The sequence below is a fragment of the Modestobacter sp. SYSU DS0904 genome, from assembly GCF_054051115.1.
This window is the reverse complement of sequence record NZ_JBJHAQ010000009.1, coordinates 56,756-114,426: the sequence shown is the minus strand read 5'-3', so window position 1 is coordinate 114,426 and position 57,671 is coordinate 56,756. Positions and strand designations below refer to the sequence as shown.

General features: G+C 74.5%; 51 protein-coding genes (2 of these 51 running past the window's edge). 31 read left to right on the top strand and 20 right to left on the bottom strand.

What is annotated here, in order from left to right:
* Positions 1–489, top strand: the 3' portion of a protein-coding gene (locus ACI79U_RS08710) for a phosphotransferase family protein (RefSeq protein ID WP_457069637.1). The gene continues 558 nt to the left of window position 1, outside the view; only the last 489 of its 1,047 coding nucleotides appear in the window; its start codon lies off the left edge, out of view; the stop codon is at positions 487–489.
* 30 nt (positions 490–519) lie between these two features.
* Positions 520–1,062, top strand: coding sequence for a LytR C-terminal domain-containing protein (locus ACI79U_RS08705; RefSeq protein WP_457069639.1), 543 nt, complete (start codon positions 520–522; stop codon positions 1,060–1,062).
* 46 nt (positions 1,063–1,108) lie between these two features.
* Here the strand turns inward: ACI79U_RS08705 and ACI79U_RS08700 are convergent, their stop codons facing one another.
* Entirely contained in the window at positions 1,109–1,939 is an 831-nt protein-coding gene (locus ACI79U_RS08700) for an inositol monophosphatase family protein (RefSeq protein ID WP_457069641.1), read from the bottom strand.
* Positions 1,940–1,998: 59 nt separating this feature from the next.
* Between ACI79U_RS08700 and ppgK the strand changes: the two genes are divergently transcribed.
* Both ppgK and ACI79U_RS08690 read left to right on the top strand, forming a co-directional pair.
* A complete protein-coding gene (gene ppgK / locus ACI79U_RS08695; protein WP_457069643.1) occupies positions 1,999–2,742 on the top strand; it encodes a polyphosphate--glucose phosphotransferase in 744 nt (247 codons plus the stop codon).
* A 321-nt stretch (positions 2,743–3,063) separates the two neighbouring features.
* Entirely contained in the window at positions 3,064–4,377 is a 1,314-nt protein-coding gene (locus ACI79U_RS08690) for an RNA polymerase sigma factor (RefSeq protein ID WP_457069645.1), read from the top strand.
* Positions 4,378–4,507: 130 nt separating this feature from the next.
* Here the strand turns inward: ACI79U_RS08690 and ACI79U_RS08685 are convergent, their stop codons facing one another.
* Positions 4,508–5,398 carry a PaaX family transcriptional regulator gene (locus ACI79U_RS08685; RefSeq protein WP_457069647.1) on the bottom strand — a complete coding sequence of 297 codons (891 nt, stop codon included), beginning with the start codon at positions 5,396–5,398 and terminating at the stop codon, positions 4,508–4,510.
* 431 nt (positions 5,399–5,829) lie between these two features.
* On the opposite strand from ACI79U_RS08685, the gene ACI79U_RS08680 reads away from it, so the two are divergent.
* The 3 genes from ACI79U_RS08680 (at position 5,830) to ACI79U_RS08670 (ending at position 9,631) form a co-directional block, all read left to right on the top strand.
* Entirely contained in the window at positions 5,830–6,054 is a 225-nt protein-coding gene (locus ACI79U_RS08680) for a DUF7455 domain-containing protein (RefSeq protein ID WP_457069649.1), read from the top strand.
* A 146-nt stretch (positions 6,055–6,200) separates the two neighbouring features.
* Complete coding sequence (locus tag ACI79U_RS08675) at positions 6,201–8,504, top strand: VanW family protein (protein ID WP_457069651.1); 2,304 nt, start codon at positions 6,201–6,203, stop codon at positions 8,502–8,504.
* A gap of 179 nt (positions 8,505–8,683) precedes the next feature.
* A complete protein-coding gene (locus ACI79U_RS08670; RefSeq protein WP_457069653.1) occupies positions 8,684–9,631 on the top strand; it encodes a YihY/virulence factor BrkB family protein in 948 nt (315 codons plus the stop codon).
* Between the two features lie 153 nt (positions 9,632–9,784).
* Here the strand turns inward: ACI79U_RS08670 and ACI79U_RS08665 are convergent, their stop codons facing one another.
* Complete coding sequence (locus tag ACI79U_RS08665) at positions 9,785–10,012, bottom strand: DUF3039 domain-containing protein (protein WP_222195256.1); 228 nt, start codon at positions 10,010–10,012, stop codon at positions 9,785–9,787.
* Positions 10,013–10,112: 100 nt separating this feature from the next.
* Between ACI79U_RS08665 and ACI79U_RS08660 the strand changes: the two genes are divergently transcribed.
* Together ACI79U_RS08660 and ACI79U_RS08655 are read left to right on the top strand one after the other, a co-directional pair.
* Positions 10,113–11,012, top strand: a complete 900-nt coding sequence (locus tag ACI79U_RS08660; protein WP_457069656.1) for a pseudouridine-5'-phosphate glycosidase — start codon at positions 10,113–10,115, stop codon at positions 11,010–11,012.
* 8 nt (positions 11,013–11,020) lie between these two features.
* Positions 11,021–11,905: a carbohydrate kinase family protein gene (locus ACI79U_RS08655; protein ID WP_457069658.1), complete on the top strand. Its 885-nt coding sequence runs from the start codon at positions 11,021–11,023 to the stop codon at positions 11,903–11,905.
* A 5-nt stretch (positions 11,906–11,910) separates the two neighbouring features.
* On the opposite strand, the gene ACI79U_RS08650 is transcribed toward ACI79U_RS08655, so the two are convergent.
* The gene (locus ACI79U_RS08650) at positions 11,911–12,255 is read right to left on the bottom strand and encodes a DUF3099 domain-containing protein (protein ID WP_457069660.1); all 345 of its coding nucleotides are present in this window, start codon (positions 12,253–12,255) and stop codon (positions 11,911–11,913) included.
* 145 nt (positions 12,256–12,400) lie between these two features.
* Positions 12,401–13,003, bottom strand: coding sequence for an HhH-GPD-type base excision DNA repair protein (locus tag ACI79U_RS08645; RefSeq protein ID WP_457069662.1), 603 nt, complete (start codon positions 13,001–13,003; stop codon positions 12,401–12,403).
* A gap of 237 nt (positions 13,004–13,240) precedes the next feature.
* Here ACI79U_RS08645 and ACI79U_RS08640 point away from each other — a divergent pair, with 237 nt between their 5' ends.
* From ACI79U_RS08640 to sigB, 3 genes are all read left to right on the top strand, one after another.
* Positions 13,241–13,837, top strand: coding sequence for a DUF305 domain-containing protein (locus ACI79U_RS08640; protein ID WP_457069664.1), 597 nt, complete (start codon positions 13,241–13,243; stop codon positions 13,835–13,837).
* Between the two features lie 126 nt (positions 13,838–13,963).
* Positions 13,964–14,395, top strand: a complete 432-nt coding sequence (gene dtd, locus ACI79U_RS08635; RefSeq protein ID WP_457072628.1) for a D-aminoacyl-tRNA deacylase — start codon at positions 13,964–13,966, stop codon at positions 14,393–14,395.
* Between the two features lie 245 nt (positions 14,396–14,640).
* Positions 14,641–15,624 (top strand): RNA polymerase sigma factor SigB, encoded by a 984-nt coding sequence (gene sigB / locus ACI79U_RS08630; protein WP_457069666.1) that lies wholly within the window; start codon positions 14,641–14,643, stop codon positions 15,622–15,624.
* A gap of 74 nt (positions 15,625–15,698) precedes the next feature.
* Here sigB and ACI79U_RS08625 read toward each other — a convergent pair whose 3' ends face one another.
* Both ACI79U_RS08625 and ACI79U_RS08620 read right to left on the bottom strand, forming a co-directional pair.
* Complete coding sequence (locus ACI79U_RS08625; RefSeq protein WP_457069668.1) at positions 15,699–18,371, bottom strand: bifunctional acetate--CoA ligase family protein/GNAT family N-acetyltransferase; 2,673 nt, start codon at positions 18,369–18,371, stop codon at positions 15,699–15,701.
* A gap of 94 nt (positions 18,372–18,465) precedes the next feature.
* On the bottom strand, positions 18,466–19,650 hold the full coding sequence (locus ACI79U_RS08620) for an acetoin utilization protein AcuC (RefSeq protein WP_457069670.1): 1,185 nt from the start codon (positions 19,648–19,650) through the stop codon (positions 18,466–18,468).
* Between the two features lie 202 nt (positions 19,651–19,852).
* On the opposite strand from ACI79U_RS08620, the gene ACI79U_RS08615 reads away from it, so the two are divergent.
* Together ACI79U_RS08615 and ACI79U_RS08610 are read left to right on the top strand one after the other, a co-directional pair.
* On the top strand, positions 19,853–20,572 hold the full coding sequence (locus tag ACI79U_RS08615) for a metal-dependent transcriptional regulator (RefSeq protein WP_457069672.1): 720 nt from the start codon (positions 19,853–19,855) through the stop codon (positions 20,570–20,572).
* 180 nt (positions 20,573–20,752) lie between these two features.
* Complete coding sequence (locus ACI79U_RS08610) at positions 20,753–22,837, top strand: alpha/beta fold hydrolase (protein ID WP_457069674.1); 2,085 nt, start codon at positions 20,753–20,755, stop codon at positions 22,835–22,837.
* A 51-nt stretch (positions 22,838–22,888) separates the two neighbouring features.
* Here ACI79U_RS08610 and ACI79U_RS08605 read toward each other — a convergent pair whose 3' ends face one another.
* From ACI79U_RS08605 to ACI79U_RS08595, 3 genes are all read right to left on the bottom strand, one after another.
* Positions 22,889–23,971 carry a DUF4192 domain-containing protein gene (locus tag ACI79U_RS08605; protein ID WP_457069676.1) on the bottom strand — a complete coding sequence of 361 codons (1,083 nt, stop codon included), beginning with the start codon at positions 23,969–23,971 and terminating at the stop codon, positions 22,889–22,891.
* A 111-nt stretch (positions 23,972–24,082) separates the two neighbouring features.
* A complete protein-coding gene (locus tag ACI79U_RS08600; RefSeq protein WP_457069678.1) occupies positions 24,083–24,703 on the bottom strand; it encodes a helix-turn-helix domain-containing protein in 621 nt (206 codons plus the stop codon).
* A gap of 85 nt (positions 24,704–24,788) precedes the next feature.
* Positions 24,789–25,082, bottom strand: coding sequence for a Dabb family protein (locus tag ACI79U_RS08595; RefSeq protein WP_457069680.1), 294 nt, complete (start codon positions 25,080–25,082; stop codon positions 24,789–24,791).
* Positions 25,083–25,182: 100 nt separating this feature from the next.
* On the opposite strand from ACI79U_RS08595, the gene ACI79U_RS08590 reads away from it, so the two are divergent.
* Genes ACI79U_RS08590 through ACI79U_RS08570 form a run of 5 tightly spaced genes read left to right on the top strand, consistent with a single transcriptional unit; the run spans position 25,183 to position 30,061 of the window.
* Entirely contained in the window at positions 25,183–26,457 is a 1,275-nt protein-coding gene (locus ACI79U_RS08590) for a glycosyltransferase family 4 protein (RefSeq protein WP_457069682.1), read from the top strand.
* Entirely contained in the window at positions 26,451–27,179 is a 729-nt protein-coding gene (locus tag ACI79U_RS08585) for a methyltransferase domain-containing protein (RefSeq protein WP_457069684.1), read from the top strand. Before ACI79U_RS08590 ends, ACI79U_RS08585 begins: the two co-directional genes overlap by 7 nt.
* The gene (locus ACI79U_RS08580; RefSeq protein ID WP_457069686.1) at positions 27,172–28,242 is read left to right on the top strand and encodes a prenyltransferase; all 1,071 of its coding nucleotides are present in this window, start codon (positions 27,172–27,174) and stop codon (positions 28,240–28,242) included. The genes ACI79U_RS08585 and ACI79U_RS08580 overlap by 8 nt, the downstream gene beginning before the upstream one ends.
* Positions 28,239–29,129 carry a glycosyltransferase family 2 protein gene (locus tag ACI79U_RS08575; protein WP_457069688.1) on the top strand — a complete coding sequence of 297 codons (891 nt, stop codon included), beginning with the start codon at positions 28,239–28,241 and terminating at the stop codon, positions 29,127–29,129. Before ACI79U_RS08580 ends, ACI79U_RS08575 begins: the two co-directional genes overlap by 4 nt.
* Complete coding sequence (locus ACI79U_RS08570) at positions 29,126–30,061, top strand: glycosyltransferase family 2 protein (protein WP_457069690.1); 936 nt, start codon at positions 29,126–29,128, stop codon at positions 30,059–30,061. Before ACI79U_RS08575 ends, ACI79U_RS08570 begins: the two co-directional genes overlap by 4 nt.
* Before the next feature lie 471 nt (positions 30,062–30,532).
* On the opposite strand, the gene ACI79U_RS08565 is transcribed toward ACI79U_RS08570, so the two are convergent.
* Positions 30,533–31,123 carry a TPM domain-containing protein gene (locus ACI79U_RS08565; protein ID WP_457069692.1) on the bottom strand — a complete coding sequence of 197 codons (591 nt, stop codon included), beginning with the start codon at positions 31,121–31,123 and terminating at the stop codon, positions 30,533–30,535.
* Positions 31,124–31,852: 729 nt separating this feature from the next.
* Between ACI79U_RS08565 and ACI79U_RS08560 the strand changes: the two genes are divergently transcribed.
* Positions 31,853–33,058 carry an acyltransferase family protein gene (locus ACI79U_RS08560; protein ID WP_457069694.1) on the top strand — a complete coding sequence of 402 codons (1,206 nt, stop codon included), beginning with the start codon at positions 31,853–31,855 and terminating at the stop codon, positions 33,056–33,058.
* A gap of 540 nt (positions 33,059–33,598) precedes the next feature.
* Here ACI79U_RS08560 and ACI79U_RS08555 read toward each other — a convergent pair.
* Positions 33,599–34,279: a 4'-phosphopantetheinyl transferase family protein gene (locus ACI79U_RS08555; protein WP_457069696.1), complete on the bottom strand. Its 681-nt coding sequence runs from the start codon at positions 34,277–34,279 to the stop codon at positions 33,599–33,601.
* Positions 34,280–34,572: 293 nt separating this feature from the next.
* Here ACI79U_RS08555 and ACI79U_RS08550 point away from each other — a divergent pair, with 293 nt between their 5' ends.
* The 3 genes from ACI79U_RS08550 to ACI79U_RS08540 are packed head-to-tail and all read left to right on the top strand — an operon-like array spanning position 34,573 to position 40,798.
* Positions 34,573–38,727, top strand: coding sequence for a Pls/PosA family non-ribosomal peptide synthetase (locus ACI79U_RS08550; RefSeq protein WP_457069698.1), 4,155 nt, complete (start codon positions 34,573–34,575; stop codon positions 38,725–38,727).
* The gene (locus ACI79U_RS08545) at positions 38,724–40,064 is read left to right on the top strand and encodes a heparan-alpha-glucosaminide N-acetyltransferase domain-containing protein (protein ID WP_457069700.1); all 1,341 of its coding nucleotides are present in this window, start codon (positions 38,724–38,726) and stop codon (positions 40,062–40,064) included. Before ACI79U_RS08550 ends, ACI79U_RS08545 begins: the two co-directional genes overlap by 4 nt.
* A gap of 2 nt (positions 40,065–40,066) precedes the next feature.
* Complete coding sequence (locus tag ACI79U_RS08540; RefSeq protein WP_457069702.1) at positions 40,067–40,798, top strand: BPL-N domain-containing protein; 732 nt, start codon at positions 40,067–40,069, stop codon at positions 40,796–40,798.
* 90 nt (positions 40,799–40,888) lie between these two features.
* Here ACI79U_RS08540 and ACI79U_RS08535 read toward each other — a convergent pair whose 3' ends face one another.
* A complete protein-coding gene (locus ACI79U_RS08535) occupies positions 40,889–41,971 on the bottom strand; it encodes a hypothetical protein (RefSeq protein WP_457069704.1) in 1,083 nt (360 codons plus the stop codon).
* A 368-nt stretch (positions 41,972–42,339) separates the two neighbouring features.
* Here ACI79U_RS08535 and ACI79U_RS08530 point away from each other — a divergent pair, with 368 nt between their 5' ends.
* A complete protein-coding gene (locus ACI79U_RS08530; protein WP_457069706.1) occupies positions 42,340–43,779 on the top strand; it encodes a M1 family aminopeptidase in 1,440 nt (479 codons plus the stop codon).
* Positions 43,780–43,803: 24 nt separating this feature from the next.
* Here the strand turns inward: ACI79U_RS08530 and pip are convergent, their stop codons facing one another.
* Genes pip through ACI79U_RS08505 form a run of 5 tightly spaced genes read right to left on the bottom strand, consistent with a single transcriptional unit; the run spans position 43,804 to position 48,393 of the window.
* On the bottom strand, positions 43,804–44,760 hold the full coding sequence (gene pip / locus ACI79U_RS08525) for a prolyl aminopeptidase (RefSeq protein ID WP_457069708.1): 957 nt from the start codon (positions 44,758–44,760) through the stop codon (positions 43,804–43,806).
* Positions 44,757–45,089: a TraR/DksA family transcriptional regulator gene (locus ACI79U_RS08520; RefSeq protein ID WP_457069710.1), complete on the bottom strand. Its 333-nt coding sequence runs from the start codon at positions 45,087–45,089 to the stop codon at positions 44,757–44,759. Before ACI79U_RS08520 ends, pip begins: the two co-directional genes overlap by 4 nt.
* A 42-nt stretch (positions 45,090–45,131) precedes the next feature.
* Positions 45,132–45,752 carry a class I SAM-dependent methyltransferase gene (locus ACI79U_RS08515; protein ID WP_457069712.1) on the bottom strand — a complete coding sequence of 207 codons (621 nt, stop codon included), beginning with the start codon at positions 45,750–45,752 and terminating at the stop codon, positions 45,132–45,134.
* 32 nt (positions 45,753–45,784) lie between these two features.
* The gene (locus ACI79U_RS08510) at positions 45,785–47,176 is read right to left on the bottom strand and encodes a YibE/F family protein (protein WP_457069714.1); all 1,392 of its coding nucleotides are present in this window, start codon (positions 47,174–47,176) and stop codon (positions 45,785–45,787) included.
* A complete protein-coding gene (locus ACI79U_RS08505; RefSeq protein WP_457069715.1) occupies positions 47,173–48,393 on the bottom strand; it encodes an MFS transporter in 1,221 nt (406 codons plus the stop codon). The genes ACI79U_RS08510 and ACI79U_RS08505 overlap by 4 nt, the downstream gene beginning before the upstream one ends.
* Positions 48,394–48,414: 21 nt before the next feature.
* On the opposite strand from ACI79U_RS08505, the gene ACI79U_RS08500 reads away from it, so the two are divergent.
* The 4 genes from ACI79U_RS08500 to ACI79U_RS08485 all read left to right on the top strand — a co-directional run bounded on the left by ACI79U_RS08500 (position 48,415) and on the right by ACI79U_RS08485 (position 50,680).
* Positions 48,415–49,020 carry a TetR/AcrR family transcriptional regulator gene (locus tag ACI79U_RS08500; protein WP_457069716.1) on the top strand — a complete coding sequence of 202 codons (606 nt, stop codon included), beginning with the start codon at positions 48,415–48,417 and terminating at the stop codon, positions 49,018–49,020.
* A 163-nt stretch (positions 49,021–49,183) separates the two neighbouring features.
* Positions 49,184–49,687: an Hsp20/alpha crystallin family protein gene (locus ACI79U_RS08495; RefSeq protein WP_457069718.1), complete on the top strand. Its 504-nt coding sequence runs from the start codon at positions 49,184–49,186 to the stop codon at positions 49,685–49,687.
* Between the two features lie 73 nt (positions 49,688–49,760).
* Positions 49,761–50,108, top strand: a complete 348-nt coding sequence (locus ACI79U_RS08490) for a MerR family transcriptional regulator (RefSeq protein WP_457069720.1) — start codon at positions 49,761–49,763, stop codon at positions 50,106–50,108.
* 161 nt (positions 50,109–50,269) lie between these two features.
* Complete coding sequence (locus ACI79U_RS08485) at positions 50,270–50,680, top strand: hypothetical protein (protein ID WP_457069722.1); 411 nt, start codon at positions 50,270–50,272, stop codon at positions 50,678–50,680.
* A 219-nt stretch (positions 50,681–50,899) separates the two neighbouring features.
* Here the strand turns inward: ACI79U_RS08485 and ACI79U_RS08480 are convergent, their stop codons facing one another.
* Complete coding sequence (locus ACI79U_RS08480; RefSeq protein WP_457069835.1) at positions 50,900–51,853, bottom strand: M56 family metallopeptidase; 954 nt, start codon at positions 51,851–51,853, stop codon at positions 50,900–50,902.
* Between the two features lie 2 nt (positions 51,854–51,855).
* Positions 51,856–52,230 (bottom strand): BlaI/MecI/CopY family transcriptional regulator, encoded by a 375-nt coding sequence (locus ACI79U_RS08475; protein WP_457069833.1) that lies wholly within the window; start codon positions 52,228–52,230, stop codon positions 51,856–51,858.
* A gap of 141 nt (positions 52,231–52,371) precedes the next feature.
* Between ACI79U_RS08475 and ACI79U_RS08470 the strand changes: the two genes are divergently transcribed.
* The 3 genes in view from ACI79U_RS08470 to cydC are tightly spaced (at most 25 nt apart) and all read left to right on the top strand, a layout consistent with a single transcriptional unit that may run on beyond the window.
* Complete coding sequence (locus tag ACI79U_RS08470) at positions 52,372–53,955, top strand: cytochrome ubiquinol oxidase subunit I (RefSeq protein WP_457069831.1); 1,584 nt, start codon at positions 52,372–52,374, stop codon at positions 53,953–53,955.
* Positions 53,956–53,980: 25 nt separating this feature from the next.
* Positions 53,981–55,006: a cytochrome d ubiquinol oxidase subunit II gene (gene cydB, locus ACI79U_RS08465; protein WP_457069829.1), complete on the top strand. Its 1,026-nt coding sequence runs from the start codon at positions 53,981–53,983 to the stop codon at positions 55,004–55,006.
* Positions 55,003–57,671 carry the 5' portion of a thiol reductant ABC exporter subunit CydC gene (cydC, locus tag ACI79U_RS08460; RefSeq protein ID WP_457069827.1) on the top strand. The gene runs 847 nt beyond the window's last position, so 2,669 of the gene's 3,516 nt are visible here — the first part of the coding sequence; the start codon lies at positions 55,003–55,005; its stop codon lies off the right edge, out of view. Before cydB ends, cydC begins: the two co-directional genes overlap by 4 nt.

Below are 57,671 nucleotides of genomic sequence, written 5' to 3'. Positions count from 1 at the left end.
GCGCTGGACGCGCTCGCCGCCGAGCTGGCCGCCCGGGTGCCGGCGAGCCGACGAGCCGGCATCACCCACGGCGACTACCGGCTGGACAACTGCCTGCTCGACCCCGTCCAGCCGGGCCGGGTGCGGGCGGTGCTGGACTGGGAGATGTCGACCCTCGGCGACCCGCTCACCGACCTGGGCATGCTCTTCGTCTACTGGCCGGAGGCCGGGGAGGACACCGGCCTGACCATCTCGCCGGTCACCACGCTGCCCGGTTTCCCCACCCGGCGGGAGCTGGCGCAGCGGTACGCCGACCGCACCGGCGCCGACCTGACCGACCTGTCCTGGTACGTCGGCTTCGCCTGGTTCAAGTTCGCCGCGATCGTGGCCGGGGTGGTGGCGCGGTCCCGCGCCGGCGCGATGGCCGGCAAGGACACCACCGGTTTCGCGGACAAGATCGGCCCCTGCGTGGAGCGGGGACGCGCCGCACTGGCACACGGTGCGCTCTAGCCACCCCACCCGCCACTAGAGTCACGGGCCGTGAGCGAGCCGGGAAGTGACAGCACGCAGCGTCCCCCCGGCCCCAGGGGGCGGCGTCCCCTGCCGGCGCTGATCTTCCTGCTGGTGCTCGCCCTCGCGGCGCTGGGCGTGTGGTGGAACGTGCTGGGCGACGAGCGCGCCCGCGACCGCGCCGAAGCGGCCGCCTGCAGCCGGTCCAGCGACGCCCCGCCGTCCCTGGACCCCGCCTCGGTGCGGCTCCGGGTGCTCAACGCGACCGACCGGGGCGGGCTGGCGGGTGAGGTGTCCGAGGCGCTGGTCGCACGGGGGTTCGTCGTCGACGAGATCGCCAACGACTCCTCCGGCCTCGAGGTCGCCGGCGTGGGCGAGCTGCGGTTCGGACCCCGCGGCCGGGAGGCCGCCGACTTCGTGCAGGTCTTCGTGCCCGGGGCGACCGACCGTCCCGACACCCGCGCCGACGCGCGGGTGGACGTGGTGCTCGGCCCGGACTTCGCCGGGCTCGCCAGCCCGGAGGAGGTCACCGCGGCGCTGGCGCCCGCGGAGAGCGCCGACGCCACCTGCTGACCGGCCACCCGCTGGCGGTCCACCTGGTCGGGCCGGGGGTTCCTCCTCAGCGACCGGCGTGCAGCCGCTCCAGGAGCTCGACCAGCGCGCCGGCGACCTGCGGAGCCGCCGCCACCGCCATCGGCTCGGCGAACGCCCGCCCGGCGGTCCCGGTGACCACCAGCCCGGCCTCCTCGGCCACCAGCGCCCCGGCCGCGTGGTCCCAGGGCTTGAGGTCCAGCTCGTAGTAGGCGTCGACCCGGCCGGCGGCTGCGGCGCACAGGTCCAGCGAGGCGCACCCCCACCGGCGGATGTCGCGCACCTCGGGCAGCAGCTGGGCGACGACGGCGCCCTGCGCCCGGCGCTGCTCGACGCGGTAGCCGAACCCGGTGGCCACCAGCGCCTGCGCCAGGGACGCCGGCGAGCTGCCGTGGAGCTGCATCGCCGCGGTGCCCGGGGCGGTCAGCCAGGCGCCCCGGCCACGCACCGCGGTGAACAGCTCCCCGGTGGCCACGTTGAGCACCACCCCGACCTCGGTCCGCCCGTCGACCTCCGCCGCGATGGAGACGGCGTAGGCCGGCAGCCCGTAGAGGAAGTTGACCGTCCCGTCGATCGGGTCGACCACCCACCGGACACCGCTGGTGCCCTCCCGCGCGGCGCCCTCCTCCCCCAGCACGCCGTCGTCGGGCCGGGCCTCGGTGAGCCGGCGGACGATGAGCGCCTCGCTGGCGGTGTCCACCGCGGTGACGACGTCGACCGGGCTGGACTTGGTGTCCACTTGGTCCGCCGCGGTGCTGCGGCCGGCCCCGACGAGGGCGGCGGCCTCCTCGGCCGTGGCCCGGGCGAGTTCGAGCAGCTCGGTGGGCAGGTCGGGCGCGGCCGTTCCGGAGGTCGTCACGGAACCCGATCCTGCCCGACCTGCGTGCCGTCGCGCCGGTGGGTCGCTAGCCTCCCCCCGTGCAGGGCTTCGGAGTGGACATCGGTGGCAGCGGCATCAAGGGCTGCGTGGTCGACCTGGACAAGGGCGAGCTGGTCGGAGAGCGGGTGCGCATACCCACCCCACAACCGGCCCTGCCCGAGCCGGTCTACGGGGTGGTCGCCGACATCGTCGGCCAGTTCGGCTGGGAGGGGCGCATCGGCGTCACCTACCCCGGCGTCATGAAGCACGGCGAGGCGTTCACCGCCGCGAACATGGACAAGAGCTGGATCGGCACCGACATGGCCGCGGGGCTCGAGGCGGCCATCCCCGGCACGGTCCAGACGCTCAACGACGCCGACGCCGCCGGCATCGCCGAGATGGCCTACGGCGCGGGTCGGGGCGAACGGGGCGTGGTGCTCATGCTCACCTTCGGCACCGGGATCGGCAGCGCGCTGTTCATCGACGGCCGGCTGGTGCCCAACACCGAGTTCGGGCACATCGAGGTCGACGGGGAGGACGGCGAGAAGCGCGCCTCAGCCTCCGCCCGCGAGCGGGACGGCCTGAGCTACCCGGAGTGGGCCAAGCGCGTGGACCGGTACCTCGACGTGCTGGAGCTGAGCCTGTGGCCCGACCTCATCATCGTCGGCGGCGGGGTCAGCAAGAAGTCGGACAAGTGGGTACCGCTGCTGTCCACCCGCACCCGGGTGGTGCCCGCGCAGCTGCTGAACGACGCCGGCATCGTGGGCGCGGCGCTCGCCGCCGAGGAGCACATCGGCCAGTGACCCCGTCCGGGGGCCCTGCGGGGCCCCCGTCGTCTCCCCCGGCGGGGGGACGACGCAGGTGACGGGGCACCTTCCCGGCGAGAACCAGTGGACCGGCGCCGGGGCGCCGTTACAATGGAGGAGCCCCACCAGCGCCGCTGCCCCAGCCAGCAGGTCATCCCCTCTCGATCACCCGGCCAAACACCGGGCGATCTGCCGTCGGGACCTGCCGCCGGGCCGGCGTCGGGGCCGCTGCCCGCGGGCCACACGGTCCTCGAGGAACGCACCGCAGTACGGGAAGGAACCTGAGTGCCCGCCGATCAGCAGGGTCCGGAAGCAGCCGTGAGCCGCCCCAGGACGGTCGCCGCGCGTTCCAGCGCCACGTCGCAGTCCACCGCCACCGTGACCGCCGCCGCGAAGAAGGCCCCGGTCAAGAAGGCCGCCGCCAAGACCACGGCGAAGAAGGCCCCGGCGCGCAAGCCGACCATCACCCCCTCCCCCGGCAGCGGGGAGGGCACCGTGCTGACCGCCGTCGCCTCCGACGGCTCGGCCGTCGCCGTCGTCGACGCCGGCGCCGAGGGCCTCAAGCTCGACGAGACCGTCGTCACCGGCAAGGACGGTGTGGCGGTCGCCGAGCCCGAGGAGAAGGAGGCCGAGGGCGGCACCGACTTCGAGTGGGACGACGAGGAGGAGTCGGAGGCGCTGCGCCAGGCGCGCAAGGACGCCGAGCTCACCGCCTCGGCCGACTCCGTCCGCGCCTACCTCAAGCAGATCGGCAAGGTCGCGCTGCTCACCGCCGAGGAGGAGGTCGACCTCGCCAAGCGGATCGAGGCCGGGCTCTACGGCGCCGAGCGGCTGCGCCAGGTCGAGGAGGAGAACCAGAAGCTCTCCCCGCAGATGCGCCGCGACCTCAACTGGATCGTCCGCGACGGCGAGCGCGCCAAGAACCACCTGCTGGAGGCCAACCTCCGCCTGGTCGTCTCCCTCGCCAAGCGCTACACCGGCCGTGGCATGGCCTTCCTGGACCTCATCCAGGAGGGCAACCTGGGCCTGATCCGCGCGGTCGAGAAGTTCGACTACACCAAGGGCTACAAGTTCTCCACCTACGCCACCTGGTGGATCCGCCAGGCGATCACCCGCGCCATGGCCGACCAGGCCCGCACCATCCGCATCCCGGTGCACATGGTCGAGGTCATCAACAAGCTCGGCCGCATCCAGCGCGAGCTGCTCCAGGACCTGGGCCGCGAGCCCACCCCGGAGGAGCTGGCCAAGGAGATGGACATCACCCCGGACAAGGTGCTGGAGATCCAGCAGTACGCCCGGGAGCCGATCAGCCTCGACCAGACCATCGGTGACGAGGGCGACAGCCAGCTCGGTGACTTCATCGAGGACTCCGAGGCGGTCGTCGCCGTCGACGCGGTCAGCTTCACCCTCATGCAGGACCAGCTGACCAGCGTGCTGCAGACGCTGTCGGAGCGCGAGGCCGGCGTCGTCCGGCTGCGCTTCGGCCTCACCGACGGCCAGCCGCGCACCCTCGACGAGATCGGCCAGGTCTACGGGGTCACCCGCGAGCGGATCCGGCAGATCGAGTCCAAGACGATGTCCAAGCTCCGGCACCCCAGCCGGTCGCAGGTGCTGCGCGACTACCTGGACTGATGAAGGACCCCGTCCTCCTCACCCTTCGCAAGCTCAGGGCGAGCCTCTGGACGGGGCCAGATGAGCGCAGCAGGGCCCCCGAGCGATCCGCTCGGGGGCCCTGCTGCGTCCCGGGCCGGGGACGGCGGCCTCAGGGCCCGCCGTCCTCCGCCGGGATCGTGTCCAGCACGGCGGCGGCCACCGACCGGGCCTCCTCCTCGAACTCCGCGTGCAGCGACCGGAACACCTGCTGGGCCCGCTCGGCCGGCCAGTCCGGCGGCAGGTGCCGGGCCGGCAGCCGCGGGTCCCGGCGGATCACCTGCAGCCACTCGGCGTCGAGGGTGAGCTGCTGGGCCAGCGCGGGGAGCCGTGGCCGCCGCTCGGGGAGCTCCCAGCGTTCCAGGAAGCCGGTGTAGCGGCCGGCGATCGCCGCCAGGTCCCAGGCGTCGCGCACCATCGCGTCGACGTCGGTCGGCGGCAGCGCACTGGCGGCGAAGACCCGGATGAGCGGGGCGACCGCGAGGTCCTGACCCACGGCGGTCAGGTCGACGCCGGACGGCGCCACCCAGAGCCCGCCCTGCAGCGGGGCGAACCCGGCCCACGTCAGCTGGGAGCGCAGCTCGTGCCGCTGCCGCTGCCAGGACTCCGGCAACGAGAAGCCGAGCAGCACCCAGGTGCCGTCCCAGTGCTCGTTCACCACGCCCGACTGCCACACCCGCCGCCCGCCCTCGCTCAGCATCTCCTGGCACCGGCGGGTCAGTCCCAGGTACACCTGGCGGCCGCGCCGGACCCGGCAGAGCAGGCCACCGCGCGCCATCCGGCTCAGCGTCGAGCGCGTCGCGTGCTCGGACACCCCGGCCCGTTCCAGCACGTCGAGCAGGCTCCCGGTGGCCACCAGGACGCGCCGGTCGAGGACGTGCTCGGCGAAGAACGCGAGCAGCAGCGCCTGGGGCCGGAGGCCGCCGGCGGCGATCTCGGTCACACACCCGACCGTCCCGTCGACCGTGTCATCGACCGGATCCGCCTCGTCGGACAGCGCCACGACACGACACTAGCTGCGACGACGCGGACACCGGACGGCCCTTCCGGGCACCGGACCGCCGTTCCGCCGCCGAGCCGTGGCGTGCAGCTCCCGGGCGACCTGTGCGCCTCTGACGGGTGACCGGGCGGTGTACGGCGGCACGGACCGGGTAGACGGCGTAGCGTGGGCGCCGTCAGAACAGCAGCGGACCCACCGCCGGCCTGAGCCGGCACAGCACCACCAGCACGTGAACCACCCGGACCCAGTTCCGAAACCAGTGACGTCCCCTGCTGACCCCGATCACCAGCACCACTGCACCCCGTCGGTCACGTACTCATCTCATTCGGCGAGTCCGTGCACAACGGAGTGTGGATCGGGAACACGAGGGGCCATCCTGGCGCTGTGCAGGAGGCCGATCCGCAGCCGCGGGTCTGTGCGGTAGAGAGCGAGTGATGAGCCAGATGACCCAGACGCTGACGACGACCCCGCCCACCGACGACCTCGTCGTTCCCTTCCACTGCGACCGCTGTGGTGCTCTGGCCAAGGTGCGCGTGGTCCTCGGAAACGGTAGCGACCTCGTCTTCTGCGGGCACCACGCCCGCGAGTACGACAGCAAGCTCCGCGACATCGCCGTCGACATCATCGAGACCGACGGCGAGGCGCGCTTCAGCAACTGAGCAGGGCCTCTATCGTCGCGCCAGCGATGAAGCCCTCACTCGACGAAGCCGCCGACTCCCCGCCCCCGCCTCGTGCGGACGGGGGGTCGGCGGCTTCGTCGTCCCCGGGACGGCCCGCCCGTCCCGACCGAGCAGGAGTACGTGCCATGCCGCAGGACCCCGCCCGAGACAGCGACACGGTGCGCCTGCACCCGGACGGCACGGTGAGCAGCGGCCGCCCGACCCCGCCGCCGTCCGCCGTCTCCCCGCCGCCCGCCGGCTCCCCGCCACCCGCTCCGGCGACCGCAGCGGCCGCGGGGTCCGATGCCGCCCCGTCCGACGAGGCCACCTCCTGGTCGGCCACCCGGCCGGTCGAGGTGCCCCCGGCCGAGCCCCGGGTGCCACAGGTCACCACCGCCGGCTCCCCCGCCCCGGACGACGAGCCCGGCCCGGGCGAGGACACCACCCCGCACGACGACACCCCCTCCGGTGCGGACACCGGCGCCGCCGATGACACCCGCCAGCTCGACCCGACCCGGGCGGAGTCCACGACCGTGCTGCCGGCGGACCCGGGGACGCTGGGCGACGTCATGGCCACCGCTGCCGGCCCCGCCGCCGGGGACGACGACGGCGATGGCGACGGCCACGGCCACGGCGACGGCCCCGACGGCCCACCCGCCGACGACGCCGGCTCCGGCCGTCCGTGGTGGCGGCGCACCGCCGTCCTGGCCCCGGTGGCCGCCGTCGTCGTGCTCGGTGCCGCCTACGGCATCGACCTGGCGGCCTCCTCGGGCGACGTGCCCCGGAGCACCGTCGTCGGCGGCGTGGAACTGGGCGGGCTGACCCCGGCGGCGGCCTCCGCCCGCCTGGAGTCCGAGCTGGCCCCCCGGGTGGACGCCGACCACCCGGTGCGCGCCGGCGACGTCGAGGGCGTGGTCCACCCGCCGGCCGCGGGGATCACCCTCGACGTGCCGGCCACCGTGGACGCCGCCGACGACCAGCCGCTCAACCCGTGGACCCGGCTCTCCTCGCTGTTCGCCGACCGCACCGTCACCCCGGTGCTCACCGGCGACGAGACCGCGCTCACCGCCCAGGTCGACCAGTTGGCCTCGACCGTCGACCAGCCGCCGGTCGAGGCCACCGTGGCCATCGAGGGCACCGACGCGCAGCTGGTCGAGCCCGCGGACGGCCGCACGCTGGACCGCGAGGGCGCCGCCGAGGCGATCACCGACGCCCTGGCCAGCGGCGGCGACCCGACGCAGGTCATCGAGCTGCCCGTCGACGTCGAGCCGGCGACCGTCCCCCGCGACGAGGCGCAGCGGGTGCTGGACGAGACGGTCACCCCCGCCCTCTCGGCACCGGTGCGGGTCGTCGGCGCCGACGGCGCGGACTCCGCGGAGATCCCGGTCCCGGCGATCGCCGCCTCGCTGACCTTCACCCCGCAGGAGGACGGCACCCTCGCCGTCGCCGTCGACCCCGAGACGCTGCAGGCGGAGATGGGCGAGCAGTTCGCCGTCTTCGGCTCCCCCGCGCAGGACGCCCGCTTCGAGGTCTCCGGTGACTCGATCGCCGTCGTCCCCTCGGTCGACGGCGAGGGCATCAACCCCACGGACCTGGCCCAGCAGCTGATGCCGGTGCTCACCCAGCCGGCTCCGCGGGAGGTCACCGCTGTCCTGGGCCCGGTGCCGGCCGCCTTCACCACCGCGCAGGCGGAGGCGCTGGGCATCAAGGAGCAGGTCAGCTCCTTCGCCACCAACTTCACCAACGCCGCCAGCGGCACCAACATCCGCGTGGTCGCCGCCGAGGTGGACGGCGCGCTGGTGCGCCCCGGGGAGACCTTCAGCCTGAACGGCTACACCGGGCCGCGGGGCACCGCGCAGGGCTACGTGCCGGCCGCGGTGATCAGCGGGGGCGAGCTCTCCCAGGCAGTCGGTGGGGGCATCAGCCAGTTCGCCACCACCATGTTCAACGCGGTCTTCTTCGCCGGGCTCGAGGACGTCTTCCACAAGCCGCACAGCTTCTACATCAGCCGCTACCCCGCCGGCCGGGAGGCGACGGTGTACGAGGGGCAGATCGACCTCAAGTGGCGAAACGACACCGACACCGGCATCTACGTGCAGACCGAGTGGGTGCCCGGGTCGCTCACCGTGACCTTCTGGGGCACCAAGTACTACGACATCGAGTCGATCAGCAGTGAGCGCCGCAACCTCCGCGAACCGGCGCAGCAGGAGAAGATCGACGACGGTAACTGCACCCCGCAGTCCGGTTCCACCGGGTTCGACATCACCGTGACCCGGGTGTTCCAGGACCTGGACACCGGCGCCGAACTGCGCCGGGAGAACTTCCAGACCCGGTACGCGGCGGAGGCCGTCATCCGGTGCGTGCCCCCGCCGGCGCCGACTCCCGCGCCTCCGGCGCCGGGCCAGCCGGCCACCCCCGCTCCGCTGCCGGCCACGCCACCCGGCGGCTGAGCGACCCTCCCCCACCCGGGGGTCCACCGGCGGGTCTCCCGGACACGGGGCCCCGGGGAGGCGTGCACACTGGGCAGGTGGCCGCCGCTGTTCCGCACCCCTCCGTGGAACAGCCGACCTCGGACCAGCAACCGGTGGACCCGGCCCCTCCGGGCGCCACGCGCGTCCGGCGTACCCGGGTGGCCGGCTGGCCGGCGCCCATCCGGGTGCCGCTGCACCTGCTCGGCCGGACGCTGGCCAAGGCCTGGCAGGACCGCATCCTCGGGCTGTCCGCCGAGGCCGCGTTCTGGCAGATCCTGTCGGTGCCCCCGCTGCTCATCGGGCTGCTGGGCTCCCTGGGCTACCTGAGCTCGTGGATCGGCGCCGAAGCGGTCGAGCAGATCGAGGCCGAGCTCGTCGCGGCGTCCGCGGAGGCGCTCACCGAGGGTGTCGTGGCCGATCTGGTCCAGCCGACGCTCAACGACATCCTCGGTTCGGGGCGGCTGGACGTGGTGAGCCTGGGCTTCCTGGTCTCGCTGTGGGCCGGCTCATCGGCGACGGCGACCTTCATGAACACCGTCGTCATCGCCTACGACCAGCGCGACGTCCGGGGCCCCATCCGGACCCGCCTGATGGCGCTGTGGCTGTTCGTCATCGGGCTGGTGATCGCCGTGCTGACCCTGCCGCTGCTGGTGCTCGGGCGCGGGACCCTGGTCGGACTGCTGCCGGCCGACTGGCGGGCCACCGCCACGCTGCTGGTCGACGCTGTGTACTGGCCGCTCGTGGTGATCGGGCTGATCCTGGCGCTGACCAGCTTCTACCACGTGATCCTGCCCCGCCGGATCCCGTGGCACCGGCACCTGCCCGGCGGGCTGTTCACCGTCGGGTTCTTCATCGCCGCGGCGGTGGTGCTGCGCGGCTACGTGGCCGACATCCTCACCACGGCGCTGCCCTACGGGGCGCTGGCGGCGCCGATCGCCGCGCTGCTGTACTGCTTCCTGCTCGGCTTCTCGATACTGCTGGGCGCCGAGCTCAACGCCACGATCGAGGCCCGCTGGCCGTCCCCGCGCAAGCGTCACGAGGACGCCCGGCAGCGCCGCCGGGCCGCGAAGATCGAGCTCGAGGCCACCAAGCTGGGGCTGCGTTGAGGTGGGGAGAACCGGCCGCCAGGCCGTCCGGGCCGTGAGCGCGGGCCCGGAGGGTCCCGCTCACGACCCGGGCAACGGCTCGGCTCGTGCCGGGGACGGTACCTGGCCGCGGTGGAGGCCGGTAGGCCGACCAGGTGCTCAGCCTCCCCCCAGCTACTTCTTGAGCTGGTTGTAGACCTCCTTGCAGGCCGGGCACACCGGGCTGCCGGGCTTGGGGCTCTTGGTCACCGGGAAGACCTCACCGCACAGCGCCTCGACCATCGTGCCCATGACCGCGCTCTCGGCGATCTGGTTCTTCTTCACGTAGTGGAAGACCTCGTTGGCGTTGCCGGTGTCGGCGTCGCGGACGTCCGGGCGCTCGAGGATGTCGGCGCTGCTCATGGGCTGCTCCCTCAGTTCTCGGGTTCGGGCCGGGATCCGGTCCGTAACGGGCCGCCCCCATGATGACAGGGTGCTGAACCCCTCTTCCGCCGTTGCGTCCGTGGTCTCACCCGAGGTGGCCGATGCGCTCGCCGCCGGCCGCCCCGTCGTCGCCCTGGAGAGCACCCTGCTCGCCCACGGGCTCCCGCGGCCGGAGAACCGGGCCGCCGCGGACCAGGTCGAGGCGGCCGTCCGGTCCGGCGGGGCCGTGCCGGCGACCATCGCGGTGCTCGACGGGGTGCCGCACGTCGGGCTGACCGCGGCCGAGGTCGACCGGGTCTGCGCCGACGAGGAGCTGGCCAAGCTCGGCGTCCGCGACCTGCCGGTCGCCGCGGCCCTGAGGCGGAGCGGGGCCACCACCGTCTCCAGCACCGCGCTGCTGGCCGCCCGCGCCGGGATCGGCGTCTTCGCCACCGGCGGGCTGGGCGGGGTGCACCGGCACGCCACCGACACCTTCGACGAGTCCGCCGACCTGGTCGCCCTGGCCCGCACCTCGCTGGTGGTGGTCTGCGCCGGGGTGAAGTCGATCCTCGACGTGCCGGCCACCCTGGAGCGGCTGGAGTCGCTGTCGGTCACCGTGGTGGGCTACCGCACCACCCGGTTCCCCGGCTTCTACGTGGCCGACTCCGGCTCCCCGGTCGACTGGTCGGTGGACAGCGCCGCCGAGGCGGCCGCGGTGTTCGCCGCCCGCCGGGAGCTGGTGCCCGGCGCCGTCGTCGTCGCCAACCCGCTGCCGGCCGACGAGCAGCTGGACACCGAGCTGCACGACCGGGTGATCGCCGACGCGCTCGCCGCCGCCGACGCCGCCGGCGCCCGCGGCAAGGACGTCACGCCCTTCATCCTCGGCCACCTGCACGAGGCCAGCGGGGGCGCGAGCCTGGCGGTCAACGTGCGGCTGGTGCTGCGCAACGCGGAGCTCGCCGGCCGGATCGCAGCCGAGCTCGCCGCGCTCCCCCGCTGACCCCGGAGGTGGCAGCCGGGCCGGTCGTCGTCGTGGGCGACGTCTGCACCGACGTCGTCGTGCTGCTGGCGGGCGCCGCGGCCCCGGGCTCCGACCGCCCGGCGCGGATCAGCAGCGCCGGCGGCGGCGCCGGGGCGAACGTCGCCGCCCACCTGGCCGGGCTCGGGACGCCGGTGCTGCTGGCCGGCTGCGTCGGGGACGACCTGCCCGGCCGGGCGCTGGCGGCCGACCTCGCCGCGGCCGGGGTCGGGCTCGCGCTGCGCACCGTCGCGGACCAGGCCACCGGCACGATCGTCAGCCTGGTCGAGCCCGGTGGGGAGCGCAGCATGCTCGCCGACCGGGGCGCCAACCTGGCGCTGCGGCCGGACGACGTGCCGACGCCGGCGGCCGGTGGGCACCTGCACCTGTCCGGCTACACGCTGCTGGACCCGCGTCCCCGAGTCGGGGGGTTGGCCGCGCTGTCGGCGGCCCGGGCGGCGGGGTGCACCGTCTCGGTCGACCCGGCGTCCACCGGCCCGCTGCTCGCGCACGGGGTCGACCGCTGGCTGGCCGACACCGCAGGGGCGACGCTGCTGCTGCCCAACGCCGCCGAGGCCTGCCTGCTGGCCGGCGCCGCCGACCCGGCGGCGGCGGCCCGGTCGTTGGCCGGCCGTCATCCGGTGGTGGTGGTCAGCCTCGGTGCCGACGGCGCGCTGTGGGCGGCCGGGGACGCGCTGGTGCACCGGCCGGCGCACCCGGCGACCGTCGTGGACACCACCGGCGCCGGGGATGCGTTCGCTGCCGGGGTACTGGCCACCTGGCACGCGACCGGTGGACGGCCGGATGCCGGGCAGGCGTTGGACGCGGGCCTGGCGCGCGCGGCCGCCGTCGTGGGGCGGCCCGGCGCGCGCTGAGGCGCTCACATGTCGATGACGCGGGCCTTGCTGCTGCCGGACTCGAGGATCCGGTCCGGCGGCGAGGGCTTGTAGCGGTTGGGGTCGAGCTTCTTCTTCGGCGGGCGGTCGTTCGCCATGACCACGGCGATCCACGGCAGGATCGTGCCGAGGACGGCGAAGCCGATCATCAGCCACAGCGAGTACTGGTAGCTGACCGCCGCAGCGATGACGCTGAGGCACCGGATGCCCATGGTGATCAGGTACCGCCGCACCCGGGCGTCGTGCTGTTCGGAGACGCTGGGAGCCGCCTCGGTGATGAGCAGCGGCTCACTGCGCTGCTGCCGGCTGGTCGACTGGCTGGAGGCCACGGACGCCCTTCCCTGGACCGGGCCGGGGGAAGGGCGGCGGTGGTCGGCGGTGGAACGACCGGCCCCCGGAGCCCCCGGCTCCTCGCCTGCCCATCGTGCCACTCGATCGCGCGGCATGCAGGCGCCGCAGCAGTCGTCCGGCGGGTCAGGCCCGGGCGGCGGCCCGGGCCGCCTTCGCCTCCTTGGCGGCCTGCTTCACCGACTGCTTGTGCGCGCGCACCTCGGCCAGCGACGCCGGGCCGGTGATGTCGGCGACCGAGCGGCGCGAGCCCTCCTCGCCGTACTCCCCCGCCGCCTCGCGCCAGCCCGGCGGGGTGACGCCGTACTGCTTGCCGAGGAGCGCGACGAAGATCTTCGACTTCTGGGCACCGAAACCCGGCAGCTCCCCGACCCGCCGCAGCAGCGTGGCGCCGTCCGGGGCGTCGGACCACAGCCGCTCCGCCCGGCCGTCGTAGCGCTCGGCCAGCAGTCGGCACAGGTCCTGCGCGCGGGTGGCCATGGAGCCCGGGTACCGGTGCACGGCCGGGGGGCCCTGGAACACCCGCGCCAGCTGCTCCGGGTCGGCGGTGGCGATCTCCGTGGCATCGAGGGTGGTCACCCCGAGCCGGTCGGCCAGCAGGCGGGGTCCGGCGAACGCGCGCTCCATCGGGAACTGCTGGTCCAGCAGCATCCCGATCAGCAGCGCGAGCGGATCGCGGCCGAGCAGCTCGTCGGCGGCGTCGTCCTGGGTGAGATGGAGCTCAGGCACGCCGCGGAGTCTGCCGCACCGCTCGACTCGCGGTCGCGGGACGTCTCGTTTGTCCGTGCGATCGCACGGGCATGCGGATGCATCCACAGCAGCGCTGCCAGCAGCGCGCGATCGCCGTCGTCGCGTACGGGACCGCCCCGCCCAGAGCGGGCAGCCGACGTCCTGCACCCGATGTCCGACGGCAGCGGCTGCGCGTGTGGCCCTGCCCACCGCTGACGACCGAACGGAGACACCGACGTGGCGACGAAGAAGAGCACCGAGGGCGACGAGCGGGAGCAGGGCGGCGGGATGTCGCACCAGACGAAGATGTACCTGCGCTTCGCGGCCATGATCGTGACCGCGATGGTGGTCATGTACTGGACCATGTTCGCCGGCACGTGGCGGTGGAGCCACGTCCAGTTCAGTGAGAGCCGGCTGTTCATGGCCCTCACCATGGGCGGCACGATGGGGTTGATCATGCTCGCCTGGATGCTCAACATGTACAAGAGCACGAAGGGCAACATCGCCATCGTGGCGGTCAGCCTCATGCTGCTCGGCGGCGGCATCGCCCTCGACCGCAGCCAGGCCACCGTGCAGGACACCGCCTGGATGAACGCGATGATCCCGCACCACTCGCTGGCCATCACGCGGTCCGAGCGCGCCGAGATCACCGACGTCCGCGTCTGCCAGCTGGCCGTCGAGATCATCGAGGCCCAGGAGCGGGAGATCAGCGAGATGGAGTGGCTGATCGAGGACATCGAGGAGAACGGGGAGGCCGGGACGCTCGAGGAGGCGCTGGCGCGGGCCGTCCCCGAGTTCGAGGGTTCGGCACTGCGCGACTGCCCGCGGCAGTGATCGGCTGCAGCAGCGTGGCGACGTCACTGGAGGTGGGCCCCGAGCTGCGGGACGTGCGCCCGCCCCGAACGGGGCGGCCGGTGGTCCGCACGGCTGGGTGATCCGCCCGCGCGCGAGGATGGGCCGGTGCGTGCGGTGGTGACGAGGGTGAGCTCTGCGTCGGTGACGGTGGACGGCGAGGTGGTCGGCGAGATCGGTGCGGGGCTGCTCGCCCTGGTCGGAGCCGGACGCGACGACGACGACGACCGGGCCCGGTCGCTCGGGCGGAAGGTGCACGAGCTGCGGCTGTTCCCCACCGGGGACGGCGCCCGGTCCGTCGGCGACCTCGGCCTGCCGGTGCTGGTGGTCAGCCAGTTCACCCTGTACGCCGACACCCGCAAGGGCCGCCGCCCCTCCTGGCAGGACGCGGCGCCCGGGGAGGTCGCCGAACCGCTGGTCGAGGAGGTCGTCGCCGAGCTGCGCCGCCGGGGAACGGTGGTGGCGACCGGGCGCTTCGGCGCACGGATGCAGGTGGCGTCGGTCAACGAGGGCCCGATGACCTTGCACCTCGACGTCTGATCCGGTCAGCGCCGGGTACGGAAGACGGTGCGCTCAGTCACACCTGGCCGTTGCCTGTGAGTTGTCCGGGGCCGGAACACCCATCCGGTCCGGTCCGTTGTACACGACGTACCACAACGGACCTCACGGGCGGAGAGCCACCCCGAGCCACCGGGCCGACGCTCTGACCGACCACTCCGGGACGCACCACGCGCCGATCGCGGCGGGGGTGCATCCGGACACCGAAGCAAGGACGAAGACTCATCGTGACGTTGCTGCAGTCCTCCACCACCGACACCCTCGAGGTGCGCTCGCCGCGCCGTGCCCCGGACACCAGTGGCCTGGTGTCGACGGACCTGGTGCGCGTCTACCTCAACACCATCGGCAAGACCGCACTGCTCACCGCCGAGCAGGAGGTCGAGCTGGCCAAGCGGATCGAGGCCGGCCTCTACGCCGGCCGGCTGCTGGCCGAGAAGAAGCTGACCCCCGCGCTGACGCGTGACTACAAGCTGCTCGCCGCGGACGGCAAGGCGGCCAAGGCGCACCTGCTGGAGGCCAACCTCCGGCTGGTCGTCTCGGTGGCCAAGCGCTACACCGGCCACGGCATGACGTTCCTGGACCTCATCCAGGAGGGCAACGTCGGCCTGATCCGCGCGGTCGAGAAGTTCGACTACACCAAGGGCTTCAAGTTCTCGACCTACGCCACGTGGTGGATCCGCCAGGCGATCACCCGCGCGATGGCCGACTCCGGCCGGACGATCCGGCTGCCCGTGCACCTGGCCGAGCAGGTCAACAAGGTGGTGCGCACCCGCCGCCGGATCCACCAGGAGCTGGAGCGGGAGCCCACCGCCGAGGAGCTCGGCCTCGAGCTCGACCTGACCGCCGAGCGGATCACCGAGCTGCTGGAGTACTCCCGCGACCTGGTCAGCCTCGACCAGACCGTCGGCGCCGACGAGGAGTCCCGTCTCGGTGACTTCATCGAGGACGCCGACGCCGCGGTCGCCGAGGACGCCGTCGCCTTCCAGATGATGAAGGGCGACGTGCGCAACGTGCTGGAGACCCTGGAGGAGCGCGAGCGCGACGTCGTGATCATGCGCTTCGGCCTGGACGGCGAGCAGCCGCGCACGCTGGAGCAGATCGGCAAGCGGTTCGGGCTCTCCCGCGAGCGGGTGCGCCAGATCGAGCGGGAGACGATGACCAAGCTCCGCGACCCCCAGCGCGCCGACGCCCTGCGGGACTACCTCGGCTGACCTTGCTGCGGCCGGTGGCCGTGGCCGAGTCAGTGGGATCAGAGCCCGCCGCCCTCCGGGGCGGCGGGCTCTTCTCACGTGCCCGGGCGGAACATGCGGCGGGGGCCCTGGTCGATGCGGGCCGTTGGCGGGCCCACCCGGACCGCCGCGCCGGCCACCACGAGCGAACGACCGCCGTGCCAGGCGTCGGCGGGCCCCACGATCACCGGTTCCAGGGTCAGCCCCAGCACCTCCGGCAGGTCGTCGGCGAGCCGGGCCACCCGCAGCAGCAGCTCCTCCAGCGCCGCGGTGTCCACCGGTGCGCTGCCGCGGTATCCGTTGAGCAGCGGCCAGGCGCGTGGTTCGCGGACCAGCTCGTGCGCGTCCAGGTCGGTCAGCGGCAGCGTCCGGTAGGCGCGGTCGCCCAGCAGGTCGGTCGCCACCCCACCGAGGCCGAAGCTGACCAAGGCACCGAAGGACGGGTCGTCGACGACCTCGACGACGGTGCCCACCCCGGGCGCCGCCTGCTCCTGCACGATCACCGGGTCGCCGGCCGGGATGGCGGCGAACGCGGCCCGCACGTCCTCGGCGTCGGCCAGGTCGAAGCGCATCCCGCCCAGATCACGCCGGTCGCGCAGCCACGGCGCGGTGGACTTCAGCACCACCGGGTAGCCGATCTCCGCCGCGGCGGCGACCGCGGCGTCGGCGTCCTCCACCCGGCGGGTGCCCAGCAGCGGGATGCCGTAGGCCCGCAGCAGGGCCATCGTCTCCTCGTCGGTGAGGTCCCGGCCTCCGGGCGTGCCGGCCAGCGCGCCGAGCACCGCCGAGCGACCGGCCTCCTCGTCGACCCCCGCCAGGTCCGGGACCACGCCGATCGGCCGCCGCCGCCAGCGCGCGTACTCGCTGACCTTGGCCAGCGCGATCACCGCCCGCTCCGGCGTGGAGAACGACGGCACCGACCCGCGGGCCGGCATGCCGTGCTCGTCGCGCACCGCGAGCTCGTCGGGGATGCCGTCGGTGGACAGGTAGTTGGCCACCACCGGCTTCGCCGAGCCCTCGGACACCTCCCGCAGCACCCGGCCGAAGGTCTGTTCCCCGCTCAGCAGCGGTGGCAGGAACACCGCGACCACCGCATCGACGGCGTCGTCGTCGACCGCGGCCTGCAACGCGGCCCGGAAGTCCGCCGGGCCGCCCTGGACGCCGATGTCGACCGGCCGCTCGTGGGCCAGCTGCAGGCCCCGGTCCAGCACGGCGTCGGCGACCAGCACCCCCATCGCCGTGGAGTTGCCGACGATCGCCACCCGGTCACCGGCCGGCAGCGGCTGGTGCGCCAGCAGGGTGCCGACGTCGAACAGCTGGGCCAGCGTGTCGACCCGGATGACCCCGGCGGAGGCGAACAGCGCCGCGACCGACTGCTCGGGCACCGCGACGCTGGTGCCGGCCAGCCCGGCAGTCATCTTCACGTGCCGTCCGCTCTTCACCGCGACCACCGGCTTGGTGCGGCCGACGCTGCGGGCCAGCCGGGCGAACTTGCGCGGGTTGCCGAAGCTCTCCAGGTGCAGCAGGACCACCTCGGTGGCCGGGTCGGTGGCCCAGTACTGCAGCAGGTCGTTGCCGCTGACGTCGGCCCGGTTGCCCGCGGAGACGAAACTGGACAGCCCGATGCCGCGGCCCCGGGCCCGCTCCAGCAGCGCCACCCCCAGCGCGCCCGACTGGGCGAAGAACCCGACCCGGCCGCGCCCCGGGACGTGCGGCGCGAGGCTGGCGTTGAGCCGCACGGCCGGGTCGGTGTTCACCACGCCCAGGCAGTTGGGGCCGACCACCCGCATCCCCGAGGCCCGCGCCGAGGCCACCAGCGCGCGCTCCGCGGCCCGGCCCTCCGGTCCGGTCTCGCCGAAGCCGCCGGAGATCACCACCAGCCCCTTGACCCGCTTGCGGCGGCAGGCCTCGACGACGCCCGCGACCTCCTCGGCGGGCACGGCGAGCACGGCGAGGTCGACGTCGTCGGGGATCGTCTCGATGTCCGCGTGGGCCGGCACGCCGCGGACGTGCCGCACCGCGGGGTTCACCGGGTAGATCGGCCCGGCGAAGCCGTACTCCAGCAGGTTGTGCAGCACCGCCGACCCCACCTTGGTCGGGTCGTTGCTCGCACCGACGACCGCCACCGACCCGGGGGTCAGCAGCCGGCCGATGGACCGCGACTCGCTGCGCTGCTCCCGCTCGTGCGCCACCGCCAGCGACTGCTCGGTGGGGGCGATCGGGAAGGTCAGGTGCACGACGCCGTCCTCGTAGGACCGCTTGGCGGAGTACCCGGCGTCCTGGAAGACCCGGACCATCTGGCTGTTCTGGCTGAGCACCTCGGCGACGAAGCGGCTGATCCCCCGCTCGCGCGCGGCGGCGGCCAGGTGCTCCAGCAGGACCGAGCCCAGCCCGCGACGCTGGTGGGCGTCCTCGATGAGGAAGGCCACCTCGGCGTCGGCGGTGCCCGGCAGCCGGTCGTAGCGGCCCACCCCGATGAGCTCGTCGCCGAGCAGCACCACGAAGGCGACCCGGTCGACGTGGTCGACGTGGGTGAACCGGTGCAGGTCCTTGTCCGACAGACGCCGCACCGGCCCGAAGAACCGGTAGTAGCGGGTCTGCTCGCTGCTGCGGTCCATCAGCCCGACGATGCCGTCGGCGTCCTCGGGGGTGATCGGGCGCAGGTGCACGGTGCCGCCGTCGGCGGCGACGACGTCGGCCTCCCAGTGCGGCGGCGCAGTGGGGTTCACAGGCGTCTCCTCGCTCACGGTCACCCCCTCGGTCGGCCCCTCAGCAGGGTCCCGCGGCGAGCCTGCGAGTCGTGGGGGGCTGAGGGGTCCTTCGTCAGTCACGGGGGTCGTCCGGGTCGAGTCCGAAGTAGGGGAAGGCGGCGGTGCGGGTGCGCAGGATGGCCCGGTCGACCCGGTTCTCGGTGAACGGGTCCCACCGGGAGAAGCCGACGTAGCCTCCCTCGGTCATCGAGACGGGCGGTTCGGCCCGCAGCCCGCGCCGCCGGACGTCGTCGCGCCAGCCCTGCGGGATCTCCGTGTGCGGGGCCAGCCGGTCACCGCTGGCCTCGGCGATCAGGTGCGTCCAGGCCCGCGGGACGCAGCGGACCAGGCCGTAGCCACCGCCGCCCAGGGCGATCCACCGGCCGTCGCACACCTCGTGCGCCAGGTCGTGCACGGCCCGGTAGGAGGTGCGCTGACCGTCGACGGTGAGCCCGAGGTCGGCCAGCGGGTCCTCGTGGTGGGCGTCGCAGCCGCACTGGGTGACCAGGATCTGCGGGGCGAAGGCCCGCACCACGCTCGGGACGACCGCGTGGAAGGCGCGCAGCCAGCCGGCGTCGTCGGTGCCGTTGGGCAGCGCGAGGTTGACCGCGCTGCCCAACGCCAGCTGCGGGTCGCCGGTCTCCTCCGGGTACCCGGTGCCCGGGAAGAGGGTGAGCGGGGTCTGGTGCACGCTGACCGTCAGCACCCGGGGGTCGTCGTAGAAGGCGGCCTGCACGCCGTCGCCGTGGTGCACGTCGAGGTCGACGTAGGCGATCCGCTCGTAGCCCTGGCGCAGCAGCCAGGCGATCGCCACCGCCGCGTCGTTGAACACGCAGAACCCCGAGGCGTGGTCGCGCATGGCGTGGTGCAGCCCGCCGGAGATGTTGACCGCGTGCTGGGCCCGGCCCGAGTGCACCTGCTGGGCGGCGAGCACGCTGCCGCCGGTGATCAGCGCGGCCGCCTCGTACATCCCCGTGAAGATCGGGTTGTCCGCGGTGCCCAGCCCGTGCCCGGCGGCGGCCGGGTCGTCGGGGGCCCGCTGCACCGCGTCCAGGTAGGCCTGGTCGTGCACCAGCCGGAGCAGGTCCTCGTCGGCCGGGGTGGGACGAAGCACCTCCAGCCGGGGCCGGTCCAGCACGCCGAGGGACTGCGCGAGCCCGATGGTCAGCTCGAGGCGCAACGGGTGCATCGGGTGGTCGCCGCCCATGGTGTAGCCGAGCAGGGCGTCGTCCCACACGACCGCGACGGAGTCGCTCACGGCACCTCCCTCGCTGGTCCTCGTGCGCGGCCGCCCACGGCGGTGGCCGCGCCCGCCGCTCCCCGGTGAGCGGGCCGGTCGTGCCGCCCCGGACGCTACCGGGCGCCGGCCACCGCGCGCCGCCGCCGGCCCCGGGCTCGTCGGAGCCCCGCCGGGTGGCCGGCGCCTCGTAGAATCGGCGGCACCTGACGGAGGAGTGGACGTGAACGACCTCATCGACACCACGGAGATGTACCTCCGGACCATCTTCGAGCTCGAGGAAGAGGGGATCACCCCTCTCCGGGCCCGCATCGCCGAGCGCCTGCACCAGAGCGGCCCGACCGTGAGCCAGACCGTGGCCCGGATGGAGCGCGACGGGCTGCTCACCGTGCAGGGCGACCGCCACCTGCAGCTGTCCGATGAGGGGCGCGCGCTGGCCACCGCCGTCATGCGCAAGCACCGGCTGGCCGAGTGCCTGCTCGTGGACGTCATCGGCCTGGACTACGCCGACGTCCACGAGGAGGCGTGCCGCTGGGAGCACGTCATGAGCGAGGCGGTGGAGCGCAAGCTGCTCAGCCTGCTGGGCAACCCGACGGTCTCCCCGTTCGGCAACCCGATCCCCGGCCTCGACGCCCTGGGTGGCGACACCTCCGCGGTGCTCGACGCCCTCACCCTGCTGTCCACCACGGCCACCCCCGAGGGGCGCCAGGTCGTGGTCCGGCGGATCAGCGAGCAGCTGCAGGAGGACGGGCAGCTGCTCCGGTCGCTGGCCGACCACGGTGTGCGCCCGGGCTCGACGGTGGTCGCGTCGCTGTCCAACGGGACCGTGCTCGTCGACGGCGAGCCGCTCCAGCCCGGGGTCGCCGAGCACGTCTTCGTCAGCGCAGTGGACGAGGACCTCTCACCGGTCGAGGCCGCCACGGCCACCGTCGCCGTCAGCTGACGCCACCACCGGCCTCCACGTGAGCCGCGACCCCGCCCGGGGTCGCGGCTCACGTCGTTCCGCGGGCGGCCGCCCGCCCCCCGGGTGGCCAACTCCTTCGCCGGCCTCACGACCTCCTCACTAGGCTCGGGGCGACCGCCCGGACGCACCGAGGGCCGGACACACAGAGAGAAGGCACCGGTGAGCGACTCCCCCGCAGCTCCCCCCGGCGAGCAGGACACCCCGCCACCCAGCCCGTTCCACCGGCTCGCCGACTTCATGGCCCTGCCGCGGCTCGGCGGACTGGCCCTCTCCCCCGACGGCACCCGGCTGGTGACGGCGGTCGCGACGCTGGATGCGGCCGGCACGGCCTGGCAGTCGGCGCTGTGGGAGGTCGACCCGGCCGGCCGGCGCCCCGCACGGCGCCTGACCCGGGGGCCGGTCGGTGAGTCCACCCCGGTCTTCACGCCCGCCGGCGACCTGCTGTTCACCTCCGCGCGCACCGACCCCGACGCGGGCAAGGACGCCGGCGAGCCGACGCCGGCGCTGTGGTGCCTGCCGGCCGACGGCGGGGAGGCGCGGCTGGTCCTGCAGCGCACCGCCGGCATCAGCGGCGTGCTGGTCGCCGCCGACACCGGCGAGGTGGCGGCGCTCGCCCCGACCACGCCGGGTGCGGCGGACGCAGCCGCCGACGAACAGCGGCGCAAGGAGCGCAAGGAGGCCGGCGTCACCGCGGTGCTCCACGAGAGCTACCCCGTCCGGTTCTGGGACCACGACCTCGGCCCCGCGGTCCCCCACCTGTACTGGGTCGGCCGGCTGCCCGCCGACCCCGCCGCCGGCACCCGGCCGGAGCCGGCGGAGTGGCGCGACCTGACCCCGGATGCCGACGCCCCGCTCGGCGCGGGCGACGACGTCGCGCTCTCCCCCGACGGCCGGTTCGTCGCCCGCAGCGAGGACGTGCCCGACGGGCCCGCCGGGCGCCGCTCCCGGCTGGTGCTCACCGAGGTGGCGACCGGGGAGACCCGGGTGCTGGTCGACGACCCGCAGGCCGATCTCCACTCCCCCCGCTTCTCCCCGGACTCCACCCGGCTGGTCTGCGTGCGCGAGTCGGTGTCCACGTTCACCGAGCCGCCGGACTACACGCTGCTGCTCGTCGACCCGGCCACGGCCGACGCCCGCGACCTCACCGCCGGCTTCGACCGCTGGCCGAGTGCGCCGCAGTTCTCCGCCGACGGCACGGCGGTGTACTTCCTCGCCGACGACGACGGCCGGCACGCGGTCTTCCGGGTGCCCCTGGACGGGGACGCTCCCGTCCGGCTGACCGGTGACGGGGCCTACAGCGACCTGCAGGTGGCCCGCGACGGCAGCGCGCTGTTCGCACTGCGCTCGGGCTACGACTCCCCACCGGTGCCGGTGCGGCTGGACCCGGTCGCCACCGGCCAGCAGCCGGAGCCGCTGCCCAACCCGGGCACGGTCGACTCCCTGCCCGGCACGCTGCGGGAGCTGGAGGCCACCGCCGCCGACGGCACCCGCGTGCAGTCCTGGCTGGTGCTGCCCGAGGGGGCGAGCGCCGACCGGCCCGCATCGCTGGTGCTGTGGGTGCACGGCGGCCCGCTGATGAGCTGGAACTCCTGGTCCTGGCGGTGGACGCCGTGGCTGCTGGCCGCCCGCGGGTACGCCGTCCTGCTGCCCAACCCGGCGTTGTCGCAGGGCTTCGGCCAGGACTTCGTCCGCCGGGGCTGGGGCGAGTGGGGCGGCGCCCCGTACACCGACCTGATGGCGGCGGTGGACGCCGCGGAGGCCCTCCCGGAGATCGACCAGACCCGGACCGCGGCGATGGGTGGCTCGTTCGGCGGCTACATGGCCAACTGGATCGCCACCCAGACCGACCGGTTCGCCGCGATCGTCACCCACGCGAGCCTGTGGCACCTGGACCAGTTCGGTGGGACGACGGACGCGGCCTACTACTGGGAGCGCGAGTTCGGTGACCCGCTGACCGAGCCCAAGCGGTACGAGCAGAACTCCCCGCACCGCTACGCCGACGCGATCCGCACGCCGATGCTGGTCATCCACGGCGACAAGGACTACCGCGTGCCGATCGGTGAGGGGCTCCGGCTCTGGTACGACCTGCAGAAGCGCGGGGTGCCGTCGAAGTTCCTCTACTTCCCCGACGAGAACCACTGGGTGCTCACCCCCGGCAACGCGACGGTCTGGTACGAGACGGTCCTCGCGTTCCTGGCCGAGCACGTGCTGGGTCAGGAGTGGGTGCGCCCGGCGCGGCTGTGACCGGGCACCCCACGGGGCACCCGCCGCCGACCCCGCCGATCACCCCGCCGATCACCAGGGCCACCAGTCCGGTGCCGGTGGTCGTGGCCGGGCCACGACCACCGGGCCGGCGGCGGCCTCGCGGACCAGGTCACGGATTGCCGACGGCGGCAGGCAGGCGTGCAACGCCCGCCGGAGCAGCACGGCGAAGGAATAGGTCGGTTCGCTGTCCAGCGCCCGGTCCAGCGCCACGCCGGCCAACGCGCCCTGGCCGCGGGCCCATGCGGTGACCGCGAGCAGGGTGGCCGGTGCCGCGTCCAGCGGCGCCGGCGCCCGCCGGGTCAGCTCGGTGAACAGCTGTTCTGCGCCGGCCGCCGACGGACCGGTGCACAGCCCCACCGCGCGGTCCCGGACGTCGACGTCACGCAGCCCCCAGGCGAGCCGGGCCGCGTCGGCGTCCGGCAGCACGGGGGCCGGGCGCCGGCCGGCGCGGTCGACGGCCGCCCGGAGCAGGTCCCAGGACTCCTCGGCCACCTCCTCCCACGCGGTGCCCAGCAACCGCCGGGCCATCACCTGACCGATCTCGTCGCAGGCGCGCGCCATCCCCGCCGCCGCCAGGAAGCCGACCGGGGCGACCCGCCGGACCAGCGCGGCCCGATCGGGCTCCACCACCGTGCCCGCGGCCACCGCGGCGGCGGCGAGCTCGCTGCCCGCCGGCAGCGGGGTGCCGGCGCCCGGATCGCAGCAGGCCTGCGGGCAGTCGTAGGACCACCAGCGTCCCCGCCGGACCAGCAGCGCCTCGCGGACGGCGACCCCGGCCGCGTCGAACTCCAGCACTGCCCGGTGCACCAGCGCGCGCTGCGGCAGCTGGACGTCGGGGACCAGCTCGTCGTCCTGCTCGGTCACCACCGCCACGAGCACGGCCGCCGGGCCGTCGGTGAGCAGGGAGCGGACCATCTCGCGCACCACCTGCTCCCGGTGTTCCGGCCGTGGCAGGTCGACCCGTCCGACCAGGCCGACGAGGTCCCCGGGCGGGCGCAGGCTCACCCCCACCAGCGACTCGGCGGGGTGGAACCCGATCAGGTGCGGCAGGGCGGCGGCCACCGCGCCGGGCTCGGAGAGGCGGACGGTTTCCGGGCGTTCGGGTGCGGGCATGCCGACGACCCTGATCGCGCGGCGGCCTCCGGCGACCGGGCCGAGCGAGGTTGTGGACGGAGCCCCGCGCTGTGGACGACGGCCGGCGGGCGAGCCCACCGACCGGTCCGGTCAGGGCGAGCCGGCCTGCTCGGACCCGGACCCGGACGTGGCGGCCGGCGCGGCCCGGACGTGCGCACGTTCCCCCTGCCGCCCGACGAGGCTGAGGAACTCGACCGGGCCGGCCTCCGTGGCACCGAACCAGTGCGGGGTCCGGGTGTCGAACTCGGCGGCCTCGCCGGCTCCCAGACGGAGGTCGTGCTCGCCCAGCACGAGGCGCAGCGTGCCGTTCAGCACGAAGACCCAGTCGAAGCCCTCGTGGGTGCGCAGCTGCGGCGCCGCGTCGTTCCTCTTGGTGGGGAGCACGAACTTGTAGGCCTGGATCCCGCCCGGCCGGCGGGTGAGCGGGATGACCGCCGCCCCGTCGGGGCCGGCGATGGGGCGCATGTTGATGCGCGGATCGCCGGTCGGCGGGGCGTCCACGAGCTCGTCGAGGCTCACGCCGTGCGCGCGGGCCAGCGGCAGCAGCTGCTCGAGCGTCGGGCGGCGCAGGCCCGCCTCCAGCCGGGACAGCGTGCTGACGGAGATGCCGGTCTGCCCGGCGAGGTCGGACAGGGTCGTCTCCGTCCGCAGCCGCAGCTGCTTCAGCCGGGGCCCGACGGCGTCCAGGGTTCGATCGAGCTGCTCGTCCACGGCCCCACTTTGCCCTTGGCGACGAAGCTTGCACAGCTGACCGGTGCGGGTGGCCGGACCCAGGCGCGAGAGCCCAGGTCCGGGGTCAGACCTGGTGCTGGACCGCCGTCCTGCTCGCCAGGTGCGGCCGCACGTGCTCGGCGATCACGGCCAGGTGCCGGGGGTCCTCGGCGTAGGCCCGGAAGGCCTCGACGTCGGGGAAGTCGGCCACCAGCGCCGTGTCGGCGTTGCCGTCGACCAGGCCGGCGTCCGGCCCCACGGCGAAGGAGGTCATGCCCCCGACCTCTTCCGGCAGCCGGCGCAGCGCGGCCAGGGTGGCGAGCCGCACCTCCGCCGAGGTCTCGGGGGTCCAGGTGAAGAGCACGACGTGACGCAGCATGCCCGCACCCTGCCAGGCCGCCCGGCGGCGTGCGACGGGGCGCCGCGGACGGTCCCGGCCGTGCGCGGGACGGGTCGGTGCCGCTGGTTAGAGTCCGGGCATGGGACGGTCGTTGCGCGTCGCACTGCTGTCCTACCGGAGCAAGCCGCACGGCGGCGGGCAGGGCGTCTACGTCCGGGCCCTCTCCGCCGAGCTGCGCGAGCTCGGCCACCGGGTCGAGGTGCTCAGCGGCCAGCCCTACCCGGAGCTGGCCGACGGGGTACCGCTCACCGAGGTGCCGAGCCTGGACCTCTACCGCGAGCCCGACCCCTTCCGCACCCCCCGCCCCGGGGAGTTCCGCGACCTCGTCGACGTCCTGGAGTGGGCGACGATGTGCACCGCCGGCTTCCCCGAGCCGCTCACCTTCAGCCTGCGGGCCGCCCGCCTGCTCGGCCGCCGCGCCGGCGAGTTCGACCTGGTGCACGACAACCAGTCGCTGGGCTGGGGCCTGCTCGGCCTGCGCCGGGCCGGGCTCCCGACGGTGGCCACGGTGCACCACCCGGTGGCGATCGACCGGGACCTGGAGCTGGCCGCCGCCACGGGGCTGCGGCGGCAGCTGACCCTCCGCCGCTGGTACGCCTTCACCGGCATGCAGGCCCGGGTGGCCCGGCGGCTGGACGGGGTCACCACCGTCTCGGAGAGCAGCCGGCGGGACATCGAGCGGCACATGGGGGTGCCGGCCGACGCCGTCGACGTGATCCCGGTCGGCATCGACCCGGACGTCTTCCACCCCGGGACCGCCCCCCGCGACCCGGCCACGGTCCTGGTCACCACCAGCGCCGACGTACCGCTCAAGGGGCTGGTGCCGCTGCTGGAGGCGCTGGCCAAGCTGCGCACCGAGCGGGAGGTGCGCCTGGTCGTGGTGGGCACCGTCCGCCCGGGCGGGCCGGCGGCCGCCGCCCTGGAGCGGCTCGGGCTGCAGGACGCGGTGCGCGTCACCGGCCCCGTTCCGCAGGCGGAGCTGGTCCGGCTGCTGCAGACCGCCACGGTGGTCGCCGTCCCGTCGCTGTACGAGGGCTTCTCGCTGCCCGCGGTGGAGGCGATGGCCTGCGCGACGCCGCTGGTGACCACCGACGCCGGCGCGCTGCCGGAGGTGGTCGGCTCGCACGCCGGCGTACGGGTGCCCGCCGGCGACGTCGACCGGCTCGCCGGCGCGCTGCAGCTGGTGCTGGACCACCCCTCGCTGCAGGAGCAGCTGGGCCGGGCCGGCCGGTCCCGGGTGCTGTCGAACTACACCTGGCGCCGCACGGCCGAGCGCACCGCGGCCTGGTACGAGGAGGTGCTCGACCGGCGGCCGCGGGACGGGCACCCGGCCGGGAGCGCCACCGCGTGCTGACCGTCGACTACGACCTGCTCGGCGTCGGCCCCGGCATGCGGGTGCTCGACCTGGGCTGCGGCGAGGGCCGGCACGCCTTCGAGGCCTACCGCCGCGGCGCCTCGGTGCTGGCCGTCGACTGGGGCGCCGCCGAGGTGTCCACCACCCGGACCTGGCTGCAGGCGATCGCGGCCGCCGGGGAGGCACCGGCCGGCGCCGCGGCCGAGGTGGCGCGCGGCGACCTCCGCGCCCTCCCGGTGCCCGACGCCAGCGTCGACCGGGTGATCGCCTCGGAGGTGCTGGAGCACATCCCCGACGACCGGACCGCGATCGCGGAGATCGCCCGGGTGCTCCGGCCCGGTGGCCGGGTGGCGGTGACCGTGCCCCGCTACGGACCGGAGCGGGTCTGCTGGGCGCTGTCCGACGAGTACCACGCCAACGAGGGCGGGCACATCCGCATCTACCGCGGCGACCAGCTCTGGGAGCGGCTGGCCGCGGCCGGGCTCCGCCCCACCCGCACCCACCACGCGCACGCGCTGCACTCCCCCTACTGGTGGCTCAAGTGCGCCGTCGGCGTCGACCGGGACACGTGGGCCACCCGGGCCTACCACCGGCTGCTGGTCTGGGACCTGGTGCACCGCCCCTGGGTGACCCGCACCGTCGAGCGGCTGCTCGACCCGGTCCTCGGCAAGAGCCTCGTGGTCTACGCGGAGAAGCCGCCGGCCGGTGGCGCCGGTGACTGACCCGCTGCCCGAGGTGCCCGGCGTGCTGCGCGCCGACCAGCTGCGGGCGACGGTCGCCTCGATCGCCGCCGAGCAGGCGGGCGACGGCGCGCTGCCCTGGTCCCGCGGCGGTCAGCTGGACGCCTGGGACGCCGTGGAGGCCGCGATGGCGCTGGACGTCGGGGGCGAGCACGCCCGCGCCACGGCCGCCTACGACTGGCTCGCCGCCCACCAGCGGCCCGACGGGTCCTGGGCCGCGGAGTACCGGGACGGCGCCGTCGTCGCCCCCGGTACCGAGAGCAACCACGCCGGGTACCTGGCCGTCGGGGTCTGGCACTCCTGGCTGAGCAGCGGCGACGCCGCCCTCGTCGACCGGCTCTGGCCGGCCGTCCGGCGGGCGCTGGACCTGGTGACGGCGATGCAGCTGCCCACCGGCGCGGTCAGCTGGGCGCTGCGGCCGGACGGCACCCCCGACGGCACGGCGCTGCTCACCGGCAACGCCAGCCTGTTCCAGGCGCTGCGCTGCGGGATCGCGCTGGCCGACCTGGTCGGCCGGCCGCAGCCCGACTGGGACCTGACCGCGACCGGCCTGGGCACGGCGCTCCGCGAGCGGCCCGAGGTCTTCGCCGACCGCTCCCGGTGGTCGATGGACTGGTACTACCCGGTGCTCGCCGGCGCGGTCACCGGCAGCGCCGCGCACGAGCGCCTCGCCGCCGGCTGGGAGACGTTCGTGGTGCCCGGCCTCGGCGTCCGGTGCGTGGCCGACCGCCCCTGGGTCACCGGTGCGGAGACCTGCGAGCTGGCGCTGGCGCTGGCCGCGTGCGGGCGGCGGGACGACGCCGCCGAGCAGCTGGCCGCGATGCAGCACCTGCGGGCCGACGACGGGTCGTACTGGACCGGGTTCGTCTACCCCGACGACGCCCGCTGGCCGGTGGAGCGCACCACCTGGACCGCCGCCGCGGTGGTGCTGGCCGCCGATGCGATCGCCGGCACCGGCCCGGCCAGCCGGGTCTTCGCCGACCCCGCGCACCTGGCCGTCCTGGCCGGGGAGCCGGTCGCCGATGTGACCGAGGACCGGGGTTGACCGGCCCCGGGACCGGGCAGGGTGCGCAGGTGATCACCGAGCCCGACCCCACGCGGCCCGCGGTCACCTGCGTGGTCGCCAGCCGCAACCGGCGGGACGACCTGCTCGCCAGCCTGCCGCGGCACGAGGCCCCGGTCGTGCTGGTCGACAACGCCTCCACCGACGACACCGTCGAGGCGGTCCGCGCCGCCCACCCCGAGGTCACCGTCGTCCCGCTGCCGGACAACGCCGGCGCCCTCGCCCGGACCGTGGGCGTCGAGCGCGCCGGCACCCCGTTCGTCGCCTTCACCGACGACGACTCCTGGTGGGCGCCCGGCGACCTGGCGCGGGCGGTGGAGATCATGCGCGCCCACCCCCGCCTCGGGCTGCTGGCCGCGCGCATCCTGGTGGGCCCGGAGGAGCGCCTGGACCCGGTCTGCGAGGTCATGGCCGCCAGCCCGCTGGGCACCGACCCGGACCTGCCCGGCCCCGGGCTGCTCGGTTTCGTGGCCTGCGCGGCGCTGGTGCGCACCGAGGCGTTCACCACCGCCGGCGGGTTCGACCCGGTGGTCCGCTTCCCCGGTGAGGAGGAGCGGCTCGCGCTGGACCTGGCCGCCGCCGGCTGGGGGCTGGCCTACGTCGACGAGGTCACCGTGCACCACCACCCGTCGCCGCGCCGCGAGCCCGCGGCCGACCGGCAGGCCGGCCTGTGGCGCAGCCGGGTGCTCACCGCGCTGATGCGCTACCCGCTCCGCGACCTCGCCGGGCAGGTGCTCAGCGCGCTGCGGGCCGGGCGGCCGGGCCTGCGGGGCATCGCCGGCGCGCTGCCCCGGGTACCCGCCGCGCTGCGCCGGCGCCGGGTGCTGCCCACCACCGTGATGTCCGGAGTACGGGAGCTGAGGTCGTGACGAGTGAACTGGTCGAGCCGGCCACCACCGGGACCGGTGCCGATCCCCGGGTCGCCGTGGTGGTCATCACGCACGACCGGCGCGACGAGCTGCTGCTCGCGCTGACCCGGCTGCGCGCGCTGCCCGAGCAGCCGCACGTGGTGGTCGTCGACAACGGCTCGTCCGACGGCACCGCCGACGCCGTCCGCCGCGAGCACCCGTGGGTGGAGCTGATCGCCAGCCCGGAGAACCTGGGCGCGGTCGGCCGCAACCTCGGCGTCGCCCGGCTGGACACCCCCTACGTCGCCTTCTGCGACGACGACACCTGGTGGGACCCCGGCTCGCTCCGCGCCGCCGCGGACGCCTTCGACGCCCACCCCCGGCTGGCCGTGGTCACCGCCCGGATCCTGGTCGAGCCGGGCAGCACCGAGGACCCGATCGTCGCCGAGCTGCGCGACTCCCCCGTCGTCGGGGCCGATTGGCTCCCCGGCCCGGCGCTGGGCAGCTTCCTGGCCGGGGCCAGCGTGGTCCGCCGCGCCGCGTTCGTCGAGGTCGGCGGGTTCAACGAACGGCTGTGGCTGGGCGGGGAGGAGGAGCTGATGGCCGGCGACCTGGCCGCCCGCGGCTGGGAGCTGTGCTACCTGCCGAACCTGACGATCCACCACCAGGCCAGCACCGCGCGCGACCCGCACAAGCGGCGGGCCGACGGCATCCGCAACACCCTCTGGACGACGTGGCTGCGCCGGCCGCTGAAGCCGGCGCTGCGGCGCACCCTGCACCTGCTGCACACCGTGCCGAAGGACCGGGTCACCGCCCGCGGGCTGGTCGCCGCACTGCGCGGGCTGCCCTGGCTGGTGCGGGAGCGCCACGTCCTCCCGCCGCACGCCGAGGCACGCTTCGCCGCGCTCGAGGACGCCCAGCGGAGGTCCACCGCCCGCCGCTACGTGAGCTGAGCGGACTACCGGACGAACACGCCATCCGCCCGGGGAGCAGACCGCGGCGGGAGTGGCCGGTCCCTCGCCTCGCGCCGGCACCGGGTGCGGGTCTCCGGGCGGTCGATGGTCCAGCAAGGCGGCGCGGCGTGCCACGCACCGATGCCAGGTTCTGGCCGCGCCAGCTGGCTGCCCCGACCCGGCCGACCGGGTGCTCGGCGAGGCCCGGACCTGGTGGCCGCGACCGGCGCGCTGACGGGAGGACCCGTCGGGTGTTCCACTCAACAACCCTCGACGACGCGGTGACCACCCAGGGGAACGGATCATCCAACTGCCCCCTCGATCCGCTGGATGGCCCCGACTGCGGCCCGACGGGCAGACCCTGGCAGCAGTGGCAACCAGGTTCGACGCACTTCCGGATCCCTGGGTCCGCGTCGCGGCACAGACCCCCGTGAGGCCGCTGCCCCACCTGTCCCCTGGTTCAGCAGGCTTCTAGTGCGCGGACCCGGCCGCGGCACGTCGGCGGAGGTAGAGGTTTCCACCGGCGAGGACCACCAGGAGGCTGGCCGCGATCCCGACGATCGTCTCCGGGGACGACGTGTCGTCCGCGGAGAGGAGGTCCGGATCGGCCCCGAGGCCCTCGACCAACGCCGTCACGGCGCCGACGTAGTCCTCGTCCGTCAGCAGGGGCTCCACCTCGGTGGTCATCAGCTCCTCGACGTTGGCCTGCCCCAGCCACGAGTCCTCGGCGATCCACCACTCGTACGCATCGACATCGTGGTCCACTGCGAGCAGCAGGGACGACTCACCCAGCTCGGAGAGCTCTGCCGTCTGACCCGCCCAGTCGACGTCCGCACCCGTGGCCTCGTCGAATCCGGAGACGAACGTGACGAAGAGCGTCAGCCCATGCTCAGCCTCGAGCTCGGCCAGTGCATCAGCGACCTGGCCCTCCTCTTCGCCGCTCAGCGCATCCGCCCGGTCGGTGAGCTGACCGTCCAGCTCCATCGGCTCCTCGGCGCGAGCAAGACTCCCCGGGCCCAACAAGACCGCAAGCACGCCGAGAACGATGGCCAGCCTGCGCACACGCACCTCCACGGGTAGCCAGGTGGACGTCCCCGACGGCGCGACTCTACTCATCCTTCCGAGAGCATGCCTCTCACTGTCGCCGCAGGCAGTGCGCCCCTCACCGGTTCGATCACCGCATCAGGAGAAGCCATTCGGCATGCCCGTGAGGACGCAAGAGTCCAGTGGACAGGGATGGTCCACCATCGGTGGCAGTTGCTCTCCCACGCAGAGTGCCCGACACGCCGCGCGAGCTTCCGACGATCGACTTCGGGCTGTCCATTCCACACAGCGAATGATCGAGTACAAGGAGATGTATCTGTTTTCCGGCGTTCTCCGGCGTTGCACGAGGCGTGCCCCGGATCGACGGGCAGGACCGCCACCTCCTCGACCCGTGGGGCACGACATCCCAGCACCGGAGATCGGGCTCCGCCGCGAGCCGCAACGGCCCCACTCAGAGGCTTCGCTCGCCTCCTCGACCAGCGGAGGAACGTACTCGTGCCCCGATACTCAGTGACCGGCAACCGCACAGTGGACGTCTCGGAGGAACCGCTCCCCGGTTCTCCCGCGCCGGCGTTGCCGGACGCCGGCGCAACGACGACTGCGACACCTCCCGACGGACTCACGCACGCGTGCGAGCCCACGGCAGGTCGACCGGTGCCGGGGACCCCTGGCGGGGCTGTCGCCCGCCGGTCCGTCGTTGGCAGGCCCGACGCCTCGCCCCCGGCGACCGGCCGCCCGCGACGCCTCGTGGGTATCGACGCGACCCGTGGCCTCGCCATGCTCCTCATCATGGCCGCCCACCTCCTGGCCTTCGCTGACGCCGACGGCTCCCCGAGTGCCTTCTACGTCATCGGCGGCTACGGGGCAGCGACGTTCGTCCTGCTCGCAGGAGTCGGTGTGGGACTCTCGACCGGTGGTCCCAGGCGGCTGCCCCGAGCTGCACTGGCCCCCGCGGCCGTCACTCTGGCCGTGCGCGCCGTCCTCATCGCCATGCTCGGACTGGCATTGGGTTACGTCGTGGACTACGAGGAACACGCCGTCGTGGTCCTGGTCTCCTACGGGCTCATGTTCCTGCTCGCCGTACCTCTCATCCGGCTCAACGCCACCGGCGCCGCACTGGCCGCCATCGCAGTGGCCGTCGTCGTCCCGGTGCTCGCGGCCCTCCTGTGGAACGATCTGCCCACCGCCCAGTCCGTGAATCCGACGTTCGGTGACGTGCTGAGCGACCCGTTCGGTTGGGTCGTCGAGACGGCCGTCAAAGGCGTCTACCCGGCGCTCCCCTGGATGGCCTACCTGTGTGCCGGCCTCGCAGTGGGGCGGCTCCGCAGTCTGACCTCGCGCAAGGCCCCGCTGGCACTGCTCATCGGGGGGCTGACGCTGGCCGCAGCAGCCAAGGCGACCTCGTGGATGCTGCTGAACCCGCTGGGCGGCAGAGCCCGGATCGAAACCGCGAGCCAGGGCCGGTTGGGTGCAACGGAACTGGAGGAGGCCCTTCAGTGGGGTCCCGGCTTCCAGGCGCCTCGGGACACCTCCTGGTGGCTGGCCACGGACACTCCCTACTCGGGGACGCCCCTGGAACTGTTCGGGACGATGGGCATCTCGCTCGCCCTCCTCGGCGCGGTCCTCCTGGTGAGCCGCGTAGCGCCGTCCCAGTTCGGGTCCCTCGCAGCGGTGGGGAACATGACCCTCACCCTGTACGTCCTGCACCTGCTGATCCTCTCGCTCGTTCCGCTGCCCTGGGGCAAGGTGTGGACGTTCGTCGTGCAGATGGTCGTGGTTGTCCTGGTTGCCGTCGTGTGGATGGCCAGGAGGGGACGCGGGCCGTTGGAGGGATTGATCAACAGTGCCGCGACAAGGGTGCAGCGGATGCTGCTCCCTGCCCCTGCCCCTGCCGCTGCGTCTCCGACCGTGGATTCCGGGACCGCCGGGACGGGACGACACCGGGACGGGTAGCCCGGCCGCTGCACCGGGAGACCGGGTCCAGCGCGGCCGGTCAGCCGCCTGGTACCGGCTGACCGGCCCCTCGAGGTTCCGCTCACCGATTGCTCGGGACCGGGCGAGCAGGTCTCCGTCGAACTCGACTTCGACGTCCGTCTCGCTCGGCAGTGACGTGGACGAGCGGGTCGGCACGTCCTCGCGGACCGACGTCGCCTGGTTCGCCACCGGATTCCCCATGCTCCCGTGGGAGAGGGGCCGAGGTTGGGACCGAGAAGCGACCTGGGCGGCGGCGCAGTGCTGGTCGAGACCCCGGGCACACGTAGGCGCGGAGGGCTTTCAACCGGGCCCTGCGCCGGTACCTGGATCAGAACGACTACTCGATCGCGACGCCCGACGATCCGCGGGCCGCATTCGCCAACCTGCCCGAGGTGCTGGCCGATCCGGAGCTGGCCAGCGCCCTGTCGTGACCCGCGCCCCCGGCGACAGACCGAATCGATCGACTCGACCAGCGGCCCGGGTACACGGTGGCCGAGCTCGGTCCGCCGGCTGGACCACTCAGTCGCGCCCTGGCTGCCTGGTCAGCCGGGCGAAGGAACGGATGTCCGGCATCCCCGCCCCCGCGGAGGCGAACGCCACCTGCGCAACCAGCGCCGGCTCGTACCAGTCGACCACGCGCATCCCGCGATAGCCGGTCACCGACCGCCCTGCGGGGTCCACGCGCTCGCCGGCCCGGGACAGATCGATCCGGTGCATGGTGTCGAGGGTCCCCATCCCGGCCTTCACCAAGCACTCCTTGCGCAGCCAGTAGCGGAGGGCGAGCAGCGGCGGGTCGGCCGCCGACTGAACCTGCCGGTTCTCGGCCGGCGCCAGCCAGGGGAACCGGCCGGCTGCGGCGCCGTCCGCAGGCAGCGCCTCCACGTCCACCCCGACCCGGCCCCAAGCAGCGGTGGCGACCACGGTCCCCCGGGTGTGTGCCCAGCTGACGTGCACGTCGGGGAGGCCGACGAGGGAGGGGCGGCCGTGCCCGGCCGTCCCGCAGTCGGCACACCACTGGCGCACGGACAGCTCGGTCACCGGCCGCCCGGTCAACGCCGCCGCACACCGGCGCACCAGCAGGTGGGCGGCGACGTAGGCGGCCCGGTCGGCCGGGTCCCGCAAGGACGCGCTGCGGGCTCGTTCGGCATCACCGAGCAGGCCGACGTCCGTGCCGTCGAGCACCTCGGCGGGGGTGGCCACCACTACCAGCGGTCGCCGAGCCCGTTGCCGGCGCACCCCTACGCGCACTGGGATCCCCCTCCTCGCGCTACCTGCAGGTTGAGGAGCGGAATGCACTCTCCGGAGGCAATTAGTGACACTGCGAGACCATTCCTGGTTGACGTTCGAGGACCGCTGACTGGCCGTTATTGAGCCCCCACGAGAAGTCATAGTCGCGCGCGGCGTTAATCGTTCACCTGGATTCCCTGGCCCTCGGCTGTGTTTCTCCCTAACGTCGATCAGGATTCTTGATTGTCAACTCTGAGAGCGAGTACATGGCGACGGAGCGCGACAGCTGGGACTTCATCCCCGGCTTCACCACCCCCGGGGACACCCAGCTCGACAGCACGGACCGGCGTTTCTCCTTCTCCGACAACGTCACGGGCCACCCGCCCCGACCGCCGCACGACACGACCCGGCTGTCCCAGTACTTCGAGCGGACCTGCGACCAGCACCCCTCGGCGACGGCGCTGGAGTGCGACGGCGAGCGCCTGAGCTACGCCGACCTCGACCAGCGGGCCAACCGGCTGGCCAACCACCTGCTACGCCTCGGCGTCCGGGCCGGCGTCCGGGTCGGCATCCTGCTGGACCGCTCGGTCAACACCTACGTCACCCTGCTCGCGGTGACGAAGACCGAGGCGACCTTCGTCCCGATCGACCCGGCGGCCCCGGCGGACCGGGTGCAGTACATCGCCGAGGACTCCGAGCTCGGGTTCGTGGTCACGACCACGTCGTTCGCCGCGACCTGCGCCGGGCTGCCCTGCCCGCCGCTGTACCTGGACGAGCTGGGTGGGGCCCTCGCGGCTGCCCCGAGCTGGCGCCCGGAGCTGGAGAGCGACGGGGACCCGGTCTGCTACATCATCTACACGTCGGGCTCCAGCGGCCGCCCCAAGGGCGTCGAGATCGCCCAGTCGAGCATCTGCAACTTCATCGGCATCGTGCCGGTGCTGTACGGCGTCGAGCCGACCGACCGGGTCTACCAGGGCATGACGATCGCCTTCGACTTCTCCATCGAGGAGATCTGGCCGACCTGGGCGGTGGGCGCGACCCTCGTCGCCGGCCCCACCGACGGGCGCCGGGTGGGGTCGGGGCTGGCCGACTTCCTGGCCGAGCACGAGATCACGATGATCTACTGCGTCCCCACCGTGCTGGCCACCCTGGACCGGACCCTCCCGCTGATCCGCACGGTGAACGTCGGCGGCGAGGCCTGCCCGCGCGAGCTCGTCGACCGCTGGGGCCCGGGGCGCCGGATCCTGAACACCTACGGTCCGACGGAGACCACGGTCACCTGCACGATGGCCGAGCTCTACCCCGGCAAGCCGGTGACCATCGGCCGGCCGCTGCCGACCTACCGCGTCACCCTGCTGGACGACGAGCGGCGGCCGGTGGGCAACGGCGAGGTCGGCGAGATCTGCGTCGGTGGTCCCGGCGTCGCCCTCGGCTACGTCAACCGCCCCGACCTCACGGCCGACCGGTTCCTGCCCGACCCGAACGGGTTCCCCGGCGAGCGGCTCTACCGCACCGGCGACCTCGGGCGCTTCCTCCCCGACGGGGAGCTGGAGTACCTCGGCCGGGCCGACAGCGAGGTCAAGGTCCGCGGTCACCGCGTCGACCTGCAGGAGATCGAAGGGATGCTCCTGCAGCACGACCGGGTCACCGCCGCGGTCGTCACGCTGCTCGAGGCGCCGGAGACCGGCGGAGAGCTCGCCGCCTACGTGATCCCCCGCCCCGGGGACGATGCCGAGGGCCTCGTCGCCGAGCTGCACGACCTGGTCCTGCAGCAGCTGCCGCCCTACATGGTCCCGGCCTTCCTCGACGTGGTCGACACCATCCCGATGCTGCCCAGCGGCAAGGCCGACCGGAAGGCGCTGCCCGAACCACAGGGCCCGCGCCTGATGCGGGACACCGGCTCCTACGTCGCCCCAGACTCCCCGGTGGAGGCCTGGGTGGCCGGGATCTGGGAGGAGGCCTTCGGGCTGCCGTCCGGGGCGGTGTCGGTCGAGGCCAACTTCTTCGACGCGCTCGGTGGCCACTCGCTGCTCGCCGCGCGGATCATCTCCACGATGCGCTCCAGCGACCTGGGCGCCGGGCTGTCCATCCTCGAGCTCTACCGGCACCCGACGGTCCGTTCCCTCGCCGCGCACCTGGAGGAGGGCGCGCAGTCCGGGGAAGCCGTCGCGGAGCCGCACCTGCGCCGTCCGGTGCAGTCCTCCCGCCGCCGGGTCGCCGCCTTCGGGTCGGCCCAGCTGGCCACCTTCTACGGCATCGTCCTGCTGTTCCTGCTCCCGGCGGCCGTGGTGTACGCGCTGAACGACGGGGAGGCGTCGGCCGCCCTGGTCGTCCAGCTGGCCCTCGCCCTGCCGGCGTTCTTCCTCGTCGTCCGCTGGGTGCTGCCGGTCGTCGGCTCCCGGCTGCTGTCCCGTGGGCTGCAGCCCGGTGACCACCCGCTGTGGAGCTGGACCCACCTGCGGGTCTGGACGGTGCAGAAGCTGATGGTGATCTCCCCGCTGACGGTCCTCAGCGGGTCGCCGTGGGCGGCCACCTACCTGCGGCTGGCCGGCGCCCGGATCGATGACGACTGCCACATCGGGACGGCGGAGATCAGCCTCCCGGCGCTGCTGGACGTGGGCCCCGGCGCGACCATCGGCTACGGCACGCAACTGCACGGCCACCGGGTCGCCGACGGGGTCCTCTCCCTCGGCGTGGTCTCCGTGGGCGCCGGCGCCACCATCGGCTCCCAGTCCCTGCTGGAGGCCGGCTCGGCGGTCGACCAGGGCGGGGTGCTGCGCGAACAGTCTCTGCTGCCGGCCGGGCAGGTCGTCCCCGCGGGCGCGACCTGGGCCGGGTCACCGGCCCAGGCGACCACCGAGGCGATCGACCCGGTGCTCGAGCTGATGACCGGGTGCATGCAGGCGCCACGAACCTGGTCGCGCCAGCTCCGGACCGGCTTCGCCGCCGGCATCGCGCTCCTGGAGCTGCTGCCCTTCTTCGTGCTGCTCCCCGTGGTCGTACTGGTCTGGTGGGTGCTGCTGACCTTCGGGCTGGGCGCCGCACTGCTCGCCACCGCGCTCTCGGGCCCGCTGTTCGTGGCGGCCTCCCTCGCGCTGATCCTGGGCTGCCGCCGGTTCGCCCTGACCGAGACCCCGCCGGGGGTGCACCACCTGCGCTCCAAGCTGGGGCTGGAGAAGTGGCTCGGCGACAAGCTGCTGGAGATGAGCCTGATGCTCAACAACAGCATGTACGCAACGCTCTACACCTCGATCTGGCTGCGGGCCGTGGGCACCAAGGTGGGCCGCGGCGCCGAGGTCTCCACCATCGCCAACATCGACCCCGACCTGCTCACCCTCGGCGACGGCAGCTTCGTCGCCGACATGGCCAGCGTCGGCAGCGCCACCTACGCCAACGGGCACGTGGCCTTCCAGGCCACCGAGGTCGGCGCCCGGGCCTTCGTCGGGAACGCCGCCTTCATCCCGTCGGGCTCGCACCTGGGCGACGGCTCGCTGATCGGTGTCCGGAGCGTGCCGCCGACCGGGGGCGTGCCGGCGGACAGCTCCTGGCTCGGCTCCCCGCCGATCAACCTGCCGCGCCGGGAGATGTACGAGGAGTACACCGAGGCGGAGACGTTCACGCCCAGCCGCCGCCGGGTGCGCGCCCGGTACGCCATCGAGTTCCTCCGCATTGTCCTGCCCAGCTCGGTGCTGGCCGTCGCCATGTTCGCGACGCTGTACGGGGTGTCCGTGCTCTCGGCGAACACCGGGGTCCTCGCCACCGTGGTCGTGGCGCCGCTGATCGCGCTGCTGTCCAGCCTCGCCGTCGTGGTGGCGGTGGCCCTGCTCAAGTGGGTCCTCGTCGGCCGGTACAAGCCGCGCGTGCGGCCGCTGTGGAGCGGCTTCGTCCGGCGCACCGAGTTCGTCACCGGCATCTACGAGGCGGCCGCGGTGCCCGCGCTGCTGACCTGGCTGACCGGCACCCCGCTGCTCGGCCCGCTGCTCCGGCTCTACGGGGCGAAGGTCGGCCGGCGCACGCTGATCGACACGACCTACCTCACCGAGTTCGACCTGGTGACCCTGGGCGACGACGTCTCGGTGGGCACGAACGCCTCGCTGCAGACCCACCTCTTCGAGGACCGGGTGATGAAGATGGATCACGTCATCATCCGGGACCGGGCCAGCGTCGGGGACAAGTCGGTGGTGCTCTACGGCTCCACCGTGGAGGAGGACGCCACGATCGCCGACCTCTCGCTGGTCATGAAGGGCGAGGTGCTGCCCGCCGGCACCGCGTGGAGCGGCATCCCCGCCCAGAAGATCGGCCGGGCGCCGGCCAGCACGCTGCCGTTGCGGGACGACCCGTCCGCCGACGCCGCCGGCGTCGGCAACCCGGCCACCGAGAGCCTGCAGCTCAGCACCGCGTCGACCAACCGGGGGGCATGACCCTGTCCCACACGAGTGAGCACGAGAACATCGTGGCCCCGCTGCGACCGCAGAGCCCGGCCGCAGCGGGGCTGCCGCACAGCTGTGCACCTGCGCCGGCCGGTGACGTCGCCGGCACCCCGGCCGAGGGCAGTCCGGCGGGTCCGGGATCTGGGGCGGTGCCCCGGCGCCCCCGGGCGCGGCTGGTCGGGATCGACGCCGCCCGCGGCGTCGCCCTGCTGGGCATGATGTCGGTCCACCTGACCGACCCGGTCACCGACGACGGCGACGTGTCGCTGGCCTGGCTGCTGTCCAACGGCAAGGCCTCGGCGCTGTTCGCTCTGCTCGCCGGCGTCGGGATCGCGGTCTCCACCGGCGGGCAGCGTCCGCTGCGCAGCCTGGCATGGCGGGCCGGCGCGTTGTCCCTGCTGACCCGGGCGGTGATCATCGCCGGGCTCGGCCTGGCGTTCGGTTACGCCGTGGGCGCCGACGACGCCGCGGTGATCCTGGCCTACTACGGCGTGCTCTTCGCCCTCGCCATCCCGTTCCTCCGGTTGCCCACCCGGGGCCTGGTGGTGGCGGCCGCGATCGCGGCGCTGGTGATGCCGCTGGCCAGCCAGGCGCTGCGCAGCGACCTCGCCCCGCAGGTGGCCAACCCCACGCTGACCGAGCTGGTCACCGACCCGCTGGTCCTGCTGACCCAGCTGGTGCTCACCGGGGTCTTCCCCGCCCTGGTCTGGATCGCCTACCTGCTGGCCGGCATGGCCGTGGGCCGGGCGGCGCTCTCCTCACGGCGGGTGGTCCGCCAGATCACCCTGATCGGGCTGGCGCTCGCCCTGGGCTCGAGCCTGCTGTCGATGCTGCTGCTCAACGTCGCCGGGGGGGGCCGCGCGCTGCGGGAGGACGCGCTGCAGACGATGGACTTCGACGTCTACCAGCAGACGTTGACCCTGGGTCCTTCCGGGACGACGCCGATCAACAGCCCCTGGTGGCTGGCGGCCACGGCGCCGCACAGCGGCAGCCCGCTGGACCTGGCGTTCACCATCGGCGTCGCGCTGGCCGTGCTGGGTGCCTGCCTGCTGCTCGGCCGCGGCCTGCAGCCGTTGCTGCGCCCGCTGGCCGCCGCCGGCAGCATGACCCTGACGCTCTACAGCCTGCACCTGCTGCTGCTCGTGGTCCCCGTCTCCGGCGTGGCCAACTGGGTCGTGCAGACCGCCGTCGTGCTCACCTTCGCTCTGGTGTGGAGCCGGACCCACCTGCGCGGACCGCTGGAGGAGCTCGTCTGGCGGGCGACCACGGCCGTGCGGCGGAAAGTGCTGGGCACCGCCCAGCCGCGCGACACGACGACCGGGGGCTGACCGTGTTCGGTCGTGGTCGTCATCCGGGTCAGGGGCAGAACCGTGACCGGCGGCTGCTGGCGCTGGTCTACCGGGGCCCCGCCTCGACGTCGGGCTGCCCGGAGGCGGTGGCCGGTGCGCTGGCCCGGAGCAGGTGGGACCTCGACGTCCGTTTCGTCGGGCCCAAGGAGGGGCTCGCCCTGGAGCCGGCCGTGCTCGCCTCCGCGGTGCTCTACGCCCAGCCCGGCGGCGGTGAGCTGGAGAAGGCCTGGCGCAAGCTCCGCAAGCAGGCGCCCGCGGTCCGCGACTACGTCGCCGGCGGCGGCCGGTACCTGGGCTTCTGCCTGGGTGGCTACCTCGCCGGGGAGACGCCCGGTTTCGGACTCCTGCCCGGCGACACCGACCAGTTCATCGCCTCTCCGGGTGCGCGGCCGTCGCACACCCGCGACACGGTGGCCACCGTGATCTGGGACGGCCGACGCCGGCAAGTGTTCTTCCAGGACGGTGCCTGGTTCGACCTCGACCCCACCCGGGGGCCGGCCGAGGTGCTGGCGACCTACGAGAACGGGCTGCCCGCGGCGGTGGTCGCGCCCTTCGGTGCCGGTGCGGTGGGCGTCGTCGGGCCGCACCCCGAGGCGACCCCGGACTGGTTCACCGACTGCGGCCTGCCGGTGCCGGCCGACCTCGGGGCCGACCTCACCCAGGACCTCCTCGACCGGGTGATGCGGCTCGGTCAGGCCACCCGGACCGGCTGAACGCACCGCACGACGAACCGGCCACCGCGGGAACCGGAGCTCCCGGCGGTGGCCGGTGTCGTCGTGCCCCGGCGGTGCCGGGGCGGAGGCTCAGCGCTCGTCGAGGAAGGCGCGCACGATCGAGCCGAACTGCCCGGACCGGTCGTGCCCGACCCCGGCCGGCGCGACCAGCCGGGTGTTGAGGCCCTGGGCCGAGTACCACTGCTGCCCGGCCTGGGCGCCGTAGGCCCCGGAGAGGGCGTTGAACCCTCCGCCGGCGCCGGTGTCCAGGGCGCCGGTGTCCCAGCGCATGACGACCTTCCCCTTCACGTCCGCGGGGATGGTGGCGCGACCCGCCGGTGCGCCACCCCCACCGATCGCGATGACCCCGCCGCCCCCGGACCACAGCGCCGGGTGGGCCGGGAAGACGAAGCGGGTGGCGGCCTGCGCACCTGAGGAGTAGCCGGAGAACCACAGCTCACCGGCGCCGTACTGGGCCTTCGCCTGGGTGATCAGCGCGGCCAGGTAGTTGGCGTACCCGGCGGCGTCCCCCTGCTCCCAGCACTGGCACGAGCGGTTCGGGCTGAACGGCGCCACCAGCACCATGTTGTGCGCCCGCGCCACGGCGGCCAGCCCGTTGGACCCGCCGATGGCGTAGGACTGGGTCGGGTTCTCGACGCCGTACTCACCGGTGCCGTCGGCGTACACCAGCAGGCCGATCGGCTTCGCCGGGTCGATGCCCTCGGCGAAGACCCGGTAGTCCGCGGTGTACCCCGCGGCGCTGAAGGACGTGGTCCGGTTGGTCAGCGCCACCGTGGGCGCCTGGCGCGGGGTGTCCGCGACCAGGACCGGGGCCGGGGCCGGGACCGGGGCCGGGGCCGGGGCCGGAGCGGGGACGGGAGCCGGCTTCGGTGCCGGAGCGGGGGTCCGCTTCGGTGCCGGTGCCGGTGCCGGCGCCGGCGCCGGCGTGGTGGTCGTGGTGCCCGGCGCGGCTGCGGGTGCCGGCGCGGGAGCGGGCGCAGGGGCCGGGGCGTCCTGCGGGGCCGGGTCGACCTCCGGCTGCACCGTCTCCTCGGCAGGGGCCGGCTCGAGCTGGACCGCGCCGGTACCGCTGTCCGCGGTAGCGGCAGTGCTCGCCGCCCCCGGGTCAGCGGGCCCCTCCCCCACCGTCGTCGCGCCGAGGGCGGCGGTCATGCACAGGACGGCGGCGGCGGCGCAGCTCCGGGCGTGTCGGCCGCTGCGGGCGGAGAGGGCGGACAGGAAGCGGCGACGACGGCCACCCCGGATGTGACGTCTGGACAAGAAGAGACCCCTCCGAGCGTCCGGCACCACGGTGCGGACCATGTGCATCAGTTACGGAACGAATCGTTACACGCACTTTGCGCATCCATAAGGTCACGCAGCGACAACAGTCACCTCGTTCGTCACACCCGTCCCGTCCGCCTCGGGGAGCAGGTGCACCGGTCGCCGTCCGCTGCCGATGCCCGTGGGTTCGCCGGAGTCGCGAGCACCCGGGAAGATGGCAGGGACGGGGCTGTCCCGTCGCCGGCAGAAGGGCAGTGATGCACGCGGTTCGTCGACAGGCCGCGATCGCTGCACTCGCCGGAGCCGTGCTGCTCGGTGGCTGCACGACCGGCGGCTCCCCCGACCCCCGCCCCACCGCCGCGCCCTCTCCGGACGCCCCGGCCCGGGCAGAGCCCTGGCCGGACCGGCCGGTGGTCGACCTGCGGTTCGACGTCTCCGAAGACCTGCAGACGGTGTCCGGCCGGGAGGAGGTCGTCTTCACCCCCGACCTGAGCACCTGCGTGCTCGTGTTCCGATCCTGGGCCAACAAGCCGGCCACGGCCCGGGCCGGCAGCGGGACGACGGTGTCCGCGGTCCGGGTCGACGGCGACCCGGCGGAGATGCGGGACGTGCCGGCCGGAGCCCCCGAGGACGCACCCGCCGGCACCCTGCTGGAGGTGCCGCTGGCCGAGTGCGCGGAACCGGGCGAGGAGATCACCGTCGAGCTGGAGTTCACCGTCCAGCTCGGCACGGACGTGAACGAACGGGTCGGCACCGCCTCCGCGGCCGACGTCGCCTGGTTCGCCACCGCCTTCCCGTTGCTCGCCTGGGAGCGCGGGCGCGGGTGGGACCGCAGCCCAGCGGTCCGCGTGGCCGGGGAGATGGCCTCCAGCGAGGACTTCGAGCTCGCCTCGCTGGAGGTGGTCGCCGACTCCCGGTACGAGGTGCTCGGCGCCGGCCGGCTGGTCGGCACCACCGAGGGCCCCGGGGGCACCACCGTCCACGAGTTCACCGCCCCCGCCGTCCGGGACGTCGCGGTGACGGTCGGCGACCTCGACGTGCGGACGGCGGAGATCGGGGGTGTCCGGGTGCACGTCGGCCTCGACGAGGAGGTGGACGAGGCGACCCCGGAGCAGTGGCTGACCCAGCTGGAGCAGTCGATGGAGGCCCTCGTCGACCTGCTGGGCCCCTTCCCCTACGACGACCTCTGGGTCTCGGTGCTCTCCAGCCAGACCAGCGGCATCGAGTTCCCCGGTGCCATCCAGTTCGGCGACACCGACCCGGACTTCCGCCGGGCCTTGGTGACCCACGAACTGGCGCACATGTGGTTCTACGGCCTGGTCGGCAACAACCAGGGCGTCGACCCCTGGCTGGACGAGTCCTTCGCGACCTTCGCGCAGATGGTGGTGCACGGCGAGGGCTCGGCCGGTCTCGCCGATCTGCCCGGGTCCAGCCGGCACGGCGTGGGCGAGCCGATCGAGTACTGGGAGCAGTTCCGGCGACCCAGCTCCGCGTACTACGACACCGTCTACACCGTCGGCGGGGCGACCCTGGTCGAGGCCCGGACACAGGTGGGCGCCGAGGAGTTCGACGCGGCGCTGCGGGAGTACCTGCGCGTCAACGCCTGGTCGATCGCCACCCCGGAGGACGTCCAGGATGCCTTCGCGGACCTGCCGGAGGTGCTCACCCAACTGGAGGAGGTCGGCGCGCTGCCCTGACCCCGGGGCCGGTGGACCACCCGATCAGCGACCGTCCGCGAACCGGTCCAGCGCGGCGGTCACGGCCTCACGCATGTTGCTGCCGCTGTGCCCTGCGTCGCCGAGGACGACCAGTTCGCTGTCCGGCCACACCCGGTGCAGCTGCCAGGCGACATCCAGCGGGCCGCTGACGTCGAGCCGCCCGTGCACCAGCACCCCGGGGATCCCGGCCAGCCGGTGCGCGTCGCGGAGCAGCTGCCCGTCGTCCAGGAAGCAGCCATTGCCCCAGTAGTGGGTCACCAGCCGGGCGACGGCCAGCTGGATCTCCGGCGCGGCCACCGACAGGTGGGGCTCGTGCCCCGGGGCGAGGGAGACGTGGGTGTCCTCCCAGTCGCACCACGCCTGCGCGGCGCGCGTCCGCACCGCGGGATCCGGGTCGTGCAGCAGGCGGCTGTACGCCGTGGCCAGGTCGCCGTCCCGCTCCGCGGCGGGCACCCCGTCCCGGAACCGCTCCCACTCCCGCGGGAAGACCCGGCCCATGTCCCGGGTGATCCAGCGCAGCAGCCAGCGGTCGCCCGAGGTGATCGCGCCCAGCACCAGCTCGGTCACCCGCGACGGGTGCGCCTGCGCGTAGGCCAGGCCCAGGGTCACCCCCCACGAGCCGCCGCTGACCAGCCATCGTTCGATGCGCAGGTGCTCCCGGAGCCGCTCCAGGTCGGCGACCAGGTGCGCAGTGGTGTTCGCCGACAGGTCGACCACCGGCTCCCCCGCCCACGGCCTGCTGCGCCCGCTGTTGCGCTGGTCGACCAGCACCACCCGGTAGCGCGCCGGGTCGAACTGGCGCCGCATGCCCGGGGTGCAGCCCTGACCCGGCCCACCGTGCAGCACGACCGCGGGCTTGCCGTCGGGGTTGCCGCAGAGCTCCCAGTACAGCGAGTGCCCGTCGCCCACCTCGAGCATCCCGGTGTCGTACGGCTCCACCGGCGGGTACGGCTGGCTCATCGCGCGCAGCTGATGCAGGTGCGCGCCTGCGGGCGGGCGGCCAGCCGCTCGGCGCCGATCGGGTCGCCGCAGGTCGCGCACCGGCCGTAGTCGCCGGCCGCTGCCCGGGCGAGCGCGTCGTCGACGTCGGCCAGCCGGCGCCGCGCCGTCGCCAGCAGCGCGGCGATCTGCTGGCGCTCGAAGGCGATCGTCGCCCCCTCGGGGTCGTGCTCGTCGTCGGCGTTCGAGGCGGCCGAGGCCGCCACCACCTCGTCGAACTCGCGGGTCAGCGCCTCGATCTGGGCCAACGCCTCGGCCCGGGCCCGGGTCAGCTGATCGGTTCCGGTCACCCGGCCATCGTCCCCCGTCGTCGGGAGCCGGCCGCCGTCAGCTCAGGAGACCCGCCGCAGCAGCCGGAGCGAGCCGGTGCCCGGCAGCTCGGTGAACTCCCCCGAGGCGAGCACCCGTGAGTAGACGCCGAACGGTGCCTGGCCGCCGTCGGCCGGGTCGGGGAAGACGTCGTGGATCGCCAGCGTGCCGCCGGGCGCGACCGTGCCGACCCAGGCGTCCTGGTCGCGGCGGGCGGACTCCTCGGTGTGGCTGCCGTCGAGGAACAGCAGCGCCAACGGGGTCATCCACAGCGGCGCCAGCACCTCCGACCGGGCGACGACGGCGATGACGACGTCCTCCGCCCCGGCGTCGGCGATCGTGCGCCGGAAACCGGGCAGGGTGTCGATCCGGCCGATCCGCGGGTCGACCAGCGAGGGGTCGTGGTACTCCCAGCCGGGCTGGTGCTCCTCCGAGCCGCGGTGGTGGTCGACGCTCACCACCTGCCGGCCGGTCTCCCGGGCCGCGGCGGCCAGGTACAGCGCCGACTTGCCCAGCCAGCTGCCGATCTCCAGCAGCGGCCCGGGGACCGGGACCGCGCGGGCGGCCTCGTACAGCGCACGGCCCTCGTCGGGTGGCAGGAATCCCGGGGCGGCGGCCGCTGCGGCCAGCAGATCGGTGCTCACCGGGTCAGCATCGCCGGTGCCGGACGCCCGGGTCAGCCCGGGTCCCGGGGCCGCGGCGGCCGGCCGCCCCCTCCGCCACCCTCGCTCGCGCCCTCGACCGCGGCCGCGCGCATCGCCCGCAGCCGCTCCCGGCGGCGTTCGGCCTCGCGCTCCTCGGCGGTGGGCTCCGGCGCCGGCCCGGCCGGCGTCGCCCCGGAGGCCGAGGTGGCCGCGGTGGCCACCAGCGCGCCCACCAGGGTGGTCACCGGGACGGCGAGCACCAGCGCGATCCCGCCCACCAGGGTGCGGATGACCTCCTCGCCCACCGACGCACCGGTGAGGGTGGTCCAGAACGGGCGCTGGTAGATCTCGAACAGCATCAGCAGCGGCAGCGCGGCCCCGGCGTAGGCGAAGACGATGGTGTAGATCGTCGAGGCGATGTGGTCGCGCCCGATCGCCATGCCGCGCTGGAACAGCCGCACCCAGCTCATCTCCGGCGAGACCTCGTGCAGCTGCCAGACCGCGGACGCCTGGGTGATGGTGACGTCGTTCAGGATGCCCAGCCCGGCGACGACGAGCGCGGCCAGCACCAGGCCGGAGAAGTCCAGGGTCGGGTCGAACTGGAGGAGCTGCACGGCCTCCTCGTTGGCCAGGCCGGTGAGGTGGGCGGCGGCGACGGCGACGGTCCCGAGCACCGCGCTGAGCGCGAGCCCGAACAGGGTGCCCAGCAGTGCCGTCGTCGTCCGGGCGTTGAAGCCGTGGGCCAGGTAGAGGACGACGTACATGATCGCCGAGGAGCCGACGAGGCTGACCCAGATCGGCGAGGAACCGGCCAGCAGGCCGGGCAGCATGAACTGCAGCAGGATGAAGAAGGCGAACCCCAGCCCGACCAGCGCGAGCAGCCCGCGCAACCGGGCCACTGCGCCCACCACCAGCGTGAACGCCAGTGCCAGGACGATGATCGGGGTGCTGCGCGGGAAGTCCTGGAACTGGTACGTGACCTGCCCGCTGTCGATCCCCGGGTCGCGGTTGAGCACCAGTTCGTCGCCGACCTCGATGCCCTCCGCCACCACCTCCGGCGACAGCTCGACCTGCACGTAGTCGCCGGAGCTGTCGCCCTCGGCGATGACCATCACCGCCCGGGCGCAGGTCTGCGCAGGCGCGTTGCCCGTCGCCGCGGCGCACTCGTAGGTCTCCAGCGAGACGATGGTCGCCTCCGGGTAGGTGGTGCCCGGCGGCAGGAAGGACTCGGCCGCCTGCTGCGCCGCGGTCTGCTCGCTGCTGGGCCACAGCACACCGAGCCCGACCAGCGTGGCGATGCCCACCGGCACCAGCACCAGCAGCATCAGCCGGACCGCCCAGCGGCGCCGGGCGACGGCGGAGGGGTCGGGGGGCGGCAGCTCGCCGTCGGTGGCGGGGCCGTGACCGTGGGAGTGGGCCGTCACCCGGTCAGGCTAGGGGGCGCACCCTCCGTAGTGACGGAGCGGTCGCGGGACCGCGGTGCGCCCGGGTCCGGACGGCCCGGCTGCCGGGGCTGGGTGACCGTGGCGGCCAGCAGTGCGAGGACGGCCGCCGCCAGGAAGGCACCCGGCATGCCGAGCGCGTCGGCCAGCGCACCGAGCAGCACCGAGCCGAGTGCCTGCCCGATCGTCAGGGCGACGAAGAGCCGGGCGGCGGCCGACGCGGCGGCGGCCGGTCGCAGGTGCGCGGCCCAGGCGATGAGCACGCCGCTCATGGCGACGAACGCACTGCCGAACAGCGCCAGCGCGACGGCGGCAGCCGCGGCCACGCCGGGGACGACGGCCAGCAGCGCCGAGGCGCCGGCGGCGACCACCAGCGTCCCGGCCCACGCCGCGCGCAGGCCCACCCGCTGCACCAAGGCCCCGCTGACCCCACCGGCCAGGCCCGCCGCGCCGAGCACGCACCACAGGGCGCCGGTCAGGCCCGGCGGCAGGCCACCGGGGCCGGTCAGCAGGTCCCGGCCGAAGGTCCAGACGCTGGCGCACCCGGCGCCGGCCAGCACGGCGGCCAGCAGCGGCCGGCCCAGCCGGCCCGCGGGCGGCCCACCGGCCGGATCGACCGACGCCGACCAGCGGGCCGACCGGTCGGCCCACCAGGTCACCAGCACCGCGGCCACGGCGAACGATGCCCACGCCCACCGCCACGCCTCGGGGACGGCGAGGACGAGCAGGCCCCCGGCCACCACGCCCGCACCCGTTCCGCTGTTGACCACGCCCTGGGCGCGGGGCTCCCGCGCCGGCGGCACCGTCGCCGCGACCGCCGTCACCAGCGCCGGGGTCGCCGCCCCCGCACCACTGCCGGCAACCAGGGCCCCGGCGGCGAGCAGCGGGACGGAGGTCGCGGTGGCCACCACCAGGCACCCCACCGCGGCCGCGCCCCCGGCAGCCCACAGCGCCGTCCGGCCACCGCTCCGGCGGGACAGCCGGGGCGCGACCAGCGCCGCTGCGCAGTACGCCAGGTAGCTGCCGGCCGCGAGGACCCCCGCGGTTCCTGCCGAGAAGCCGAACTCGGCGCGGAACTGCGGGAGGTACAGGCCGTAGCCGTAGCGGGCCAGCCCGTACGTGACCGCGATGACCGCGAGCCCGGCCCCCACGAGCGAGCCGAGCCGACCGGTCGTGGTCTGTAACGATCGTTTCGCCATAACGCTCGTTACAGTAGAACGGTGCCCACCTCATCCGCCACCCGGCCGGCCCGGGAGCGCCTGCTGACCGCCGCCGCCGAGCTGTTCTACGAGGGCGGCATCGCCGCCACCGGCGTGGACGCCGTACTGCGGCGGGCCGGCGTCGCACCGGCCACGATGTACGCCCACTTCGCCGGCAAGGACGCCCTGGTCGCCGCCTACCTGCAGGAACGACACGAGCGCTGGCGCGCGACCTGGGACGAGGTGCTCCAGCAGTGCACCGACCCGGCGGCGCGACTGCTGTCGCTGTTCGACGCGGTGGCCCGCTACCGCCGGCAGGAGGGCAACCGGCGCGGGTGCGGCTTCCTCGCCGCGGCCACCGAGCTGCCCGGGGGACACCCGGGCCAGACCTGGCTGGCCGCGGACACCCGGCTGCTCACCGAGCGGCTGCAGACCCTCGCCCAGGAGGCCGGCGCGGACGATCCCGGATCACTGGCCGGCGAGCTGCTGCTGGTCTACGACGGCGCCCTGGCCCGGTACGCCCGGTACGCCACCACGCCCGAGCTCGCGCACGAGGACCCGCTGCCCGCGGCGCGCCGGCTCGCCGAGACCGTGGTGCAGCGCCGCCTCGGCACCGCCGCCGGCTGATCGGATCTGCAGTAGCCGGTGGAACATTTCTGCCGTCGGGAGGTTTACTCAGGTGCGCGACCGAGGTAATCTGCAGTCGCCGCTGGGGATACGCCTCGGGCAGCGGCAACAGAACACAGCGACACCAGAACGGCACACAGCACGAATCCGGAGGTACTCGGCCATGATGCTGAACTCCTACGACCCCTTCGCCACCACGTCCGCCGCGTTCCGCGCGCTGGACCAGCTGACCGGTCGAGCGGGCACCACCACCGCGCGCCCGCTCGCGGGCATGCCGATGGACGCCTACCGGGTGGGCGACAACTTCGTCGCCCACTTCGACCTCCCCGGCGTCGATCCCGGCTCCATCGACCTGCAGGTCGAGGGCACCACGCTGACGATCAGCGCGGAGCGCTCGGTCCCGCAGATCGAGGGAGCGCAGTGGCAGGTCGCCGAACGCCCGTTCGGCAGCTACACCCGCCAGCTGGTGCTGGGCCGAAGCCTGGACACCGACCAGCTCGAGGCCAGCTACCACGACGGCGTGCTCACCGTGAGCATCCCGGTCGCGGAGAAGGCGAAGGCCCGCAAGATCACCGTGTCCCGCGCCGACAGGCCGGCCGAGGTGGCGGCGCACACCATCGAGGGCGAGCAGCCCGCGGTGGAGTCGGCGGAGCCCGCGAAGAGCTGACGCCGACCGACCCTCGACGGGGGCGGGGCCCGACGGCCCCGCCCCCGTCGTCGTCCGGAGCACTGGAGGACCCATGGGCAGCGACCCGCTCGACCGGCTGGACGACCCCGACCACCCGGTGCTCACCATGAGCCAGGCCGCGGAGCTGCTCGGGGTGCAGGCGGCGTTCCTGCGCAGCCTGGACGCCTCCGGCGTCCTCCACCCGCACCGCTCCCCCGGCGGCCACCGCCGCTACTCCCGGCACCAGCTGCAGCTGGCCGCCCGGGTACGGGTGCTGCTCGACGACGGCCACCTGCTGGCCTCCGCGCAGGTCATCGTGCAGCTCGAGGACGACCTGGCCGAGGCTCGCGACGAACGCGACACGGCCCGCGGCGAGCGGGACGCCGCCCGTCGCGAGGCGCCCGGCCCCGCCGCACGATGAGCCCCGACTATCAAGTACATGACTTCACGTGTCGATCATGGGCACCGGGGTAACGGTGAGTCATGGCTAACGCAGATTCGAACAGGCCCAGCACTGGCCGCCCGCACGAGCACACGCGCCCGGCGTCGACCACGGGTGCACACATCGCCACCGCCGGCGTCGTGGTCTTCCTGATCGCGACCTTCCTGGACTGGGTGTCCACCGACGGCGAGCAGAGCACCTCCGGTTCGGGTTACGAGACCGACACCACCATCCCGCTCGTCGCGTTCCTGGGCATCGGCCTGGTCGTCGGCCTGCAGTACGCGGCCACCCGCGCCCGCGGTCGCCAGCACCGCGGCCTGTCGCTGACCGCCATGGCCGTCGGCATCGCCGCCGTCCTGCTGTCGCTGAGCTACGTCTTCGACGCGCCGGGCGCCTTCGAGCGCGGCTCCGACCTGTCCACCGAGCTGGGCGCGTGGATCGGCCTCGTCGGCGGCATCGTCTGGTCCGTCGGTGCCGGCCTGCTGGCCAAGGAGCCCGAGGGCGACGACGACTGGAACGACCACACCGTCGAGGCGCGCCGCACGCGCTGACCTCCGGCGCGCGGCCTGCCGCGCAGCGAACGGGCACCGGTCCGCAGGCACTCCGCCTGCGGACCGGTGCCCGTTCCGCGTTCCCGGACACCGCGCCGCCCCCTGATGCGTCCCCTTCGCCGAAGTGGCCACTTCGGCGCGGGCCCCGGCTCGCCGAAGTGGCCACTCCGGTGCGCGCCCTGGTTCGCCGAAGTGGCCACTTCGGCGAAAGGAGCGGGGTCAGACCAGGGCGGGGAGGAGCAGCAGTGCGGTCGGCACGAGGAGCAGCGCGAGCGCGGCGGCGATCGCCCCCACCCGGCCGGCGCGAGGCAGCGGGGCAGCCGGGGCCAGCAGTCGGCGCACCCGGACGGCGACCGCTCCCCCGGTGACCGCCAGCGCCCCGGCCGGCACCGCACCGCCGGCACCGCCCGCCGACGCGACGATCGCCGCGGCCAGGGTGCGCCGCGGGTCCGGGCCGGGCAGCGCGGTCAGCGCGACGTCGTCGGCCCGCATCTCGACCAGGTCGCGGACGGCGTCGTGCGCCCGGTCGGCGGCCGGGAGCACCGGCAGCGCCGCCCGCCAGGCGACGAAGGGCAGCAGCAGCAGGTGGTGGTGCTCGCGCAGGTGCGCCCGCTCGTGGGCGACGACGGCGGCCAGCTGGTCCCGGGGCAGCTCGGCGACCATCCCGGAGGAGAGCACCAGCAGCGGCTTGGCCCCGGGGATGCAAAAGGCGACCGGCGCCGGGTGGTCCAGCAGCAGCGCCTCGTCCGCAGGGTCCGCGGTGCCGGGACCGGGCGGGCGGGGGGCGACGACGAGCTCGAGCAGCTCCCGGTGCCGCCGCCGGGTGCGGGCGGTGCGCGCCCAGGAGAGCGCCAGCACGCCGAGCAGCTCCACCGCGAGCACCGCGGCGAGGGTCTGGGCGACCCAGTGGTCACCGCGCACCGGCTCGGTGGCCGACTGCCGGGTGACCCAGTGCCACCAGGCCTCGGGCAGCGAGTGCCCCCACGGCGCCAGGCCGTGCACCAGCAGCGCGCCGATGATGGACAGCCCGCCGGCCAGCCCGATCGCCTGCCAGCAGACCAGCGCGGCCAGCGGGTCGCGGCGCGCCCAGCCGGCCCGGGCCAGCGCCGCGGGCACCGGCCAGGCCAGCAGCGCGGCGAGGACGGCGAGCGCGGTCGCGGTCGCGGGGAGCACGGTCAGCGGGCGCCGGCGTCCCGACCCGGCCGGTCGACGCCGGCCAGCAGCTCGCGCAGCATCCGCGCCTCCTCCGCGTCGACCCCGCCGACGAACCGGGCGAGCACGGCCTGCCGGTCGGCGGCCTGGCCGAGGACCTCGCGCATCAGACCGGCCGCGTGCTCCTCGCGCGAGGCGCGCGGGGCGAAGCGCCGCGGGCGGGCGTCGTCGTGCACGAGGAAGCCCTTCTGCTCCAGCCGGCCGAGCACGGTGTGCACGGTGGTGAGAGCCAGCTCACGGTCAGCCAGCCCGTCGCGCACCTGGGTGGCGCTCACCGGCCCGCCGGCGGCCCAGATCCAGTCCATGACGGTGCGTTCCAGCTCTCCAAGTGAGGCCAAAGGTCCCTCCCCTGTCCGGCGGCTCACAGCCGATGGTCTCTACCGGTCGTAGAACTTTCGTTCTACGAGGCGTAGAAATAAGTTCTACGACCGGTAGAAGTATGCGTCGAGCGTACGACGCGAGAGAAGAGGGGCAAGCCCGTGGACGTCCTGGACGTGGCGCGCTGGCAGTTCGGGATCACCACCGTCTACCACTTCATGATGGTGCCGCTGACGATCGGCCTGGGCATCCTGGTCGTGGTCATGCACACCATGTGGGTGCGGACGAACAAGCCCGAGTGGCTGCGGATGACCCGCTTCTGGGGCCGCATCTACCTGATCAACTTCGTCCTCGGCGTGGCGACCGGGCTGGTCCAGGAGTTCCAGTTCGGCCTGGCCTGGAGCGAGTACAGCCGCTTCGTCGGCGACGTCTTCGGCTCCCTGCTGGCCCTCGAGGCGCTGCTGGCGTTCTTCCTGGAGTCGACCTTCCTCGGGCTGTGGATCTTCGGCTGGGGCCGGATCCCGAAGAAGGTGCACCTGGCCACCCTCTGGGCGGCGGTCATCGGCTCGGTGGTCAGCGCGTACTTCATCATCGCGGCCAACTCCTGGATGCAGCACCCGGTCGGCGTCGTCACCAACGACGCCACCGGCCGTCCCGAGCAGGTCGACTTCCTCGCGGTGCTGGGCAACAACACCGCGCTGGCTGCCTTCAGCCACACCATCGCCGGCGCGCTGATGGTCGCCGGGGCCCTGCTGGTCGGCATCGGCCTCTACCACCTGCGCAAGCGGCGGCTGGCCGGGCTCAGCCCGGAGGACACCGACCACTCGGTGTGGCGCCGCTCGGCCCGGCTCGGCGGGGTCGTCTCGCTGCTGGCGTTCGTGCTCGTCGCGATCACCGGCGACTACCAGGCCAAGCTGATGTACCAGCAGCAGCCGCTGAAGATGTCCTCGGCCGAGGCGCTCTGCACGACCGAGGCGCCGGCGCCGTTCTCGATCTTCGCCGTCGGCAAGCTGGGCAGCAACGAGTGCGACGACGTGCACTCCTGGACCGTCCCCTACCTGCTCTCCTACCTGGCGCACGGCGACTTCTCCACCGCCGTGCCGGGCGTGAACGAGCTGCAGGAGGAGTACTCGGCGGCCTACGGCGCCACCTACCCCGACGACCCGTCGTTCGGCGACAAGGCCGGCGAGGAGATCGACTACACCCCGCTGCTGGCGGTCACCTACTGGAACTTCCGGCTGATGATCGGCATGGGCATGGTGTCGGCCGCCGTCGGCGCCTACGCGCTGTGGTCCACCCGGCGGGGCCGGGTGCCGACGTCGCGGATCGGGGTCTACGGATCGCTGCTGGCCGTCGGTGCGCCGTTCATCGGCAACGCGGCCGGCTGGATCTTCACCGAGATGGGCCGCCAGCCGTTCGTGGTCCACCCGAACCCCGACGTCCCCCGCGAGGAGCAGGTCTACTTCTTCACCGCCCAGGCCGTCTCCCCCGGCGTCAGCGCCGCCGAGGTGTGGACGTCGCTGATCGCGCTGACGCTGGTCTACGGCGCGCTCGCGGTGGTGGAGCTGTGGCTGCTCACCCGCTTCGTGCGCCGCGGCGTGACCACCAGCGACGGCGCCCCCACCCCGGGGCACACCCCCGACGGACACCCGGACGACGACGTCGACGGCGGCGCCGACGTCACGCCGGGCAGCGCGAGCACCCGCCGCAGCGACGAGGACGACGTTCTCTCGTTCGCCTACTGACCCGACTCACCGAGAAGAGCTGACCATGGACCTGCAGACGCTCTGGTTCGCCGCCGTCGCGGTGCTCTGGACCGGCTTCCTGCTGCTGGAGGGCTTCGACTTCGGCGTCGCCGCGCTGCTGCCGGTGCTCGGCCGCCGCGAGGCCGACCGCCACCTGATGCTGCGCAGCATCGGCCCGCTGTGGGACGGCAACGAGGTCTGGCTGATCACCGCCGCCGGCGCCGTCTTCGCCGCCTTCCCCGGCTGGTACGCCACCTGGCTGCCGGCGCTGTACCTGCCCTTCGTGCTGGTGCTGTTCGGCCTGATCATCCGGGCGGTGGCCTTCGAGTGGCGGCACTCGCACCACACCGCCGCCTGGGACACCACCTGGACCCAGGTCATCACCGCCGGGTCGCTGATCGCCGCCCTCGGGATCGGCGCCGCGCTGGGCAGCACCACCCTCGGCCTGCCCATCGACGCCGACGGCACCCGGGTCGGCGGGGCCTTCGCCAGCGTCGGCTGGTCGGCGCTGCTGGGTGCGGCCGCGGTGCTCGGCTTCTCGCTGGTGCACGGCGCGGTCTTCCTCACCCTGAAGACCGACGGCCCGGTCCGGGTGGCCGCCCGCCGGTTCGCCACCCGCTGGTCGCCGGTCGCCGCCCTGCCGCTGCTGGCCTGGGCCGGGCTGGTGCACCTGCGGTCGGGCACCGTGGTCACCGCGGCGCTGTGGCTGGTCGCCGCCGTGGCGGTGCTGCTCACCTCGGCCTACCTCCGGCTGGACCGGGAGGGCCCCGCGTTCAGCGCGTGGGCGGTGGTCATGCTCGGCTCGGCTGCGACGATCTTCGGCGCCGCGTACCCGGTCGTCGTCCCCTCGACGATCGACCCGGCCTTCGACGTCACCATCGCCGACGCCTCGGTCAGCGACTACACGCTGACCGTGATGACCTGGGCCGCCGGCTTCGGCCTGCCGATCGTGCTGGGCTACCAGGCGTGGACCTACTGGGTCTTCCGCAAGCGGCTGACCGCCGAGCCGCAGACCCCGCACGAGGTGCCCGGGGAGCCGGTGGACGCGTGACCCCCCGCAGCCTGCGTCGCCGAAGTGGCCACTTCGGCGAGGGAGGGCACCCAAGTGGCCACTTCGGCGAGGCCGGGCGGCACCCGAGTGGCCACTCGGGTGAGGTGGCGCGGCCGAGTGGCCGCGGCGGCGGGGCAGGGCGCGGGCCGCTGGGTGCGCTCGCCGGAGTGCCGGGGCTCACCGGCGCCCTCGCCCGGGCCGGGGTGCTGGCGCTGGCGCAGACCGCCGGCGTGGTGCTGCTGGCCGCCGGGCTCGCCCGGGCGGTCGCCGACGTCTTCGCCGGGCAGGACCCGGGGACGGCGCTGGCCGTGGCGCTGCTGGGGGCCGCCGTGCGGGCGCTGGCCGGCGGGCTGGGCACCGTCGTCGCCACCCGCGACGCCCGCCGCGCCGAGGACACCCTGCGCCGCCGGCTGCTCGAGCGGCTGCTGGGCGGGCAGGGCGAGGCGGTCACCGCCGCCGGCGGCACCGGGCCCGCGGCGGTGCTGGCGACCACCCGGCTGCACGACCTCGGCCCGGCGCTGGCCACCTACCTGCCGGCGCTGGCGCAGACCGCCGTCGTCCCGCCGGTGCTGCTGGTCGTGCTCGGGGTGACCGACTGGCTCTCCGCCGTGCTGGTGGCGGTGACCCTGCCGCTGGTGCCGCTGTTCATGGCGCTGGTCGGGCTGCACACCCGCGACGAGACGGCCGGGGCCGCCCGCGCGCTGGACCGGATCGCCGGGCACGTCGCCGAGCTGGTCCGCGGGCTGCCGGTGCTCAGCGGCCTGGGCCGCGCCGCCGACCAGCTGACCGCGCTCGCCGACCTGGGCGAGACGCACCGCCGCCGCACCCTGGCCACGCTGCGCACGGCCTTCCTCTCCTCGCTGGTGCTGGAGCTGCTGGCCACCCTGTCGGTCGCGCTGGTCGCGGTCACCGTCGGCGTCCGGCTGGTCGAGGGGGGCATCGGCCTGGACGCCGGGCTGCTCGCGCTGCTGCTGGCCCCCGAGGCGTTCGCCCCGCTGCGTGCCCTCGGCTCGGCCCACCACGCGTCCGAGGACGCCGCCGAGGCCGCGGCCGCCGCGCGCGGGGTGCTGGCCACCCCGCTGCCGCGCCCGGTCGTCGGGCCACCGCCGGCCGGGGAACCGCGCGGGATCACCGTCGCCGACCTGACCGTGCGGTTCGACGGCCGGGGCGTCCCCGCGGTCACCGGCGCGGCGCTGACCGTGGCACCGGGCGAGCTGGTCGCGCTGCGCGGGGCCAGCGGGTCGGGCAAGTCGACCGTGCTCGCGGTGCTCGCCGGCCAGCTCGCCGACGGCGCGGGCGTCGAGGTCACCGGCCGCGTGTCGCGGCCCGAGGACGTCGCCGTCGTACCGCAGTTCCCGCGCACCGTCGCCGAAACCGTCGTCGACGAGCTGCGCCGGCACGCCGGCGACGTCGACGCGGCCTGGGCCACCGGGCTGGCGGAGACCGCGCTGGAGTGGGTGGACGGCGAGCACCTGCGCGACCGGGTCTGCCGCACGCTGTCCCCCGGCGAGCTGCAGCGGGTGGCGCTGGCCCGGGCCCTGGTGCGGGTGCAGCGCGGCGCCCGGGTGCTGCTGCTCGACGAGCCGACCGCCTCGCTGGACACCGCCGCGACCGCCCGGGTCGCCGCCGTGCTGCACCAGCTGCGCGGCTCGCTGTGCACCGTGCTCGTCACCCACGAACCGGCGCTGGCCGCGCTCGCCGACCGGACCGTGGAGCTGCCCGCCCCCACCGGTACCCCGCCGCTGACCTCGGTCCCACGGACGCTTCCCGCCGGCGCGCCCACGCCCGGGGCGGAGAGCGCACCGCCGCCCACCGCGGTCGGGGCGGTCAGCGCGACGACGGCCGCGGAACTGAGCTGGCCGCGGCGCGTGCTGGCGAGGGCGGTGGGCTACGGCACCGCCTCCAGCGCGGCCGGCATCGCGCTCACCGCAGTCTCCGGCTGGCTGATCGTGCGGGCCGCGGAGCAGCCGCCGATCCTCACCCTGCTGGTGGCCACCGCCGGCGTGCGCGGGTTCGGCCTGGCCCGGGCGGTGCTGCGCTGGCTGGAGCGTCTGGCCACCCACGACGCCGCCTTCCGCCTGGCCTCGACCACCCGGCTGCAGCTGTGGCGGGCGCTGGTGGCCCAGGGGCCGGCCGCCGACCGCACCCCCGGCCGGACGCTGGCCCGGCTGGTCGGCGACGTCGGCCTGGTGCAGGACCTCTCCGTGCGGGTGGTCACCCCGCCGCTGGTGGCCGGCTCGGTCCTGGTGGGGACGACGGCGGTGCTCACCGTGCTGCACCCGCCGGCCGGCGGGCTGGTGGCCGCGGTGCTGGCCGCCGCGGTGCTCCTCGTGCTGCTGGTGCACCGCTGGGCCGACCGGGGCGTGTCCCGCGCCGCCGCCGAGCTGCAGACGGTGACCCTCCGGGAGACCACCGCCACCCTCGACGCCGCCGCCGACCTGCGCGCGCACGGCCTGGTGCCCGGGTCGGTCGACCGGCTCGACGCCCTGGGCCGCCGCCAGGGCCGGGCCGCCCGGGCCGGTGCCGCCGCGGTGGCGGTCGGTGACGCGGTGGCCGCGCTCGCCACCGGGGCGGCCGCCGTGCTGGCGCTCGCGGCCGGCGCGGCGGCGGTACGCGCCGGTGACATCTCCGCCCCGGTGGCGGCGGTGCTGGCGCTCGCGCCGCT

What these genes read in the sequence shown, in the direction of transcription:
- ACI79U_RS08675 (WP_457069651.1), top strand. Translation starts at nt 6,201, where the DNA reads ATGCCGCAGGACCCCGCCCGAGACAGCGACACGGTGCGCCTGCACCCG.
- pip (WP_457069708.1), bottom strand. Translation starts at nt 44,760, where the DNA reads ATGAGCCAGCCGTACCCGCCGGTGGAGCCGTACGACACCGGGATGCTC.
- cydB (WP_457069829.1), top strand. Translation starts at nt 53,981, where the DNA reads ATGGACCTGCAGACGCTCTGGTTCGCCGCCGTCGCGGTGCTCTGGACC.
- ACI79U_RS08490 (WP_457069720.1), top strand. Translation starts at nt 49,761, where the DNA reads ATGGGCAGCGACCCGCTCGACCGGCTGGACGACCCCGACCACCCGGTG.
- ACI79U_RS08535 (WP_457069704.1), bottom strand. Translation starts at nt 41,971, where the DNA reads ATGACCGCCGCCCTCGGCGCGACGACGGTGGGGGAGGGGCCCGCTGAC.
- ACI79U_RS08595 (WP_457069680.1), bottom strand. Translation starts at nt 25,082, where the DNA reads ATGCTGCGTCACGTCGTGCTCTTCACCTGGACCCCCGAGACCTCGGCG.
- ACI79U_RS08505 (WP_457069715.1), bottom strand. Translation starts at nt 48,393, where the DNA reads ATGGCGAAACGATCGTTACAGACCACGACCGGTCGGCTCGGCTCGCTC.
- ACI79U_RS08550 (WP_457069698.1), top strand. Translation starts at nt 34,573, where the DNA reads ATGGCGACGGAGCGCGACAGCTGGGACTTCATCCCCGGCTTCACCACC.
- ACI79U_RS08530 (WP_457069706.1), top strand. Translation starts at nt 42,340, where the DNA reads ATGCACGCGGTTCGTCGACAGGCCGCGATCGCTGCACTCGCCGGAGCC.
- ACI79U_RS08665 (WP_222195256.1), bottom strand. Translation starts at nt 10,012, where the DNA reads ATGAGCAGCGCCGACATCCTCGAGCGCCCGGACGTCCGCGACGCCGAC.
- ACI79U_RS08545 (WP_457069700.1), top strand. Translation starts at nt 38,724, where the DNA reads ATGACCCTGTCCCACACGAGTGAGCACGAGAACATCGTGGCCCCGCTG.
- ACI79U_RS08605 (WP_457069676.1), bottom strand. Translation starts at nt 23,971, where the DNA reads ATGCCCGCACCCGAACGCCCGGAAACCGTCCGCCTCTCCGAGCCCGGC.
- ACI79U_RS08590 (WP_457069682.1), top strand. Translation starts at nt 25,183, where the DNA reads ATGGGACGGTCGTTGCGCGTCGCACTGCTGTCCTACCGGAGCAAGCCG.
- ACI79U_RS08680 (WP_457069649.1), top strand. Translation starts at nt 5,830, where the DNA reads ATGAGCCAGATGACCCAGACGCTGACGACGACCCCGCCCACCGACGAC.
- ACI79U_RS08495 (WP_457069718.1), top strand. Translation starts at nt 49,184, where the DNA reads ATGATGCTGAACTCCTACGACCCCTTCGCCACCACGTCCGCCGCGTTC.